General features: G+C 49.4%; 56 protein-coding genes and 1 pseudogene (2 of these 57 running past the window's edge). 37 read left to right on the forward strand and 20 right to left on the reverse strand.

The annotated features are described in order from the left end of the window. On the forward strand, positions 1 to 760 hold the 3' portion of the coding sequence (locus tag EKM87_RS00760; protein WP_125680828.1) for an MFS transporter. It extends 425 nt beyond the left edge of the window; only the last 760 of its 1,185 coding nucleotides appear in the window; the start codon falls outside the window, past its left edge; its stop codon occupies positions 758 to 760. A 145-nt stretch (positions 761 to 905) separates the two neighbouring features. Here EKM87_RS00760 and EKM87_RS00765 read toward each other — a convergent pair whose 3' ends face one another. Next, positions 906 to 1,166: a DUF1097 family protein gene (locus tag EKM87_RS00765; RefSeq protein ID WP_225428363.1), complete on the reverse strand. Its 261-nt coding sequence runs from the start codon at positions 1,164 to 1,166 to the stop codon at positions 906 to 908. A gap of 477 nt (positions 1,167 to 1,643) precedes the next feature. Here EKM87_RS00765 and EKM87_RS12595 point away from each other — a divergent pair, with 477 nt between their 5' ends. Continuing rightward, the gene (locus EKM87_RS12595; RefSeq protein ID WP_125680830.1) at positions 1,644 to 3,068 is read left to right on the forward strand and encodes a tyrosine-protein phosphatase; all 1,425 of its coding nucleotides are present in this window, start codon (positions 1,644 to 1,646) and stop codon (positions 3,066 to 3,068) included. A 77-nt stretch (positions 3,069 to 3,145) separates the two neighbouring features. Here the strand turns inward: EKM87_RS12595 and EKM87_RS12485 are convergent, their stop codons facing one another. Beyond that, positions 3,146 to 3,286, reverse strand: a complete 141-nt coding sequence (locus EKM87_RS12485; protein WP_225428364.1) for a hypothetical protein — start codon at positions 3,284 to 3,286, stop codon at positions 3,146 to 3,148. A gap of 111 nt (positions 3,287 to 3,397) precedes the next feature. Continuing rightward, on the reverse strand, positions 3,398 to 4,408 hold the full coding sequence (locus tag EKM87_RS00775; RefSeq protein WP_125680832.1) for a CAP domain-containing protein: 1,011 nt from the start codon (positions 4,406 to 4,408) through the stop codon (positions 3,398 to 3,400). A 48-nt stretch (positions 4,409 to 4,456) separates the two neighbouring features. Here EKM87_RS00775 and EKM87_RS00780 point away from each other — a divergent pair, with 48 nt between their 5' ends. The 6 genes from EKM87_RS00780 (at position 4,457) to EKM87_RS00805 (ending at position 9,270) form a co-directional block, all read left to right on the forward strand. Next, positions 4,457 to 4,915 (forward strand): zinc ribbon domain-containing protein, encoded by a 459-nt coding sequence (locus EKM87_RS00780; protein WP_225428365.1) that lies wholly within the window; start codon positions 4,457 to 4,459, stop codon positions 4,913 to 4,915. Positions 4,916 to 5,050: 135 nt separating this feature from the next. Then, entirely contained in the window at positions 5,051 to 5,218 is a 168-nt protein-coding gene (locus tag EKM87_RS00785; RefSeq protein WP_225428366.1) for a hypothetical protein, read from the forward strand. 144 nt (positions 5,219 to 5,362) lie between these two features. Beyond that, positions 5,363 to 5,872, forward strand: a complete 510-nt coding sequence (locus tag EKM87_RS00790; protein WP_125680834.1) for a TetR/AcrR family transcriptional regulator — start codon at positions 5,363 to 5,365, stop codon at positions 5,870 to 5,872. A gap of 11 nt (positions 5,873 to 5,883) precedes the next feature. Then, positions 5,884 to 6,945: an ABC transporter permease gene (locus tag EKM87_RS00795; RefSeq protein WP_125680836.1), complete on the forward strand. Its 1,062-nt coding sequence runs from the start codon at positions 5,884 to 5,886 to the stop codon at positions 6,943 to 6,945. A gap of 5 nt (positions 6,946 to 6,950) precedes the next feature. Beyond that, positions 6,951 to 7,622 (forward strand): ABC transporter ATP-binding protein, encoded by a 672-nt coding sequence (locus EKM87_RS00800; RefSeq protein WP_125681004.1) that lies wholly within the window; start codon positions 6,951 to 6,953, stop codon positions 7,620 to 7,622. A 265-nt stretch (positions 7,623 to 7,887) separates the two neighbouring features. Next, complete coding sequence (locus tag EKM87_RS00805; RefSeq protein WP_125680838.1) at positions 7,888 to 9,270, forward strand: sugar porter family MFS transporter; 1,383 nt, start codon at positions 7,888 to 7,890, stop codon at positions 9,268 to 9,270. A gap of 289 nt (positions 9,271 to 9,559) precedes the next feature. On the opposite strand, the gene EKM87_RS00810 is transcribed toward EKM87_RS00805, so the two are convergent. Continuing rightward, entirely contained in the window at positions 9,560 to 10,519 is a 960-nt protein-coding gene (locus EKM87_RS00810) for a helix-turn-helix transcriptional regulator (RefSeq protein ID WP_164506399.1), read from the reverse strand. Positions 10,520 to 10,599: 80 nt separating this feature from the next. Between EKM87_RS00810 and EKM87_RS00815 the strand changes: the two genes are divergently transcribed. Together EKM87_RS00815 and EKM87_RS00820 are read left to right on the forward strand one after the other, a co-directional pair. Next, positions 10,600 to 11,070 carry an effector binding domain-containing protein gene (locus EKM87_RS00815; protein ID WP_125680842.1) on the forward strand — a complete coding sequence of 157 codons (471 nt, stop codon included), beginning with the start codon at positions 10,600 to 10,602 and terminating at the stop codon, positions 11,068 to 11,070. Positions 11,071 to 11,088: 18 nt separating this feature from the next. Then, positions 11,089 to 11,721: a GyrI-like domain-containing protein gene (locus tag EKM87_RS00820; RefSeq protein WP_125680845.1), complete on the forward strand. Its 633-nt coding sequence runs from the start codon at positions 11,089 to 11,091 to the stop codon at positions 11,719 to 11,721. A gap of 128 nt (positions 11,722 to 11,849) precedes the next feature. On the opposite strand, the gene EKM87_RS00825 is transcribed toward EKM87_RS00820, so the two are convergent. Further along, positions 11,850 to 13,022: an iron-containing alcohol dehydrogenase gene (locus EKM87_RS00825; RefSeq protein WP_125680847.1), complete on the reverse strand. Its 1,173-nt coding sequence runs from the start codon at positions 13,020 to 13,022 to the stop codon at positions 11,850 to 11,852. A gap of 408 nt (positions 13,023 to 13,430) precedes the next feature. Here EKM87_RS00825 and EKM87_RS00830 point away from each other — a divergent pair, with 408 nt between their 5' ends. The 6 genes from EKM87_RS00830 to EKM87_RS00855 all read left to right on the forward strand — a co-directional run bounded on the left by EKM87_RS00830 (position 13,431) and on the right by EKM87_RS00855 (position 18,484). Continuing rightward, entirely contained in the window at positions 13,431 to 14,198 is a 768-nt protein-coding gene (locus EKM87_RS00830; protein WP_125680849.1) for a hypothetical protein, read from the forward strand. Between the two features lie 87 nt (positions 14,199 to 14,285). Further along, positions 14,286 to 15,263, forward strand: a complete 978-nt coding sequence (locus EKM87_RS00835) for a serine hydrolase (protein WP_125680851.1) — start codon at positions 14,286 to 14,288, stop codon at positions 15,261 to 15,263. 98 nt (positions 15,264 to 15,361) lie between these two features. Further along, positions 15,362 to 16,339, forward strand: coding sequence for a cation diffusion facilitator family transporter (locus EKM87_RS00840; protein WP_125680853.1), 978 nt, complete (start codon positions 15,362 to 15,364; stop codon positions 16,337 to 16,339). A 213-nt stretch (positions 16,340 to 16,552) separates the two neighbouring features. Continuing rightward, on the forward strand, positions 16,553 to 16,927 hold the full coding sequence (locus EKM87_RS00845; RefSeq protein WP_125680855.1) for a winged helix-turn-helix transcriptional regulator: 375 nt from the start codon (positions 16,553 to 16,555) through the stop codon (positions 16,925 to 16,927). A 74-nt stretch (positions 16,928 to 17,001) separates the two neighbouring features. Next, the gene (locus EKM87_RS00850) at positions 17,002 to 17,307 is read left to right on the forward strand and encodes a hypothetical protein (protein WP_125680857.1); all 306 of its coding nucleotides are present in this window, start codon (positions 17,002 to 17,004) and stop codon (positions 17,305 to 17,307) included. Next, positions 17,297 to 18,484 (forward strand): NADH-dependent flavin oxidoreductase, encoded by a 1,188-nt coding sequence (locus EKM87_RS00855; protein ID WP_125680859.1) that lies wholly within the window; start codon positions 17,297 to 17,299, stop codon positions 18,482 to 18,484. The genes EKM87_RS00850 and EKM87_RS00855 overlap by 11 nt, the downstream gene beginning before the upstream one ends. A gap of 76 nt (positions 18,485 to 18,560) precedes the next feature. Here EKM87_RS00855 and EKM87_RS00860 read toward each other — a convergent pair whose 3' ends face one another. The 4 genes from EKM87_RS00860 to EKM87_RS00875 form a co-directional block, all read right to left on the reverse strand. Beyond that, complete coding sequence (locus EKM87_RS00860) at positions 18,561 to 19,253, reverse strand: DUF4097 family beta strand repeat-containing protein (RefSeq protein ID WP_125680861.1); 693 nt, start codon at positions 19,251 to 19,253, stop codon at positions 18,561 to 18,563. Between the two features lie 76 nt (positions 19,254 to 19,329). After that, complete coding sequence (locus tag EKM87_RS00865) at positions 19,330 to 19,896, reverse strand: TetR/AcrR family transcriptional regulator (RefSeq protein WP_164506400.1); 567 nt, start codon at positions 19,894 to 19,896, stop codon at positions 19,330 to 19,332. A gap of 165 nt (positions 19,897 to 20,061) precedes the next feature. Further along, positions 20,062 to 21,321, reverse strand: coding sequence for an MFS transporter (locus EKM87_RS00870; protein ID WP_125680866.1), 1,260 nt, complete (start codon positions 21,319 to 21,321; stop codon positions 20,062 to 20,064). A 281-nt stretch (positions 21,322 to 21,602) separates the two neighbouring features. Then, positions 21,603 to 22,025, reverse strand: coding sequence for a MerR family transcriptional regulator (locus tag EKM87_RS00875; RefSeq protein WP_125680868.1), 423 nt, complete (start codon positions 22,023 to 22,025; stop codon positions 21,603 to 21,605). A 205-nt stretch (positions 22,026 to 22,230) separates the two neighbouring features. Between EKM87_RS00875 and EKM87_RS00880 the strand changes: the two genes are divergently transcribed. The 7 genes from EKM87_RS00880 (at position 22,231) to EKM87_RS00910 (ending at position 27,046) form a co-directional block, all read left to right on the forward strand. Continuing rightward, positions 22,231 to 22,905, forward strand: coding sequence for a hypothetical protein (locus EKM87_RS00880; protein WP_125680870.1), 675 nt, complete (start codon positions 22,231 to 22,233; stop codon positions 22,903 to 22,905). A gap of 250 nt (positions 22,906 to 23,155) precedes the next feature. Then, the gene (locus tag EKM87_RS00885) at positions 23,156 to 24,232 is read left to right on the forward strand and encodes an NCS2 family permease (protein WP_125680872.1); all 1,077 of its coding nucleotides are present in this window, start codon (positions 23,156 to 23,158) and stop codon (positions 24,230 to 24,232) included. A 6-nt stretch (positions 24,233 to 24,238) separates the two neighbouring features. Further along, the gene (locus EKM87_RS00890; RefSeq protein ID WP_125680874.1) at positions 24,239 to 24,781 is read left to right on the forward strand and encodes a phosphoribosyltransferase family protein; all 543 of its coding nucleotides are present in this window, start codon (positions 24,239 to 24,241) and stop codon (positions 24,779 to 24,781) included. Between the two features lie 221 nt (positions 24,782 to 25,002). After that, entirely contained in the window at positions 25,003 to 25,503 is a 501-nt protein-coding gene (locus EKM87_RS00895; protein ID WP_125680876.1) for a hypothetical protein, read from the forward strand. A 22-nt stretch (positions 25,504 to 25,525) separates the two neighbouring features. Further along, on the forward strand, positions 25,526 to 26,032 hold the full coding sequence (locus EKM87_RS00900) for a hypothetical protein (RefSeq protein ID WP_125680878.1): 507 nt from the start codon (positions 25,526 to 25,528) through the stop codon (positions 26,030 to 26,032). 15 nt (positions 26,033 to 26,047) lie between these two features. Further along, positions 26,048 to 26,545, forward strand: a complete 498-nt coding sequence (locus EKM87_RS00905; protein ID WP_125680880.1) for a hypothetical protein — start codon at positions 26,048 to 26,050, stop codon at positions 26,543 to 26,545. Between the two features lie 12 nt (positions 26,546 to 26,557). Beyond that, positions 26,558 to 27,046, forward strand: a complete 489-nt coding sequence (locus EKM87_RS00910) for a hypothetical protein (RefSeq protein WP_125680882.1) — start codon at positions 26,558 to 26,560, stop codon at positions 27,044 to 27,046. A 769-nt stretch (positions 27,047 to 27,815) separates the two neighbouring features. On the opposite strand, the gene EKM87_RS00915 is transcribed toward EKM87_RS00910, so the two are convergent. Next, entirely contained in the window at positions 27,816 to 29,459 is a 1,644-nt protein-coding gene (locus EKM87_RS00915) for a peptide ABC transporter substrate-binding protein (RefSeq protein ID WP_125680884.1), read from the reverse strand. A gap of 616 nt (positions 29,460 to 30,075) precedes the next feature. Next, positions 30,076 to 30,735 (reverse strand): EAL domain-containing protein, encoded by a 660-nt coding sequence (locus EKM87_RS00920; protein WP_125680886.1) that lies wholly within the window; start codon positions 30,733 to 30,735, stop codon positions 30,076 to 30,078. Positions 30,736 to 31,019: 284 nt separating this feature from the next. Between EKM87_RS00920 and EKM87_RS00925 the strand changes: the two genes are divergently transcribed. From EKM87_RS00925 to EKM87_RS00940, 4 genes are all read left to right on the forward strand, one after another. Then, the gene (locus EKM87_RS00925) at positions 31,020 to 32,093 is read left to right on the forward strand and encodes an AEC family transporter (protein ID WP_125680888.1); all 1,074 of its coding nucleotides are present in this window, start codon (positions 31,020 to 31,022) and stop codon (positions 32,091 to 32,093) included. Positions 32,094 to 32,125: 32 nt separating this feature from the next. Beyond that, positions 32,126 to 33,130, forward strand: coding sequence for a 2-hydroxyacid dehydrogenase (locus EKM87_RS00930; protein WP_125680890.1), 1,005 nt, complete (start codon positions 32,126 to 32,128; stop codon positions 33,128 to 33,130). Between the two features lie 213 nt (positions 33,131 to 33,343). Further along, complete coding sequence (locus EKM87_RS00935; RefSeq protein WP_125680892.1) at positions 33,344 to 34,945, forward strand: ATP-binding protein; 1,602 nt, start codon at positions 33,344 to 33,346, stop codon at positions 34,943 to 34,945. Then, a complete protein-coding gene (locus EKM87_RS00940) occupies positions 34,942 to 35,658 on the forward strand; it encodes a response regulator (protein WP_125680894.1) in 717 nt (238 codons plus the stop codon). Before EKM87_RS00935 ends, EKM87_RS00940 begins: the two co-directional genes overlap by 4 nt. Positions 35,659 to 35,735: 77 nt before the next feature. Here the strand turns inward: EKM87_RS00940 and EKM87_RS00945 are convergent, their stop codons facing one another. The 6 genes from EKM87_RS00945 to EKM87_RS00970 form a co-directional block, all read right to left on the reverse strand. Further along, a complete protein-coding gene (locus EKM87_RS00945) occupies positions 35,736 to 36,254 on the reverse strand; it encodes a GNAT family N-acetyltransferase (RefSeq protein ID WP_125680896.1) in 519 nt (172 codons plus the stop codon). 217 nt (positions 36,255 to 36,471) lie between these two features. Next, entirely contained in the window at positions 36,472 to 37,359 is an 888-nt protein-coding gene (locus EKM87_RS00950; RefSeq protein ID WP_125680898.1) for a zinc ribbon domain-containing protein, read from the reverse strand. Positions 37,360 to 37,374: 15 nt separating this feature from the next. Continuing rightward, the gene (locus EKM87_RS00955; protein ID WP_125680901.1) at positions 37,375 to 38,169 is read right to left on the reverse strand and encodes a zinc-ribbon domain-containing protein; all 795 of its coding nucleotides are present in this window, start codon (positions 38,167 to 38,169) and stop codon (positions 37,375 to 37,377) included. Positions 38,170 to 38,190: 21 nt separating this feature from the next. Further along, positions 38,191 to 39,663 carry a zinc ribbon domain-containing protein gene (locus EKM87_RS00960; protein ID WP_125680903.1) on the reverse strand — a complete coding sequence of 491 codons (1,473 nt, stop codon included), beginning with the start codon at positions 39,661 to 39,663 and terminating at the stop codon, positions 38,191 to 38,193. Positions 39,664 to 39,680: 17 nt separating this feature from the next. Continuing rightward, entirely contained in the window at positions 39,681 to 40,121 is a 441-nt protein-coding gene (locus EKM87_RS00965; protein WP_125680905.1) for a zinc ribbon domain-containing protein, read from the reverse strand. Positions 40,122 to 40,150: 29 nt separating this feature from the next. Continuing rightward, positions 40,151 to 41,308 (reverse strand): TcaA second domain-containing protein, encoded by a 1,158-nt coding sequence (locus EKM87_RS00970; protein WP_125680907.1) that lies wholly within the window; start codon positions 41,306 to 41,308, stop codon positions 40,151 to 40,153. 315 nt (positions 41,309 to 41,623) lie between these two features. Between EKM87_RS00970 and EKM87_RS00975 the strand changes: the two genes are divergently transcribed. The 4 genes and pseudogenes from EKM87_RS00975 to EKM87_RS00990 all read left to right on the forward strand — a co-directional run bounded on the left by EKM87_RS00975 (position 41,624) and on the right by EKM87_RS00990 (position 46,904). Then, positions 41,624 to 42,289: a TetR/AcrR family transcriptional regulator gene (locus EKM87_RS00975; RefSeq protein ID WP_125680909.1), complete on the forward strand. Its 666-nt coding sequence runs from the start codon at positions 41,624 to 41,626 to the stop codon at positions 42,287 to 42,289. Continuing rightward, positions 42,276 to 44,059, forward strand: a pseudogene (lepA, locus tag EKM87_RS00980) (translation elongation factor 4). Before EKM87_RS00975 ends, lepA begins: the two are co-directional and overlap by 14 nt. 289 nt (positions 44,060 to 44,348) lie before the next feature. Continuing rightward, a complete protein-coding gene (locus EKM87_RS00985; RefSeq protein WP_125680911.1) occupies positions 44,349 to 45,563 on the forward strand; it encodes a cupin domain-containing protein in 1,215 nt (404 codons plus the stop codon). Positions 45,564 to 45,575: 12 nt separating this feature from the next. Next, positions 45,576 to 46,904 (forward strand): dihydrolipoyl dehydrogenase family protein, encoded by a 1,329-nt coding sequence (locus tag EKM87_RS00990; protein ID WP_164506401.1) that lies wholly within the window; start codon positions 45,576 to 45,578, stop codon positions 46,902 to 46,904. Positions 46,905 to 47,073: 169 nt separating this feature from the next. Here the strand turns inward: EKM87_RS00990 and EKM87_RS00995 are convergent, their stop codons facing one another. Next, entirely contained in the window at positions 47,074 to 47,529 is a 456-nt protein-coding gene (locus tag EKM87_RS00995; RefSeq protein WP_125680915.1) for an NUDIX hydrolase, read from the reverse strand. 142 nt (positions 47,530 to 47,671) lie between these two features. Further along, positions 47,672 to 48,208, reverse strand: a complete 537-nt coding sequence (locus EKM87_RS01000; protein WP_125680917.1) for a phenolic acid decarboxylase — start codon at positions 48,206 to 48,208, stop codon at positions 47,672 to 47,674. 244 nt (positions 48,209 to 48,452) lie between these two features. Between EKM87_RS01000 and EKM87_RS01005 the strand changes: the two genes are divergently transcribed. The 6 genes from EKM87_RS01005 (at position 48,453) to EKM87_RS01030 (ending at position 56,865) form a co-directional block, all read left to right on the forward strand. Then, complete coding sequence (locus EKM87_RS01005; RefSeq protein ID WP_191988545.1) at positions 48,453 to 48,989, forward strand: PadR family transcriptional regulator; 537 nt, start codon at positions 48,453 to 48,455, stop codon at positions 48,987 to 48,989. Positions 48,990 to 49,365: 376 nt separating this feature from the next. Further along, positions 49,366 to 50,187 (forward strand): hypothetical protein, encoded by an 822-nt coding sequence (locus EKM87_RS01010; protein ID WP_125680919.1) that lies wholly within the window; start codon positions 49,366 to 49,368, stop codon positions 50,185 to 50,187. An 838-nt stretch (positions 50,188 to 51,025) separates the two neighbouring features. Continuing rightward, positions 51,026 to 52,405 (forward strand): MFS transporter, encoded by a 1,380-nt coding sequence (locus tag EKM87_RS01015; RefSeq protein WP_125680921.1) that lies wholly within the window; start codon positions 51,026 to 51,028, stop codon positions 52,403 to 52,405. Next, positions 52,398 to 53,246: an alpha/beta hydrolase gene (locus EKM87_RS01020; RefSeq protein WP_164506402.1), complete on the forward strand. Its 849-nt coding sequence runs from the start codon at positions 52,398 to 52,400 to the stop codon at positions 53,244 to 53,246. Before EKM87_RS01015 ends, EKM87_RS01020 begins: the two co-directional genes overlap by 8 nt. A gap of 314 nt (positions 53,247 to 53,560) precedes the next feature. Then, on the forward strand, positions 53,561 to 54,634 hold the full coding sequence (locus tag EKM87_RS01025; protein WP_225428367.1) for an alpha/beta hydrolase fold domain-containing protein: 1,074 nt from the start codon (positions 53,561 to 53,563) through the stop codon (positions 54,632 to 54,634). A 26-nt stretch (positions 54,635 to 54,660) separates the two neighbouring features. Then, positions 54,661 to 56,865, forward strand: a complete 2,205-nt coding sequence (locus EKM87_RS01030; RefSeq protein WP_125680925.1) for a glycoside hydrolase family 65 protein — start codon at positions 54,661 to 54,663, stop codon at positions 56,863 to 56,865. A 698-nt stretch (positions 56,866 to 57,563) separates the two neighbouring features. Here the strand turns inward: EKM87_RS01030 and EKM87_RS01035 are convergent. Further along, positions 57,564 to 57,671, reverse strand: the 3' portion of a protein-coding gene (locus tag EKM87_RS01035) for a hypothetical protein (protein WP_125680927.1). Its footprint extends 90 nt past the window's final position; the window shows 108 of its 198 coding nt (coding positions 91–198); the start codon falls outside the window, past its right edge; the stop codon is at positions 57,564 to 57,566.

Here is a 57,671-nt window from a genome sequence, read left to right on the forward strand (position 1 = left end):
CTTGACGGGAATCCTATTGTCACGTTCGTTTAGCGGGCTCCTAGGCAGTGTCATGCCTTGGAAAAACATTTACTTAGTGGCGGCGGCAATCGATTTGGTATTTCTGGCCATTATTCACTATCAGCTGCCACACGATGCCCGCGGTCACCAAGATCTGCGGTACTGGCCAGTGATTCGGATGTTGCCTAAGCTATTTGCGACCCAAAAGGCATTACGCGGGGCGGCTATTAATGGTTTCTGTCTCTTTGGCATGTCCAACGTACTCTGGTCAACGTTGGCGTTTTACTTAGCAGCTCAGTATCATTTGGGGAGTAACGTTGCCGGTTTGCTAGGCCTACTCGGGGTCGCGGGAGTGATTGCCGCGCCCATGATTGGAACGTTGGTTGATCAACGTTCACCCCGGTTGACTGTGGGTCTGGGAATGATTTTTTCTGGCGTGGCTTTCGGTATTTTTTGGCTGGTTGGTCACTGGTTACTGGGATTAATCGTTGGCATTGTGTTGCTCGATTTGGGAACGCAGTTTAGCCAGGTTTCTTGCCAGGCAATTGTACAGTCCTTGAATCGTAAAGAGAGTAGTCGGAATAATTCAGTCTTCATGTTCAGTTACTTTTTGGGTGGTTCGATTGGCACGTTGGCAGCAACCTGGGCTTGGAGTCACGCGGGCTGGAATGGTGTCTGTGGTGTTGCCGTAGTCTTCTTGGTGTTAGCGGTACTCAGCCATTTTGCCATTGGCGAGCCTGAGAAATTAGCAACGGATTAAGCAATTTCAACTTGCAAAGGTAAGGCAAATTGCCCGCTGCTTTATTTGAATGACTTTTGGACAGGTAACGGTAATTTTCAAAGTAGATTATAACGTATTTAATTGATTCCTGGCATCTGGCTAGTCGATAATCAGTGGAGAAGGGTCAGTCTTCTTCAGCTGAATCCGTAGGGGTTTCTGCGGACTTATCCTTTGTTGGTAGCAGTCGTTCCATAACCTGATTAAAGTAATCAGATGCATAACCAATCAGGAAAATCCCCAGCAACATGGAACCATAGAGTTGCCCCACGAACAGGGCCCAGTGATGGACGGGAACGTTGGTAATAATCAACATGGTCGTTCCCCAAGCAATCAGCCAAGAGGGAACAATCGTGAACTTCGTAATCGTCCCTTGTAGGAATAACACGATGAACGTCAGGAGGCCATCCAGAGGGAAAAGCTACCCATGACGACGCTATAAACGAGGGTGAACAATCCCACCCCAATTGAATCCAACCAGACTTTTCTACTAATTTTTATACGGAATCCCCTTTGCTAATTAAGCGCTTACACGGCAATTGTAATCAACAGTTTAAAGGATTCAGTTGATGGGCGCAAGGACTTTAGGTAAAACGTTATAGCAAATGATTAAAATGCTCGAAAATTAGTCATTTTTGGAGGATGTACGCTGTTTACCATCAATTTTTTTGCAAGAATTGGGTGATTTGAATGTAGAGCCAAAGCTAGTGACAGCAATTTTTGTCGCCGGTTACATAAAATTTATCGTAATGGTCTTTACCAATTGTGTACAGAACGTTTGCAAATACAACACAATCCCTTGCTAATATCAGTTCTTGTGATAAGCGCTGAACACTAATAATAACTATAAGCAGGGAGAAATATAATGCAAAGCTCAATTGTCAAGACCCTTAGCCTAGCCGGGGTCACACTATCATTAATGGGAGCGGGCGTTCCAAGTGTTGTTGCCGCTGCTGATGCCAATACTGCTGGCCAACCAACGGAACAAACAACCCCTAAGCCAGGAGAAACTGCCAAGCCTGGTGACAAAGACAAGCCAGCTACGGGGACTGATACTGGTAAGCCAGTGACCCCACCGGTTACCACGCCAGCTAAGCCTAAGCCACAACCAATAAACCCCATTCCAACTGAATCATTGGGGAAATACTTGTTATCCGATCAATCTAAGGAAGCTGATCTTAAGCAACATCTGATTACTTTCCATAAAACTAAAAATACGCGTGACATTGGTGGCTATCAAACGGCCGATGGTAAGTGGCAAATTAAGCCAAACAGTTTGTTACGTTCAGATGCATTGAACAACTTGGACGCAGACGATATTAAGTTGTTTACGGACAAGTACCGGGTCAAGCAAGTTGTTGATTTCAGAACACCTGGTCAAGCTTCAGGGAAGGGGACGGATAAGGTTATTCCTGGTGCCCCCAACACCAATTTATCAGTGCTGGGCGCGCACGCCTACGCTGATGGTCAAGGCGACGGTGCCTTCTACGTCCAACGTTTAGAATTTGGCTACCCAGCGGTTATGGGTTACCGTCAATTCTTGAACATGGTATTGAAGAATGAAGGCGGCGCATTCCTATACCACTGTACTTCAGGGAAAGACCGAACTGGGATTGCGACCGTTCTGCTGATGTCGATCTTTGGGATGGACAAGCAAACAATGGTCAACGACTTCATGCTTTCACAGTACACGGGACGGACTGTGAAGATCGAATGGATCTCGGAATACTTCCGTGAAATTGAACAAAACTACGGCTCTCTTCAAAAATACATCAACGACGTTCTGGGCTTCACACCAGCCCAACAGGAACAACTGAAGGCGAAGTATCTGATCTCAACTGATGGCAAGAATACGCCATACGTGGATAAGACAGCGGTTAAGCCAACACCGGCTCCTACTCCAGCACCAACAGCGCCAGTGACGCCAGCTAAGCCAGATAAGAAGCCAGAAACGGCAACGCCAGTTAAGCCAACGCCAGCCAAGCCTATTCATGGTGGCGCAGCTGACAAGCCTGTAAAGGGCAAGAAGGTCAAAATTCTTTCAACCAAGAAGTTGCATACGAAGTTTACGTACAAGTTGAAGGCAAACAAAAAATGGTTTAAGGATGCCCTGTTAGCCAAGGTCTTTGGTAAGGGTCACACCCCTAAGCACTCTGCTAAGAAATGGCAGCTAACTAAGATTGAACATGTAAAAATCTCAGGTAAGAAGTACGCTTACTACCAAGTGAAAGATCACCAAGGTCATACAGCTTGGATTCTGAAGGCGCACGTGGTTAAAGTGCATAAATAGGTTAATAGATAAAGCAAAGGACCGGGCAAGTGCCCGGTCCTTTATGCGTTGAAACACTGAATTCTAACGTTTAAAAATCATTGCGCCGTAACTTTCATTTTCGGTGTAGTTGCCATGTAGATTAAGGAAATGTTTCCACGCTCTTTTAAAGTTAGGTGGTGGCCCTTGGGACGATTCATGGTAAGCTGTTCTTGCATCAAGACGAAGACTTCTTTCATTGTTTGTGTGAGAACTCCAATGATACCTGAGATTTACGTCTTGGTGTATTTATTTTGTCCTAAATTCTAAGTGGCTAACTTGATTATAAAATTCGCCTAAAATTTAATAATCTACTTACTCAGCTTAAACAATTTTGTCTGATATTTAACATCCGCATGATTACTTAACCCACTAACTTTAACCGTATAAGCGTGGTTGACTTTCACCTTGCTCAGTGCTGGCTGGTAGGAAATACTGGTCTTGAACCAGCCATAGCCGGTCGCATCATTGTAGTTGGTCACATGGGTCACCTTAATCTTCTTATGCGTCGTATTATCAGTGACCTTGACGACTGGCTTGCTGGCCTTTTCTCCCGTCCCAATGCTGTATGAAAGCGACCAGACACCGCCCTCAACGGCATTGATTGGGAAAACACCAGCTTTAGGATAAGCAACTTCCTTAGCTAACCCATCTTTAGGATCAAAGGCCCGGCATTTGGCGCCGCCCTCAAATACCTTGAGATCATTGTAAATACCGGCTTGACCGACACCAATTTCAATCGTGTTGCCTAGCAACCATTCGCGGTGACCGGGAACGTAGTCAGACTGTCCTGAATCTACCAGATAATTCAAAACGTTGTCATAGGGCTTAACCACGCCCTCACCAATATTGCTATAACCCGTGGCATCGACGCCCCGATTCCAAGCCGTCTTTGAAACGTATCCGGGCCGCTTGATACCCGTCAATTCATGTGCCAGCCCTTCATCCGCAGCGGCCATCGTGGCAGCACCATACTGCGCATCCTCATTCCACTGGGGATTAGCTTTAATTGTATTCAGGCCATACATTTGCCGGTAAAAGTTAACGGATTTGACCGTAGCGTTGATGTACTTTTGGCTCAGCTTGCCCGGTTTAAATGACTTCTTCAATGATGGTTTTTGCGCGTACATCCCCTTGGTGCTGTTAGAGATGCCTTTCAGCTGTTGCCGATAACCTTTGATGGTTGCCCGTTCCTGGGTGGTAAAGGCCTTCTTTTCGGTCGGTTCTTTAGCCTTGGTTTTCGCCGCAGCCGGTTGGATACCTAATGCGCCACCAAACGTGACGGCCAAGAGGCCAAGCATAAGGGTGGTTGTTTTTTTCATGATGTGACTCCCTTTCTGTATGTATAGCCTTAATCATACACGAGCGGCATGACACAATATGTCATTGAGCAACTTGCGCGTAAGATTTTTCATGTGAATCATTGGTTAGCTAAGACACTCGTTGCGGTATATGGTTCGCATACGCTTGTTGTTTTGGAAGACCTAACCAATGTGACGTTTAACACCGATGACCTGCCTAAGTCCCTACGAAACAGCCATCGCTCCTGGTCCTTTTTCCAGCTAGGATCGTTCTTAACATATAAGGCTCAAGCTATTCAAAGTGCTGTTGTGAAAGTCAATCCGGCCTTCACCTCACAATGCTGTCCCAAGTGCGGACTGGTTGAGAAAACCAATCGGCATCACGATACTCACGAATGTTGGTGTGCCCAATGCCAGTATCGTTGTAACGATGACAGATTGGGAGCAATGAATATTGTGATGCTTGGCCAAGATTGGTTGAGTGGCGTCAAGTATCCTGAGATTAAGAAGTTAACAGCTATTGGGTAGATCCTGATAGTTAAACGGGTAGCCGTCAATTCCCCGATGATGTTGCCACTACGAGTAGGAGTACCTAACGGGTACGTTGGACTACTGTGTCGTCAGACACGTGAGCGACAAGCCTCTGAATTCATTCAGGGGTAATTGACGTTCAGTTACTTTTTGGGTGGTTCGATTGGCACGTTGGCGGCAACCTGGGCTTGGAGTCACGCAGGCTGGAATGGTGTCTGTGGCGTTGCCGTAGTCTTCTTGGTGTTAGCAGTACTCAGTCATTTTGTCATTGGCGAACCCGAGAAATTAGTAACGGAATAAGCTATTTTAACTTGAAGAGGTAGGGAATCGTCTGGTAGTTAATGTCAGACGATTTTTTTGCGTTCCAAGTTGACACGGTGTCACTTCCGTGATATTATCCTTAGCAGTGACACGGTGTCACTTATCCCGAAAGGAGTTTTAACAGTGCCTTCATCGACATTTAAAAATTTAGCATCAGACAAGCAAAAACGCATCATGGCGGCTTTGCTCACGGAATTTTCTAATCATAGCCTAGCAGACGCGCAGGTTGCCAGAATTGTGAAGACTGCGGGGATCGCCCGCGGGGCCTTCTACAAATACTTTGATGATTTGACGGATGCCTATCAAACATTGTATCGACAAGCCATGCAGGAAATTCATCGCGATTTCAGTTCGCAAGGCACAACCCAATTTTCAGAAGAATCGTACTATCAAGCAGTCACGGCGTTTGTGGATCACTTCAGTGGCGGTCAGTACGATCAGCTGATTAAACGGCACTATGGGGAAAACGAAAGTCTCTTGCCGGAGGCGCCGATTCCCGCCGACTTGCCAGTGGTGGATTGGGCGGCAATGACGCTGAGTCACGCGACGATTAAGGAAATCATGCTGGTTCCGGCGAACCGAGATACCGCGTTGGACCGATTTCGACAAGCATTACAACGTTTAGGAGAGTAGGAGGAACGCCCGTGTTTTTAGCCCTAAGAGAAATTCGCCACGAAAAGCTGCGGTATGGCTTAATCGTTGGTATGATCGTTCTGGTCACGTATCTGGTATTTGTGTTGAGTGGTCTGGCTTACGGCCTCGCCCAGCAAAATACGCAAGCGCTAGATACCTGGGATGCGAGCAAGATTGCGCTCAATAGTGATGCCAACGATAGCCTATCGCAGTCATTGATCACGAAGCAGACGACCGATAAGTTAAGCTTGACCAAGCATGAAGCCTACGTCGGTCAAGCGGGGGTGGTGGCCAAGGCCAAGGGGCAGGCCAAATTATCGGCTCAGTTCCTGGGTATTCAGAAAAATCAGTTTATCTACCATAGACTAACGACGATTGCCGGACATAAGCCGACCACTAACCATCAGATTTTAGTGGATGATAGCTTTAAGGATAATGGTTATCGGTTGGGTGACAAGGTGACTTTGAATTCACTTACCGGAAAGTATCAAATTGTCGGCTTTACCCACAATGCTAAGCTCAGTGTGGCCCCCGTCGTATACGGGACGCTGCCGACTTGGCGGTCTTTGAGCCATGTGACGCCCACTTACCAAGCCGGGGGAATCGTTTCTGACCGGTCAACCTTTAAGGGGGCCGAAAGTAGTTTGCGGACACTGAGTCTCAGCCAGTTCATCAATAAGTTACCCGGTTATTCGGCTCAAAATATGACGTTTAGCTTCATGATCGGTTTTCTCATGATCATTGCCATGGTGGTGATTGCCGTCTTCCTCTACATCTTAACTATGCAGAAACTGCCGAACTACGCGGTGTTGCGGGCACAGGGGATTCCAGCGAAGGTGCTGGTCACAACGACGATTACGCAGGCTTTACTGCTAGTCGTGGGTGGCTTGCTGATTGGGGCCGGGTTAACTGCTTTGACCGTATCCGTCTTGCCGTTCGGGGTACCATTAGCCTTTAACGTGCCACTGTTGGTGGGAGTGACGGGTGGTATCCTGTTGACCGGGGTAATTGGCGCGTTGATTCCGGTCCGAATTATTTTGCGCGTTGACCCCGTCAGCGTGATTGGAGGTTAGGAATGATGCCAACTTTAGCTTTGAAAAATGTGAATAAAACCTTTGGTCACGGGACTAACGAGGTTCAAGTCCTGACTGGCGTTAACTTTGAGGCCGTTGCTGGCGAAGTTAGCTTGGTGATTGGGCCGTCGGGTTCCGGTAAGAGTACTTTTTTGACGATTGCTGGTGGGATTCAGACGCCAACGTCGGGGGAGGTATTGGTTGAAGACCGGTCGTTACTGGCCTTGTCGGGGAAGGCACGGGATGCCTTTCGTCTAAATCAGATTGGCTTTATTCTCCAAGCCTACAATTTGGTGCCATACCTGACCGTTGCAGATCAATTTACGCTGGTCGACCGGGTTAAAAAACAGGGTAACCTGTCGACCACGGAACTCGCAACCCTGTTGGAACAGTTGGGGATTGCAGAATTAACCCAACAGTATCCTGGGGAACTCTCTGGTGGTCAAACTCAGCGAGTTGCGATTGCACGGGCACTGTACCAGAATCCGGAGATTATCTTGGCCGACGAACCAACGGCCGCACTAGATAGCGACCGGGTCAAAGTCGTGGGTAGCTTATTACACGACCTGGCCAAGCAACATCATAAGGCCATCGTCGTGGTGACTCACGACTTACGGTTACAGGAGTTTGCGGATAAAACGTATAAGATTATGGATGGTCGTATGACTTTATCCTAAAAAAATAAAAAAATTTTTAATCAATCGTGCTAGTTTTCGTGAAAAACTTGGGATAATTGGTCTAGTTTTCTGAAAAAGGGCTGCCTGTGGGGGCGGCCCTTTTTCATGTTTTCACACTCTTGAATTGGTATAGACTGATTGTTTGGAATAACCGAAATCAGCTGTCAAGAATGCTCAGTACGTCACGAAAGAAAGCGTTTACAAGGAAACGTGTAAGCGCTATAGTGTATTTGCTGATTATTTATGAAGGGTGAGGACGATTAACATGAATCGACATTTAAGTACTTTTTTCATATTCACATTCGGAGCGTTAGGTGGCCTGCTATTCGGGTTTGATACCGGGATTATTTCGGGGGCTTCACCATTAATCGAGCACAACTTTAGTCTAAACATTGCCCAGACGGGATTTATTACCTCGTCCGTCCTGATTGGATCTTCAGTCGGGGCTTTAGGGGTTGGACCATTAGCTGACCGGTATGGTCGGAAGCGTTTGTTGATTCTGGCAGCCATCATGTTCTTGCTGGGGTCATCACTGTCCATGGTCGCCGTTGGATTCTGGTCCATGGTCATTGCCCGGATTATTTTGGGCTTGGCCGTTGGGTCTGCCTCAGCTTTAACACCAGCTTACTTGGCCGAATTGGCTCCTGCAGAACGTCGGGGTTCATTGGGAACGTTATTCCAACTGATGATCACCTTAGGGATTCTGCTGGCGTACGTGTCTAACCTGGGTTTCTTGCACCATAACCTGCTGGGTGTCCGTGACTGGCGGTGGATGTTGGGATCAGCTTTGATTCCAGCCGCACTGCTGTTGATCGGTGGTCTGTTATTACCTGAATCACCACGGTTCTTGGCTGAACAGGGTAAAAATGATGAAGCTTTAAGTGTTTTAAAAATGTTACGTAAAAATAGTAATGACGATCCTAAGAAGGAATTGGCTGATATCCAAGTTGTTGCCAATCAACCTAAGGGTGGCTTGAAGGAACTTTTCACGGTTGCTCGACCGGCCGTTGTTGTTGCCATCGGTATTATGTTGCTCCAACAATTAGTTGGGATTAACTCCGTGATTTACTTCTTACCACAAGTGTTTATCAAGGGGTTCGGCTTTCCTGAAGGCAGTGCCATCTGGATCTCGGTTGGGATTGGGATCGTGAACTTTGTCGTGACCGTCTTAGCAACGTTTATTATGGATAAATTCAATCGGAAGACCTTCCTGATGTTTGGGTCGATCGTCATGGCCGTTTCACTGGGTGTGCTTGCAGTGATGAACTTTACTATGGATGTTCAAACTGCAGCCGTACCAACCATGATTTTGATTGCTGTTTACATCTTCGGGTTCGCCATTTCTTGGGGCCCAATTGCCTGGGTTACCATTGGTGAAATTTTCCCATTGAGTGTACGGGGAATCGGTTCCTCCATTGGGTCCGCTGCCAACTGGATTGGGAACTTCTTAGTTTCGCAATTCTTCCTGGTTATGCTGGCTTACTTCCACAACAATGTTGGGGGCCCATTCGCAGTCTTTGCCGTCTTTGCGGTTCTTTCCATGTTCTTCGTTCACTACTTAGTTCCCGAAACGCGGGGCAAGTCACTGGAAGAAATCGAAATGGAATTACGTCACAACGACAAGCAAGCTGAAATGTCAGATAAATAAATTATTGAAGAGTGAGACAGCAGGCGCTTAGCTAGTGAGCATTAACGTCGACCGTCGAAAAATCCTGGTTTTGGATTATTTGACGGTCGGGGTTAAGCGGAGCTAGCTGCCTGCTGTCTCACGTTTCAGCGAGATAAAATAAGGGTCCAGGACTTTTGTCCTGGACCCTTATTTTTGTCTGTAGGCGACATAAAAATCTGGAATATCAGTATCTAAAATTAGTCGATACTGAGAGTAAACCCAGTACGGCAACAAAATTTTTCACGTATTTTGACTGGATGATTAGCCGCTAAGCCAACTGAGCTAGTTGTGTGGTGAGTTCCTGACGCAGGGCTTGTTTAACGACAGCTGGTGCCAGTGTTAGCTGGGCTTCGTTCCCCAGATAGAGACACCACCGGGCGAAGGCATTCAGCTGCTGTGGCTGGGTAACATCCACGGTACATTCGAGCTTGGCCGTCTGTTGAAAGGGGTCCAAAAACTGGAGTACTGCCGTGGGATGGGGGTGTTGCCGAAACTGTTGAATGGCTGTGGCGCGTAGAAATAATGTGACGTTCGGTTTAGGTCGCGCGGCTTTGATGGCAACTGTAATTACCTGTGGTTCCAGCGCCTGAGCCTGGGTGACCGGTGTAATTTCCCGAATGGCTGTCACGGCGATTTCTCGAAAGTGTTGCGTAGTCAGGTCCCAGGCGTCGACGTACCAGGCATCCTGGCGATTGTAGACGTGTCGGATCCAAACCGTACAAGTGGTATCTACCAGCTGGAACTGCAATTGTCGGTTGGTAAGACACGCGTTAAGCAAGGTCTTGAGCATGGCTGGCGCAAAGTCGGTGAGCTCGGTCAGTTTGGTATTGGCGGGGTTAGTGTGACTGAAGACCAGCAGTTCTTGTAGTGTCAGGAGGTCATCCTGCTGAGTCTGGGAGGCAATTGCCACGAGCTTTTCGGTCAGCGTGTTACGGTTCTGCAGGTAGGGCAACTGGGTGTTCAGGGTCGCCAGAAAGCTCACGAACAGAGCCTTGAGTTCCTCACTGTTAAATTGGACGGCCGGAAGTAGTTGGTTCTGCATGACGGCGTATCCGCCATCGCGGCCGACATTTGCCGTCAGTGGCATGCCAAGTTCCTGGATATTATTTAGGTCGCGGATGACCGTACTGCGTGAGACGTGAAAGTGGGTCATCAGTTCACGAATCGTAAAGAACTGGCGATTATTGATATAACGCATCATTGTATTGACCCGAGCCGTTTTATTCATGAATTTTCTCCTAATAGTGTCAGTTTTTGAAACTATTAATTCGTATACTGAGTCTATCATCTTAAGGAGGCCACGACAATATGGCAAATTACACGATTGAAACGAAACCAGCATTCACTGTTTTAGGGTTAGACAAAGTCTTGACGGGCGGGTTCTCAGAAATGGGTCAACAGAAGCAGGACTTCTGGCAAAAGATCAACGCCGATCACGCGCTGGACCAACTGACGGGGATCAACGACTATCCATTCGCTGTCAATGAAGCCATTAATGGCGAATTTCATTACTACGCCGGTCGGCAGGTTGCTGCTGATACGCAGGCGGCTACTGGCCAACGATTGATTGAATTTCCAGCCGGGAAATACCTGGTGATCACCGGTACGGCTGCGGATCAAATGGGTCTTTACAATTCCCTGGAAGGCCCAGTCTTTGGTGAAATTCTGCCACAGCTGGATGATTACGCCTACGTAGGTGGGCCTAACACGTCTTACGTGACGGGGACGGACGCCAATGGTGTTCACGGTGAAATGCTGGTTCCTTTGGTCGAAAAATAGGTCAGGAGGTCTGAGCCGATGAAACACGAATGGCGAAAGGCTGAAAAAGCCTGGTATCTGCCGAAAGAACCGCAAATATTGACGTTACCCAAGCTGAATTTCATTATGATTACCGGGACGGGAGATCCGAATCAACCAGCCTTCGGTGAGCACGTGGCGGCACTCTATCCCGTTGCGTATGACTTACGGATGGCACTGAAACGCGGCGAGTTGGGCGAGCCTTACGAGTATACCGTCTATCCGTTAGAGGGTGTGTGGTCCACCAATGATGGTTCACGGGGAACCACTCTCAACAAGGCAGCGTTGACGTATAAAATTATGCTGCGCCAACCCGACCGCCTGACTGCGGATGATTTTGCGCAGGCGCTCGCTCGGGTTCAACAGAAGAAAGACAATCCTTGGTTGTCGCAGGTGAAGTGGGAAACGTACGCGGAAGGGTTAGTCCTACAAACCATTCATCACGGGGCGTTTGATGATGAACCCGCAACCTTTGCGAAGTTACAGGCGGTTTTAAAGGAACGAAACTATCGCGTTATTCCTACGATGGGCAACTACTGGCACCGAGAAATCTATCTCACCGATCCACGGCGGACGGCACCGGAAAAAGCGAAAACAGTGTTGCGATATCGAATCGAACAGGTCACGAAGTAGTGCTTAGTTAGGCAACGATGACACAAAAAAGCCACCCAACCGGGTGGCTTTTTCAGTAATACCAATCGTTTCAACTAGGATAGCTGTGCGCAGTGGTTGACTGCTAAAGCTATCTAGGTTATCAAGAATTATTCAGCGTCGTAAGCAGCTTGGAAGATCTTGACAATGTCTTCCTTCGTCCCCTTACGAGGGTTAGAGAAGGCGTTACCGTCTTTCAAAGCGTTTTCGGCCATCAGTTCGAAGTCTTCAGGCTTAGCACCGATTTCCTTGATGGACTTAGGAATACCAACGTCTTGTGACATTTGCTTCATGGCCTTGATAGCCAATTCGGCAGCGTCACGGGTTGATAAACCGTCCGTGTTTTCACCCATGATCTTAGCCAATTCGGCAAAGCGTTCTGGGCAAGCGATGATGTTGTATTCTTCTACGTATGGCAGAAGCAGGGCACAGCAGACACCATGAGGGGCGTCGTATTGGCCACCGAGTTGGTGAGCCATGGCATGAACGTAACCTAAGTTGGCGTTGTTGAAGGCCATCCCGGCTAACATTTCAGCTTCGACCATCTTAGTCCGGGCATCCAGGTTGTGACCGTTAGCAACGGCTTCACGTAAGGAAGTTTCAATTAACTTGATGGCTTCGATACATTGTGAGTCGGTGATTGGGTTGTGGTCCACAGAAACGTATGGTTCGATGGATTGAACAAAGGCGTCCATCCCAGTAGCGGCAGTTAAGCCCTTAGGAACGTCCAACATCAAGGTTGGGTCGTTGAAGGAAACCAATGGAATGTTCCGCCATGAAACAACAACGAACTTCAAGTGGGTTTCTTCGTTCGTGATAACGGCGTGACGGGTCAGTTCTGAACCGGTCCCGGCAGTCGTGTTCACAGCAATCAATGGTGGCAAAGCCTTGTCGAGCGTTTCAATCCCAGCTAACTTGGTGATGTCGTCACCGTTAGTCAAGATGATCCCGGCACCTTTACCAGTATCATGGGCAGAGCCCCCACCAACAGTAATGATGGAGTCCGCACCGGATTTTTCATAAAGTTTTTTAACTTCTTTAATGTTACGGATCTTAGGGTTTGGTTCAACGTTGTTGTAAACAACGTAGTCAACACCGGCAGCCTTCAATGAGGCCAACGTTTGTTGAACGGCACCGCCTTCAAGTCCTTCAAGGAACTTATCAGTAACGATGACGGGCTTCTTCATGCCAAGAGTCTTTGCACGATCACCAATCTTGTTAATAACGCCAGGGCCAAAAAAGTTGACACTGGGCATCAGGAAATCATAACTACGTTCAGCCATAAAGCAAATGCCTTCTTTCAGAAGTTTTGAAAATCATTAATATCAATTTCACAAGGTAATTATAACCGAAATACTTACAGTTGACAACCGGTTTGCCAAAAAGATTGTTAATTTATTTACAAAACATCGGCAGCCTTGCTATTAAAGGCTTTCAGTTAACAGCTAAAATTAAGTCGTTCGATTTCAAGTTAACCACCCTGATTATGAAAATTATGATGGATTTCACGAACAGGCGCAGTTTAGCGATTAAATCCGCACCTTTTGGGCCGGCATTCAATGAAAAGAAAAATATTAATCATATGATTTATATTTTGCGTTAGCCATTGTAGTTATTGACTAGATAGCTTAAAATTAACTTATCGAGACATCATTTATACATAGAAAAGTTTTATGCGGAGGTAAGATAACATGAAAGTGAGAAAACACTGGCTCGTTGCAATTGTGGCACTGTTAGCCATTGGTGGTTTGGCCGGGTGTTCATCCGGTGTGAACGACCAAGCCAAAAATGCTGATCAAGCAAGTTCAAGCAACTCATCCAATGCCAAGACGGCGAAGGACGAGTCCATCTTGAAGGAAGCACAAGAATTAAACGCGGATGGTAAATACAAGAAGTCCAACCAGAAGTTGAGCACCATCGATTTGGCCGACTTGAACAAGAAGGGTTTTGGCACGCTGAAGACGGAATTCTTCAACCTACAAAAGAGTAACGATAAGTTCTTGTTGAAGAAGAGTCAGTCCGGTAGTAAGACCACTACCACGAACGGCGGTGGGTCGACGACGTCCAATACCACGCCAACGACTAACAATAGTTTTGATAGCTACGGGAAGTTCACGGGGGACTACTACTTCTACAACGATGATGATGGCGACCGGCAACAATCTAGTTTGACCATTAATTCTGATGGTACTGTGGTTCAGAACAACAACGATGGTTCCGCCTTCCACGGTTCAGCTACCGTCAAGAGTTCTGGTGAGACTGGCGTATTGTCCTACGATGTCACGTCAGATACGAACGATACCAAGAGTATTAATGCTAACGTTGAAGTTGATGTCGTTTGGAGTAACGGCGAACACGAAACTTACTATGGCTACATGTCATACGACGGCGATTCCGTGCTGACCGATGGCAAGAGCTACGATGGCGACCTGGTCAACGAAGTTTGGGTTCACTATTAAAGATTAATAATTAAACGAGGCACGGGGGATTCTCTGATAACTGGGGACTTGCCCGTGTTTTTTTAATCAAATCGAAGGGAGTCCCTTATGAAAAAATGGGTATTAATGGGTCTGAGCATGTTGGCCGTCGTGGCCCTGGTAAGTGGTTGTCAGAAAAAGACGACCAACAGCGGCAAGGAGTCGGCGGACCGGGCGACCCGACCAAGCACGAAGTCTAAGTCATCCAGTAAACGGGCGGCTAGTTCCGCCAGCAAACATCAGGCGACACCAGTTAAAGCAAAACAGTCATCGCCGTTCAAACCAATCGTGGCGCAGACCATGGGCCACTTAAAGGGGCAGAATGCTGTCTACGTTCAACAGATTGGGCACGATGCCTACCAGTGGCACGTTAAGTCACAGAAGGCAGCGAGCGACATTAAACTGTTTATCTTGGCTACCGTGTATCAACAGGTTCAGGCGGGTAAGTTTAATTTAACTGCCACTTACACGTTAAAGGATAGCGACAAGGTCGGAGGAACTGGGAGCTTACAGGGGATGGCCGCCGGAACCACGTTGACGAACCAAGAGCTCTTGAAGTATATGATGACGGTGAGCGACAATACGGCCACCAACGTGGTGATTCGTGAGGTTGGCGGCTTTGACGCCGTTAATCGCGAGATTAAGCGCCTAGGGGCCACGCAGACAGTCCTCCAACGGAAGATGATGGATCAAAAGTCGTTGGCGGCAGGTAAGGATAACATGACCTCTGCCCTTGACTTGGGTCAATTATTAGTTAAGTTGTGGCAACACCAGTTGATTTCAAAGTCGGCCGATACGGCGATGTTGAAATTGATGGCGGCCAACACCAACCACAACAAACTGCCCAAGTTGATTCCGAGTGATCGACAAGTCTATAACAAGACTGGTGAGTTTGATACTTACGGGGTCGAAAACGATGCCGCAATCTTTGCGAAGGGCAAACAGGCCGTTGTCGTTGTGGCTCTGTCACAGGGTGGCACGTTGGCCGAACAGGTTGCGGCCATGAACCAGTTGGGCAAACAGGTCGATGCGGCTGTCTTTAAGTAAGGGACTTAGGTAATTTGAGGATGGTGGCACGATTAGTTAAAGAACTCGTTATAATAAGAGTTGCGGACTGAATTTTAATGGGGTAAGAAGGGGTACAGATGAAAGACATTGATGCCCACCGTCAGGCTGAACAGGCGGTGTGGGCTGAACGCCAGCAACAAGAATTACAGAAGCTTCATGGGGCCCAACGCCACTTGTATTTAAACGTCGTGGCTTACGTATTGATCTCGGTGATTGAGTTTTACTTGGCCATTGTTGGTCATTCACAGACTTTGCGCGCGGATGCCCTAAATAATTTGTCTGGGCTTATTTCGACCGTCCTCCTGTTGGTCGGTATCTACATTGCCCGGGATATTCACGACGATGATTTGATGGGCCAGCCGCTACCTGAGGAAGATGGTAACGGTAGCCAACGTTTACAACTGACTCGTTTTCACTACGAAACGGTCTTCACGATGATTACTGGAATCGTCATGATTGCGATTGCAGCCAGTGTTATCTATGGTGGGGTTCGGGGGTTGATGATTCCTGCAACTCAGGAAGTACCGAAGGCCATTACACTAGTGGGTGCCGGGATTGCGACCGTAATTATGGTCGGGGTCTGGTGGCTGAACAAGCGGGCTGGTCGGAAATTACAAAACGCTGCATTGACTGCGGCTGCCCAGGATAGTTTAAGTGATGCGGTCACCAGTTTAGGAACGATGTTAGCCATTGGCGGCGCCTTATGGTTTAAGGTTAGCTGGCTTGATGGCGTGGCCAGCATTTTGGTTGGTATCTACATTCTGATGGCTGGCGTACGGATCTTTCGGGAAAGCAGTTTGAATTTAGCAGACTACTTTGATCCAGAAGTGGAAGATAAGTTTCGTCAAGCCGTGAATGAATTTGAAGCGGTTCAGGAGGTTGCGGAACTCAAGGCCCATTACAACGGGAACGTGGTTACGTTGGATTTGGTGATTGTCGTAGACCCTCACATGGAGGTCCGGGACAGTTATCAGTTGGGTGAAGAAATTGAGGCACGGATGCGCCGCCAATTTGGGATTGTCGATACTGATGTGATGGCGATTCCTAGCAATTAAGCAGATATTGAACGAAAAAAGGGAATTCAGATGATTGTCTGGATTTCCTTTTTTAATTATTAATCTATTATTAATAATTTGAACCTGATATCACAACTAGTAACTAAATCCAGTCAGTCAGAAGTCTATCGAATTGATGGTTACTAAAAAGTGCCTACTACCCAAACTGGCGGGTATCGATTAAAATGGATAAAAAGACAAGGAGGTCTTCTCGTGAAGAAGTCGTATAACAATGGGGTTGAAGCAACGTTAGGCGTGATCAGTGGTAAGTGGAAACCCCAATTGCTCTGCCACCTAGGCAATCAGCCCCAACGGACTTGTGATCTTCGCCTGAAGCTACCGGCCATTTCACAGAAGGTCTTGACCCAACAGTTGCGGGAGCTGGAGCAGGATGGTATTATTACTCGTCAGGTTTCTGGTGACCGGGCGCCGTTTAAAGTGACGTATGCCTTGACCGAGCTGGGACATTCACTGGGAGAAATTCTGGTACAGATGTCATTATGGGGCGAGCAGCGGGCAAATCAGGTTCCCGACATGGAAGTCACTCACGACCATGAAGGCTTCACCCAACTTTTACAAAATTCTTGAGGAGGCACTTTTAAGTGCCTTCTTTTTTTTTGGTTGGGTAACGGTTATGCTGAATTCTGTTGAGGAGGTGGCTAATGAAATCGACCATAAAAGGGCTTAACACGATGCAGGCTACGGTGACGCAGGCCACCCAATGGCACCTGTTGCTGGTACTTGCAGCGGGACCGCGGACGTCATTGGCGTTGTGGCAAACAGTTCCGTGGCAACAGAAATGGCAGTGTTTGAGCGCGTTGGGCCGACTTCAACGCCACCAACTCGTGATGTTTCACATGAAACAACGCCGTTGGACGTTGACCGCTGCCGGTGAGACGTTGCGGCCCGTCCTGAGTGCTATTCAAAAATGTTCAGAAGTGAAGGGAGAAAATTCAAATGACGTATAACTTTATGCAACCGTACACGTTCGCCAATGGTTTAACCTTAAAGAACCGCGTGGTCATGTCACCCACGACCACGATGTCTAGTTTTTACAACGGTCGGGTAACTAACGATGAAATTGCTTTTTATGGTGCCCGTTCCGGTGGTCTGGGTCTGATTATCGGTGAAGTGGCCAACGTAATTGCCAGTGGTAAAGGTTTTGAAGGAGAGCTATCAATTGCTGATGATGGTGATATTGCTGGATTGAGCGAGTTAGCCCACGCTATGAAACGTAATGGTACCAAAGCAATCCTTCAGATATTCCATGCTGGTCGGAAGTCAAACGACAGTATTCTACGGGGCGAGCAGCCCGTTAGTGCCAGTGCTATTGCAGCGGCCTACCCTGCCGATTCTCAGGAACCCCGGGCACTGACCGCCGATGAAATTGATGAAATCATTGTTGCTTTTGGCGCGGCAACTCGTCGGGCCATTGCCGCTGGGTTTGATGGTGTGGAGCTTCACGGGGCGAACACTTACTTGCTACAACAGTTCTTTTCTCCCAATTCTAACCAGCGAACGGACAAGTGGGGCGGTGACCGTGAGGCACGAATGGGCTTTGCTAAGGCGGTTATTGCTAGTGCCCATGCTGCCATTACAGAAAATGCTGACCGACCATTTTTGCTGGGGTACCGTTTCTCTCCAGAAGAAATTGAAACACCAGGGATTCGTTTGGCTGACAGCTTGGCCTTTGTAGACATGTTAGCGGAAACGGCTGTCGACTACGTTCACGTGTCGATGGGGTCGGCCCACCGGACGTCCTTGAACGATAAGACGGATCACGACCCAATTCTGACCAAGGTCGTTCAGCAATTGGCTGGTCGTAAACCACTGATTGGTGTGGGTTCGGTTGAAACGCCGGCCGATGCGGATGCCGTTTTAGCTATGGGTACTGATTTAGTTGCCATGGGTCGTGAAATGATTCGTGAACCGGAGTGGGTAGAGAAGGTTGCGGCCGGCGACGAAGCCAGCATTCGTTACCAGTTAGCACCGAGTGAAATGACGGCGCTTAAGATTCCACGTGCCATGCAGGATTACCTAAAGGGCGCCTTTTATTCGGTCATGCACTTTACGGATGATCCCGCTACGGTTGAGGATTACCAGAATCAAGCAGCCCCTATGGAAGGGTTCGAAAAGAAGCTGTAAGTTCCGACAAATTATTGCTAAAAATCAGGTAACATGGGCGTCTAGGATGAGAATTCCTAGACGCTTTTTCTGTTGGTCAGTCCGTTATCCGAACCTGACCAGAGCCACTCGAAATCGTCAGTGGGTGGGCACCGGGCAGACTGGCCTGTTGGTTATTGCCAGCCCGTTTACGTCCGTTTAAGTTAAATTGACCAGTCTTAACACTGACCTTAAGACCGGCCGTCTTGAAATGGGTCAACGTGGTGGTTCCGTTTTGTTTGTGGAGATGACCACCCGCAGTGACGGTGAGGTGGTCAGCGTTGGTCGTACCATTCACGTGGTCGATGGCTAGTCGCTGAGTGGTCAGATTATTGATCTGCAGGGTGCCGTTGAGTTGGTGGATGGTCATGCTGGTAAACACCGCAGGTTCAGCGACGGTGAGGGTGATGACGGCTGTCTTGCCCAATTCAATGTGGTGGTCACTGGCAGATTTTTGAAGCAGTGTCAGGTGGTTATCTTTGGTGGTCACGGCAAATTGTTGTGGCGCAACGTTGGCCAAGGTTAGTCGATTGACCCGTCCATGTTTGATGATGACCCTCGCTGTGCGGACCGCAATATTTATGCTCTGTGGCCGATTTGTTAGTTGGTGTTGTTGGGTCTTGAGTGGTGTGATGGTCAGGGAAGTGACGTCAATTCTTTGGTGATGAGTCGTGGCCCAGATGACGGTGCCAGTTAAGGCAATGACGAGAATGGCGAGCATAACGAAGATTCTGAGGAATCCTTTTTTCATGAACGGTTTCTCCTTTTTTGAATGAATATAAAAGAAATTCATTCATTTTTTGATTTAAAAAAATAACCTTTGGGGGTTATTTTAAAATAACTGAAAGGATACCATCGATTAAATCATTTAGTAGTTGATAGTAGTCATCTGTTTGAATTTCACTCTGATGAAAGTCAACGACGGTCAAAGCGTTAAACAGACTGATGATTCGGTCTTTGGTGAGACCATTCTTAATTAATCCACGTTCTAGCCATCGATCAATCAACCGCATCAAGGTGGCATAAACCAGGCTTTCTTCAACGGCATTCTGATTGGTCTGCGCAATCAGGGCGTTGAGTTTAGCGTTGTTAAACCACTCTTGGAGAATTTGATTGCCATCGGATAATTGGAAAATCTGTTGTACGACGGTGTGGACCAAGTCGGCTGGTTGGGCGTCCAGATCGAGCCGATTCATAATTTCAGCTTTGATTTGTTCATTCTCATGGTTATAAACCTGAACAAAAATATCGGCCTTGGAGTCGTAAAAGTTATAAAAGGTACCAACCGCGACGTTAGCAAGCTGGGCAATATCGGCGATACTGGTATGTTTAAAACCTTGTGAGCTAAACAGGTCATGAGCTGCAGTGAATAAGCGTTGCTGTTTTGGTTCCACCACTAGAGACCTCCTTTTCTTTCCGAATGAATATTATCTCAATCCATTCATTTTGTCAATTCATTCGTTGATTGTTGCGGGTCAGAGTGGCGTGTTTGGCAGACAAAAAGGGCTTGAGACCTCTGTCCCAACCCCTTCTTAAAATCCGAATGAGTTGCCACTTAATTAGCGGGTCGAGTCGGTTAGTTGAGTGGCCTGCAGCTGGGCGTCATAGCGCCGAACCGTTGGCATTAGTAGCATCGTGAGGCCACAGATCAGGGAACCCATACCCCCAATGATGAACAATTTTTCAACACCGATAACGTCGGCCAAGGGCCCCGCAAAGATGAGGCCCAGGGGTCCAGCAATACTGGTGATCGAATTCATCACGCCTAGGACACGGCCCAGATGTTCGGGCAGAAAGCTTTGCTGAATCATGGCCATCATGAGGGTGCTAAAGAACGGTGTGGCCATACCAGCTAGGGCGTTAAGAATCACGAACAAAATAAAACCGCGTTGGGTACCTGGCAGAAACCCACTGGCCCCAAACGTCAGGCCCATGGCCAACATTGACCAGAGAATGGGTTTCATGCGATTGCGCCAATTACCGAATATACCGATGATCGTCCCACCGGCTAACATGCCGACGGAGTAAACGACCTCGATCAAACCAGCTTGGCCCACTGTACCGTGGAAGTAGCCCATGGTCATTAGTGGATACAGACTGGCGGCAGGCATAAACATCAAGGTGAAGGCGGCGCCAATCAGCGTGAACGCCCACAACCCAGGCGTATTTCTGAGCTTATCCAGACCAAATTTTGCGTCGGTCAGGAGGTGAACGGGTTCATCAATTACCGGATGTTCGGGAATGCTGACAAACAGTAACAGGGTAATTCCAATGACCGCACCCACAACGTCGAGCAGAATCAAAAAGTTAATGGGGACGATGGCAAAGAGAAAGGCGCCCAACGCTGGTGCGATAATCATGTTGGCGGATTGAACCATTCCTAGCTGACCGTTGATCTTCGTCAATTCCTCAGGTGGCACCATAGTAGGTAGGATCGACTGAATCGTTGGCATTTGAAAGGTCTGAGCAATGGCCCGCACGAGTAAGGAAATGAAAATTAGCCAGAGCGGGAAGGTATCCTGAAGCGTGCCGACTACTGATAAAATAATGGCAAAGATTGCGGCAATAATATCCGGGACGATCAACAGGCCCTTCTTATTGAGGCGGTCGACGAAGGGGCCGACGAACGGACTGAGTAAGGCCATTGGCAACATACCAAGCAGTGTGGCCAGGCTGAGGACAGTCGCTGAACCTGTTTGCTTGGTGAGATACCAGATAATGGCGTACTGGACGACCATGCTAGTAATACCGGACAAGAACTGACTGGTTAAAAACAAATAAATATTGCGCCGCCAATGCGGCAACAGTGGAGTCTCCAAGGTCAGGCCTCCTTTATAAAAAATATGCTTAATACCCACACAGGCTTATTATATTAACAAATTGGTAAAGGGGGTGCAAGAAGAACGAATCGTGAAAAATTTTCTCATTGTAATGGTTAGTTGCAGGCTGCTGAGGTGGTTGAATAGACCAGTTATAGGTTGGGAGTCGGCGGTATTACTAGCCAGGTGGGCACCAAAAAAGCCACCAGTAACGGCGAGGTTATTGGTGACTTTCGTTGGGGTTGATTCTGGTTGGTTGATGTTAGTGGGAATCGGTGAAACTAGGAAGATTGATTTAATTTTTGATCCCGAATATTAGAGGGGACAAAGAAATCTGATTCATGATTCTTAACGATAGCGGCGTAGTGATCAACTTTGTAGTTGATGGTTTCCAGATGTTTCTTGAGTTCGTCAATTTCAGCTAAGGTGCGTTCTTGCTGGGCCTTGACCATTTCGTAGCGTTCGGCAACGGTGCATTCACCCTCCTGGACAAGGTCCAGGTAATGTTGGATGCGTTCCACCGGCATCCCGGTCTTGCGGAAGCAAACAATGATGTTCAGCCATTCAAGGTCAACGTCATTGAAGACCCGGTTGTTGTTTTCATCACGCTGTACGTAGGGTAACATGCCATGGTCGTGGTAATAACGGATACTATAAGTAGAAATTCCCATCTTTTGGGCAACTTCGTGGATGGTGTAAGACATCGGGTCTCCTCCTAAGTGGTTAGTGTTCGACTAACTCTAAGTAATACCAATTATCTTACGCGTTCATAAATTAAACTGCAACAATTTGTGCTTATATTTGTTGAAACGGCGAGGGTGGTGGCTGTAAACTTTCTTTTTGGATAAATTGGTTGCCTTCTACCGGCTCTAATGCGGTACACTCAATGAAGAAATGGGGGTGAGCGGTGTGAAACAGTATAACGTTCAGGTACATGGCGCAGATTTTGTGCCCGAGTTGCCATGGTCATCGGATTCAACCGATAGTGTGTGCGCCCTAGCGGCAAATGATCAACGGGACTTGTTGGTGTTGGATGACGATGAGGACCTGATGGAGATTGTGCCACAGGCAACTCCGGAAACTGTGATGAAAAGACTGGAACGAACACCGTTTGACCGCCTCCTTTCCCAAATGACCTTGGCAAATGAAGGACCAGGGGATGCCGCGACGCAAGCCAGTTGGTACTTATTACTAGATGTTGCGGCGTTGAGTCACGCGGACCTCCTGAGCACGGCGGCCGCGTTAGTGGGACTGACGGTTGCCCCGGATTCCCCCGCCGCCCTGGCGGCAGCCCAGCAGGCTTTCTGTTGGCTATGGCAAACCAAAGTGACCGCGCATCAGTTGCTTCAACCGCAAGGACTACCAGTTCTCCAGCGTTTGCTGCGACAGCTGCGGAAACCAACGGCTGTGGCTAGATTTCAAGAACCAGAGAGTTGTGGGCAACGGAGCCGTCGTCTGGTTCATGACGTCTTGGCATTGGATCACCAACGGGTAAATGCCCTGCGGCTACCAGCTTCCTGGCAACTTATTCGCTTGGCGATTATTGAACGGCAACGTTTAGTAACCACAACTAATTATGATTGAATTTACGATGTCACTCGACCAATGTTGGGTGACATTTTTTTGCGACTAAATTATATACGAATTTAATTACGGGTTTTATATAAATAGTTCGTGAATATAAATAAAATAGATAGACAATCACCTAAAAGTCACGTATGATTAGCCATAAATACGAATTTAGTGGTTGCTGGCCTCCGAGAATAGTTGGCGGCTGGCTGAGGCTATGGACATAGTAAGTTGTACGGTAGTGGACACATAGGGGGGAACGGATATGCATTGGTTAGCTGATTTGTTAGCGGCCATCGGTGTTGTTTTGAACGGTATTCCACAGGGAATCATGGCCATGTCATTGGGGTTTGCCATTTTTCCGACCATGTTTTCTTTTATTTTTGCTTCCGCGGTCAACGGCGCTTTCGGCGCCGTGGCACCGTTGTCGTTTCAGGCGGAATCGTTAGCACTGACCGGTAAATTGGGCCGGAACCTACGCGAACGAACGTCCATTATTCTGGGTGGCTCAATCATCATGTTGTTGATTGGGGTCACGGGAACGCTGACTAAGATCGTTGCGATTTTGGGAAATAATATTATGGCCGGCATGATGGCCGGTGTAGGCATCATGCTAGCCAAGATTGCGCTGGGAATGGCGAAAGATGAACAATTGACTGGCTGGTTATCCGTCGGTCTGGCTGCCATCACTTATCTGATAACCAAGGATCTGGTGTGGACCATCGTGATTTCTGTTGTGGGGTCCAGCCTGGCCGCGGTATTTATCGAACACTACCGTGCTGAGTTGCCGGAACACGTGACGGCGCGGCGCTTCATCTTCACGAAGCCGACCATTAGTCTGCGGGTAGTTCGTGGCGCGTTGAGTCTGGCTTGTCTGAACATCGGGGCCAACATCTCGTATGGTCTGATTACCGGTCAAATGACGGGGCAGAAACCCAATCCAGTCGACCTGAACCTGTTAACGGGGACCCAGGCGTTGGCGGATATGGGGACCAGTCTATTAGGCGGGGCGCCAGTAGAAGCCATTATTTCAGCGACGGCCAGTGCACCGGAACCGGTCGTTGCCGGCATCATGATGATGTTGATTATGGCGGCCATTTTAGCTATTGGCTGGTTACCGAAGTTGGGTAAATACGTGCCGAGTGCGTCGATTGCGGGCTTCCTGTTTATTTTGGGAACCGTCGTGATTTTTCCAGAGAATGCGACTGCGGCCTTGCATGGTGCAGATGGAACTGTTGCAGCAATTACGCTCGTGGTGACGGCGGTGGCCGATCCGTTTGCCGGGCTGTTATCGGGAGCCGCGTTGAAATTTATTCTGCCACTCATTGGACTGGGGGTCTAGGAACGCATGGAAACGTATGAACTAAAAGTGGGGCCGTTAACGCGGCAGTTACCAATTGTCCCAATCAGTGATGAATTGGCTATCGCTTCGTTTGTGCTGTTGGGTGATGCTGAACTAACGGACTATGCCGCTCGGGCTTTGGCTAAACAGGTGCCAGCTGACTTTGATTATTTGGTTACAATGGAAAGCAAAGGGATTCCGCTGGCCCAGGAACTGAGTCGGGTGACGGCGCACCCGCAGTTCGTTGTTTTACGGAAGTCAGAGAAGGATTATATGCGTGACCCTTTGAAGGTGCCAGTGACGGCCATTACGACCAGCGCACCCCAAGAATTGGTATTAGATGGTGCCGATGCAGACCGCTTGGCCAATAAGCGAGTCGTGATTGTTGACGATGTTATCAGCAGTGGCGGTTCTTTGACCGCCGCTCAGGCCCTGATTGAAAAAGCTGGGGCCACGGTGGTTGGGCAGGTGGCAGTGCTGGCCGAAGGGGATGCGGCCGACCGGACTGATATCCAGTACTTAGCCAAACTACCATTATTTCCTCTATAGAAAACGAGTATGCCAGCGTTGTGGATGACTAATTCACAGCGCTTTTTTTGGTTATTTCGGACAGATTTAAACAGTTGAGAAACACAAAATTAGGGGCTGGATTTGCGTCAAATCAGACTTTTCCCCTGCAAAATAAAAACGTCTTGTCTTATTAACAATGTTGAACTATATTTAATTTAGTTAGTTTAATCAACAATTGTTTCGGAAAGCAGGGGAAGCGGATGAGCATTAAGAGATTGCTGTTTGGTTTGGCAGGCGTCGTTTTAGGCGGTGCATTGCTATCAGTGCCAGCTCAGGCCGATACGCTACCAACTCAGTATCAGGGGACTTGGTACGGCTACATTAGTTCTGAAAAGAGTCACCACGTTCGGCGGTATTACTTCAATCAGGTGACGATTAAGTCCAATCACATTAGTTACGACTATGAGAACACAACTAACCCGCGGTTTAAGAATTTAAAGTGGACCTGGGGAGCTTCGGCGAAGGCATCCTACCGCGGCAAGGTTGATCGAAAAGGTCGCCAGATTTATCGGATCTTCACGGCTCGCACCGATGAGGATGCGCTGGGAAAGATTCGGTTGGGTAACGTTAAGGGTGTTGGTATTGCCCGGACGGCGCTGATTTTGAACGTGGGGTACGAGAACCTCTACCTCTTCCGTCAGCCGACCCGAAGCCATGCCTGGGGTGAAGAGTACGAAGATTCGTTTGATATTTATGAGTGATCCAGAGAGAATGTGAGTGGGGATGAGACAAGTGAAACGACATATTTTAGTAGGCGTGGTCAGTCTGGGACTCACGTTATTGGCCGGTGGGGTCACTGCTCAGGCGAAGATCCAGTTGCCTAAGAGTTATCAGGGAACTTGGTACGGGTACGTGTGCTCAGAAAAGGTGGATCACGTGAGAACGTACAATGTGGTTAAGGTGGGCTTTACCCGTAATCGGTTTGACTACGCGTACTTGAAAACGACTCACAGCGACCTTAGTCAGCTGGACTGGCAGTGGGAAGAACACACGCTGACAAGTTACGGTAAAAAGGTCAATAAGCACCATCAAACGTATTACACCATCTCCACGGCGGGGTTCGCTGACGACATCGATCACATGCAGTTAGTCACGGTTAAGGTTAATGGTCAACGGCTGCAGGCACTGAAGATGACAGCGCAACCGGATACGCTCTATGCCTTTCGGCAACCGTTGCGGACTCACGCTTGGGGTTGGGATTTTGAGGATTTTGCGCCAACAGATGTCTAGAGAGGATAACTAATAATGAAGAAATTAATGTTCTTAGGGTTAGCCGCATTGGGACTAGCCTTGGCTAGCAGTGCACCAGCACAGGCGGCCAGTCAATCGGCTAAGTTGCCAGCAAGTTACCAAGGTGTGTGGTACGGGTACGTGGGTAAGGTGAAACAACATGGTAAATCTTACTATGAAGTTGATAAGATGACGATTACTAATAGTCGGCTCACGGTTGCCGATATGTTTACGGCGAACCAGAATTTAACTCACCAGAAGTGGCAATACAGTCTGGTTTTGCCACTAGTTATCACGAAGAAGGTTAACCAAAAGGGGCATGAACGCTACATTTTACGGGCCAATGCGGTTAAGTTTGATAGTTCAGCTTTACCAACGTTGCGGAAAAAACAGGTCAAAGTCAGTGGTAAAAAGACGACGGCACTCTGGCTTCGGGCAGAGGGGGAAAACACCTATGCCTTTAGACAACCGCTGCGCACCCATTCATGGGGACCAGATAGCTACTTCAGTTAAGGAGCGAATATGATGATCAAAGCAGGACTTAAAGGGGTAATCTTAGGAATTGCCAGCGTTGGCTTATTTCTAGTTGGGACCACGGCCCCAGTTCAGGCGGCCAGCAAAACGGTCAAACTGCCTAGTAGCCTCAAGGGAAGTTGGTACGGCTATTTAGGAAAAGATGAGAATGATTGGCATCGTTATGGCGTGGTCAAATTATCCTTGACCAAGAATTTTACGTTGCGGACTTATACGAGTAAGAAAAAGTCGCTCAAGCCACTTCGGTGGGAAATGACCACCAAGGTACCCGTTACATATACCAAAAAGGCCAAAGGGGTTTACCGGCTCTATTCACGGAATAAAGCGGATCTGGATTCCCCAGTTTTCATTAGCCGTAAGCAGGTTAACGTGAAAGTGTTGGGAAAGAAGAAAATGGCATTGAAACTCCGGATGGATGGCGAAAATGTCTATCTTTTCCGGCAGCCATTGCGGAGTCATATGTGGACGTATAGTATTTAAGCTGTTTAAACTGGTTGTTACTTGCCGTCTCCAGTGGCCCGGACTGACCCACAGTGTGGGGACCACCTGCGGCCTGGGGAGCGGTCCTTCGGCTCGACTTGAAGCCTCGTAAAGTTCGACGAGTCTCCAAGCTCGTCCCACGTCATCGATTGGCCAATTCAGCCAATCAATGACGTTAGCACTGCGTGAATCAGTCCGGACCACCTACGACTACTATTGGTGAGTTAACGTAACTTAGCTTTCGTGATGAACTGGATTGTGCTAGATGGTCATGTTTGGATATGGATAGAGATGAACCCTTATCACTGGTAGTTTGTTGGGGCAGTTATTTAGCTGAGCCATTGTTAAAGTAATCAAGTTTTCGCAGCTGAACTGGGTGAAACCTTTTTAACCTGTTGATCCGTGTAAGATTGTTGATCTAGCGTAGCCGGAGGTTGCCAGGGCGGGGGCCGGCCGTGTCGGTGTTATCTGACCGGGTTTTTGGTCAGATAACACGGGACGAGCTTGGAGACCCGCAGGGGTTTCAGCGGGGCTTCAAGTCGAGCCGGAAGCCCGTACTTTGGCTGCAGGCGGTCCCCACAGCAGGCCTCCGCCCTGGCGGCCGGAGGCGGCCGTTCACCAGATTCCCCAAACCAATACAAACTAAAAAAACAGGTTCCAACTACGCGCACTTCAAACGCTGGTTGGAACCTGTTTCTTCTATATTAATACGTTTATACAAGAGGGGGGTGTTAGGGACTGAATCGAATCGTTTGGTAGCGGTCGTCGATTACTTGGCGATGTAGGTCGTCTTGAAGTCGTAAGGCACACCGGCACCGTTGTACACGATGCTCTTAACGCTGCTGCGTAACAGTTGTGATTTAGCAGCTTGGTACAGTGGAATCGTTCCCTGGTCGTTGATCAGCACTTTTTCAGCCTTGACCAGCTTGTTCCAACGCGTCGTTGGCTTGTTGCCGTCTTGGTTTTCAGCTTCGTCGAGGAGTTTATCAAATTGGGTGTTCTTCCAACCAGTCGTGTTGTAACTGGAGTTGGCTTCGAAGACGTCCAAGAAGTTGATTGGGTCGGCGAAGACAGATTGCCAGCCGGCTAAGGTCAGTTCGTAGTTCCCGTTGTTTTGTTGGGTAATCAATTGCACGTAAGGCACCGTCTTGATGGTGACCTTAACGTTTGGTAACTTTTCGAGGGAACTTTGAACAAATTCAGCGGTTTGCTTGCTGGTGTCGGTGTCGGAAACAGACAGGGTCACGTCGAGCTTCTTGTCACCAGTTTGCTTCAAGCCTTTGGCTAACAGGCTCTTAGCTTGGTTCAAGTTGTAAGAAACGCCGGACTTCACGTAGGCTTCTTTGTTGAAGGCCTCACCAGTCTTAGGGTTGTTGCCCATGCCAGCTGGGACGAAGCCTTTGGAAGCAATTGAACCATCTTGCAGAACGTCGTTGACCAATTGGTTGCGGTCGATGGCTAAGGAGAGGGCTTTACGAACGTTGGTGTTCTTAAAGGCGGCTACTTTCTTTTGGTTCAAATCCAACCGTTGGGAACCAGTAGGGAGGCGTTTAACGAAGTCCTTACTGTTCTTGTTGTTCTTGATTTGTTGGCCACTTAAGAGTGTTTCATCGGTCTTCTTAGCATTGTACAGGTTGTAGCTAGTCGTCGTGGATTCGGTCACTTGTTCGTTGATCTTGTCCAGGTGAACGGCTTGCTTGTCCCAGTAGGTCTTGTTCTTAGCCAATGTCCAGGACTTGCCGGTCCCGTTCCACTTGGTCAAACGGAATGGGCCGTTGTAGACCGTGGTAGCGGAGCTGGTCCCATACTTCTTCCCAAACTTGTTGACGGCACTTTCGTTCAATGGGTAGAAGAGGGGCCAAGCCAGTAATTTCTTGAAGTAGGAAACAGGTTTAGTCAGTTGCACGGTCAGTTTGTATTTGCCATCGGCCTTGATACCTAAAGCACTGAGCGACTTCTTTCCCTTGTTGACGGCTTCGGCGTTCTTGACCTGATAGAGGTAGAAGGCGTCTTGCGAAGCGGTCTTAGGATCCAGCGTCCGTTGCCAGGAATAAACGAAATCCTTGGCGGTCACGGTGTCACCGTTGGACCACTTGGCACCCTTGCGTAAGTTGAAGGTGTAAGTCTTGCCGCCGTTAGTGACCTTGGTGCTCGTGGCCAGGGCGTTGGCGGGAACGCCTTTACTGTTCAAACGGTAAAGACCTTCCTGCGTGTTCTGCAAGACTGTGAAACTCAGGGTATCGGTAGCTTGCGCCAGGTCGGAGGAGGCGAGTTCGGAAGACTCCGTCCAGTTCAACTCCTGCTTGGCGGCATACTTGCCGGTGGAACTACTACTGCTAGACTGGCTCCCACAACCGGCTAACGTTAATCCAATAACTGCTGCAACTGCTAAAACCGTTCCCTTTTTCTTCATCCCAAAACATCTCCTAAAATAAAAATCGTCCTTATGTAATCTCTACATAAGGACGATTTCACTCGCGGTGCCACCTTGTTTTATGGGGGACTCGCGCCCACCATCTCCGTAACTTCTGTTGCCAAAAGTCGGAAGCGGTAACGGGCTTCATGTCGAACAACCGGCTTGCACCAGCTGTTAGCTACCAGGCTCATCTTCGCTGCTCAGTTGTAAGCCACCTTTTCAGCTACCGGTGGTCTCTAGACTTAGCGTGAACAGCTACTCTTCCTGGTGATGCGTTCGTGTATTTCTAATATGCCTCTAATAATAGCGAGGGGGCTGTGCTTTGTCAACCGTTGAATTGAAATTAGTTAAAATCCGGTATTACAGGATTTATAAAGAGTTTATAGAAGGAATCTGGGTGAAGCTGTTTGGAAATTATTTTATGAACTCATTGAATACTCATAATTTATATGGGAAATGACTATCGGGATAATTACTTAATAGACGGTGGTATCTAGCGGTTCAGCAGATAATAGACGAGGGAAATGTCTGAGGATTTTGGTATAAAAAAATAGAGACTCGTCTGTATCCAGATGGATGTCAGAACAAGTCTCTATGATGATTTAAGAGCGGATTACTCAGCGCAGTAAGGTACCGGTTTACTATAAAAATACCCCTGTGTCATCTGAGCATTGTATTGTTGGGCCAGGGCGACGTCGTCCTCATTCTCAACGCCTTCGACGGTCAGGTCCAGTTGGTACATGTCGGCAATTTTACGCCAAGCATTCAGACTGTCCATGAGATCTGCTTGCCGATGTTGGAGCCGGAAGTTTTGCATGGCAAACTTAATGCTATCCATAAACGGTAGGGCTGCCTGAACCGCCGGGCACCATTGATTGTCAGTGCCCACGTCGTCTAGACTCAATTGGATGTGGAAGCTCCGGTACAGTGGTACATAGCGGTGCAGCTCAGCCAGTGATGGCGTTTCCGTCAGTTCAACGGTCAATTGGAGATGCTTGATTGATTTTTTAAGATGGATCATGTGCCCAATAGTCTGGGGATCCATAAATTGTTTGCGATTTAGGTTAAATGAAATTTCAGGATTGTCGGGATGGTCCTTCAGGATATTCGTAATCTCTTGATAGGACAAAGAGACTTGCTGGTCCATCGGTAGGGCCGTGAAATCAGTTGGTGTGACCCAATAGTCGTGGCAGTACGAACGTAATAACAGCTCGTAGCCCGCTAATTTTTGTGTGACCGCGTTAATTTGCGGCTGAACGAAGAATCGATACATTTAGAATAAAACCCTCTTTCCCGTTGCACTCTAGGGCTAAACGGTAGAGTCCAGTATACAGCATCACCAAATTTATTTACAGGCCAAATGGTATAAGTCGTCCCTTATTTTGTCCGTCAATTTCTCCGAACTGTCCCGTGGTTTACCCAAACGTGAGTTTCTTCACTGGTTATTCGGGCACTTACATAAGTTACATTACTTACAAAACTTTCGATATGTATATTAATGAGCAAAAGGAAGATAATATGGAACTATCATATAGATTAATCATGGAGGCGACAAGAATGAGCGTGCTTAAAGCAGTTGAATCTACGTTCACAAACGCAGCAATTATTAGTTCCATTACTTCTACCATTTTCATTATCCTATTAGGGTTCTTCCTCCGTCGGCGGGGAACCTTCGGCGAAAACTTTGGAAAGGTTTTGACCAAAGTTGCCCTGAGTGTGGCTATCCCAGCACTGGCCTTTAATTCATTCATGCAACCCATGGATGGTGATGCCTTCAAGCAAGGTATGGGCGTCTTAGTATGGGGGATTGTGATTTATATTCTTTTGATTTTCGTTACCCCATTTATGTACCAACGTTACGTTAAGGGAGAACGTGAAGTCTTAGCTATCTTAACCACTTTCGGTTCAACCACTTTCTTCGGTATTCCTATCGTTGGGGCCGTTTACGGTGCCAAGGGTGTTATGTACAGTTCCATCTTCAACATCGGTTACCGGATCTTCCTTTACTCTTACGCCTACATTAAGATGTCTGGCTTGAAGATGGAAGGTAAGAACATCAAGAAGATGTTCGCCAACCCAATCGTTATCGCAACTTTCTTAGGTCTGTTCATGTGGCTCGGCCAACACTTGGTTCCTCAAGTAACGGTCCACGCCGCCCTCAACGGGGTTCAACAAACGGGCATGACGACCGTGGCTTTCTACCGAATCGACCAAACGGCCCTTTGGCTCTACAAGCCACTGACTTACTTAGCTAACTTGTCTTCACCATTAGCTTGGTTGGCAATTGGTGTTACCTTAGGATCAATTTCCTTCAAGGACGCTGCCGAGGACAAGACGCCTTGGTACTACGCCTTCAACAAGGTTATCATCGTGCCATTATTGAACTTGATTCTGCTTTGGGTCCTCGACATTACGGGTATCCTGCCACTGAGCTTCACGGCCGTTGCAACGATTGTTGTCATGATGGCAACGCCAACTGCCGCCGTTGCTTCCGCTTACGCTATTAGCTTTGACCGTGAAGCCGTTATGTCTTCCAACGCGTCCTTTATCTCGACCATCTGTGCCGTGGTAATGATGCCAATCTGGATTGCTATCTTGACGGTTATCAACGGTTTGGGTATTTTCCACTAGAAGTTTAATGAAAGAAAAGGAGTGCTTTTAAAATGGTAAAAATTACGTCCTACGGTGTTCGGCCAATTGAACGGCCTTACTTTGATGAATTGAACAAGTATGACTTTGAAATGACCTACGTTGAAGACCTCTTAACTCATGACAACGCCGAAGCATCTAAGGGTGCTGACGCCGTGTTGGTTCGTGGGAACTGTGTTGCCGACCGTCAGAACTTAGAAAAGTTTGCCAGCTGGGGCATCAAGTACGTTTTCACCCGTTCCGTTGGATTTAACCACATGGACCTGCAGGCTGCCGCTGATTTAGGCATCGAAATGGCTCGAGTACCAGCCTACTCCCCATACGCCGTTGCCGAATTAGCCTTTACCTTGGGCATGACCCTTTTCCGTCACGTAAACTTGGGCATTAGTCAAACGCGCCAAGCTGATTTCACCATCTCCCCAGCAATGTTCAGTAAGGAAATCCACACGGCCACCGTTGGTATCGTTGGTATCGGCCGGATCGGTTACACGGAAGCTAAGCTGTACAAGGCTTTAGGTGCCAAGGTTGTGGCTTACGACCCATACCCATCTGACGCTGCCAAGGAATTAGCTGAATTGATGGAATTACCAGATTTGCTTAAGCAAAGTGACATTGTTTCCATTCACGTGCCTTACTTCCCAGGCAAGAACGAAAACTTGGTCGACGACACCTTCGTTTCTCAAATGAAGAAGGGCGCCGTATTGATCAACACCGCGCGTGGTGAATTGTCCAACATTCCAGCCATCTTAAAGGGCTTGAACGACGGTCAAATCGACGGTTACGGTGCCGACGTTGTGCAAGACGAAGTGAACATCTTAGGTAAGAAGTTTGACAGCGTTGACGCTGTGCCTAACCAAGAGGTTCAAGACCTGTTGCGGGCTAACCCTAAGGTCCTGATTACACCACACGTTGGTTCTTACACGGAACCAGCTTTGCAAGACATGATCAGTATCAGTTACGATAATTTCCACGATATTTTGACGACGGGTGCTACTAAGAACGCCATTCACGCTAAATAAGCAATCACCATTAAACGGGTGCGGAGGACTTTCCTCCGCACCTTTTTTGGCGTCATCAGGCGGGGTGTCGCAGGCAGTGATTGCGTAGCTAAACCGGTTGCCCCTAAACGTATCCAATTGAAAGGGGATTAACGGCCACCGTTTCGAGTAGCCTTAACAGTTGCCTAACGCAACCGATTTCAGTATATTAGGAGGAGTGAGGGGACATTGTTGATGAAGTTTTTTAAAAAACACCTGCCATTTTGGGCGATGGTGATTGCTATCATGACGTTAACGATTGGGGTTTCGGTGGCAACCACTGTTTTCCTGATTCACCGGGATACGGTGGCGGAGAACAAGCAGGCTATTCAGAGCCGCATTCTTAAAATTGCCAAATCGACCGCTAAAATGACGGAAGTCAAACGCGTCATTGCCTCATCCAACGCGGGGACATCGGCCAATCTCCAGGCCTACATCAAACCTTTGGTCAAACGGGACGACGTGGATTTTATCGTGGTCATGAACCATGATCTGATTCGGCTGTCTCATCCACACAATCAGGACGTGGGTCACCATTTTAGTTCACTTAAAGACCCCGCCCCGGCCCTGCAAGGGCAGACACGCTATTCTACTGAGCCAGGTGTGCTGGGCCCCGAATACCGCGTTTTTTACCCGGTCAGAGCTCACGGCAAAATTATTGGGGTCGTCTGTGTGGGGGTTACGCAGCAGAACCTGAATCAGCAACTCCAACATAAGACGCGGCCCATCCTCATTGGGGGCCTGCTTGGTTTATTGGTCGGGCTGGTGCTTTCCGTTTTGCTCGGTATGTATTTACGCTACTTGTTGCTCGGAATGGAACCTAGTGAAATCTCCGAGCAAACCGCCCAACAGGCCTTGATCGACAACTCATTGCCCGAAGGCGTCATTGCCATCAACCGCGATGGTGTGGTCATCTCCGCTAATCACACGGCGCAATCCTTGTTCGGCCGAGAGTTGGTCTTGAATCAAGCTTTACCAGTGGATTTGCGGGAGACCCTCTTTACTGGCGCTGCAGTGACCCAGGCCGCCACGGGGGGCATCGAAGCCTCTTTCCGTGATAAGCAGTTGTTGTTATCCACCAATGACCTGCTGGTCCGGGGCAAACAAATCGGTCAGGTTTGTCTGATCCGCGATATGTCCGAAATCTCCGGTTTGATTGATAAGCTCGCCGGAACCGAACATTACGTGTCCTCGTTACGGGGGCAAACGCATGAATTTATGAACCAACTCCAGGTGATCAACGGCTTATTGGAGCTAGAAGAATATCCCCGCGCCCTAGAATTTGTGGGCCAGATTACCGATAATTACCATCACGATATTGGCTACGTCACAGATAAGATCAAGTGGCCGGCTATGATCGGCCTGATCCTGGGGAAGAGCAAGGAAGCTAAGGAGCAGGGAATCACGTTTAAGGTGGCTGAGGACGCTTCTGTGCCCCAAGCAGCCTTTGACGGGAAGGTCGAGGTGTTATTGCTCCGTATCATCTCTAATCTGCTGGATAACGCGATTGGGGCCATTCGTCAACCCGATGACCGGAGCTTGATCAGTTTGAAATTAGTCCTGACCGGGTCCCAACTACAAATCGTGGTGAGTGACACTGGGAGCGGCATCGCGCCCGATGTCCGGCAACAGATGTTTACGCAGGGCTTTTCCACCAAGGGTCCCCATCGTGGGTACGGAATGGGCATTATTCATGCCGCTGTGACAGCGTTGCATGGGCAGTTAGCCATTACTGATAATCAGCCATATGGAACCGTTATGACCGTTTTAGTTGAAACCAAGGAAGCGTTGAAATGAAGATATTAATAATTGAAGATGATCCCATGGTCCGGCTAATCAATCACAAATTTTTGGACCGGATTACCCAGCTAGCCAGTGCCACGGTCACCGAGTGTGAGAGCGCAGTGGTGGCTTTAGACCTGGCCGATTTGGACGAATACGCCCTGATCTTACTGGATATGTATTTACCACAGGTGAGTGGGACCGAGTTCTTAGCGGAACTCTTGAAACGCCAGCTACATCCGCAGGTCATCATGATGACGGCGGCCAACGACCAGCAGACCCTAAAGGAGGCCGTCAACTACGGCGTCCTGGATTTCTTGATCAAGCCGTTTTCGTTTGATCGGTTTGAACAGGCGATTGCTAAGTTCACGCGACTACAGGTGGTCGATGATAAACATACCGTCTCACAGACGGACCTGGATAGCCTGTTTCAGGGGACGACGGCAACGATGCAACCGGAAACGAGCCATGATTTACCCAAAGGGTTGGCTAAACTCTCCCTCCAACGGATCGTCCAGACGCTACGTCAATTTGATTCCGAGTTTTCCAATCAAGACGTTGCGGACCAGACGGGATTGTCCCGGGTGTCGACCAAAAAATACGTGGATTTTCTCACGGAGATTGGCTTTCTGGGCTCCCGCATCGTGTATCAGAACAGCGGTCGCCCCTTAACCAAGTTTCGAGTCGATGGCCAGGGTGAAGCCACTTTAAACGAATATCTATCATAGTTGAGACCGCAAAAGGCCCCGCCACGTCACCAATGGTTGGTGATGTGACGGGGCCTTTCTTATCGCTGGAATATCGGTTAGTTGGCCGTCGTTAAATTCAGTTCATACGCCCGGCGGACACCGTTAGCGTTGACTAAGCCCCGGTACTGGTAACCCAGGCTAGTCGCTAACGCCTGCATTTGTTGATTCATGGCGTGGGTGTCGACGCGAAAGTTACGGACACCAGCCTGGTAAGCCACACTCAGTAGATTGGAGAAGAAGTAGTGGCTGAGATGTTTGCCCGTGAAGCCAGCGCCGAGGGCAATACGGTGAATCGTGGCGTAGGGATCCGTGGTGTTGGCCCAAGCCCCGTCAATTTGGTGATAGTTGGGATCGTCGCCGACAATTAACGCGGCCGTTCCGGCAATTTGCCCGTCGACCAACAGAATCCAACTGTTCTGTTGGTCAATGTCGGTCGCGATGGCTGATTCGTTGGGATAACCGTCTTGCCATTGCGGGCTCCCACTGGCCTTTAGCTGGGATTTGGCGTGCGTAATGATCGGCATGATGGCGGGAATATCGGCCGGTTGTGCTCGGCGAATGTAAATCAAACTCATGAGTAGGTGCCTTCTCTCTAATATGCTTGGTACTAGCGTAGCACGTGACTGACTAATAAAAAAGCCACCACGCGGGGTGACCTTTCGGCTTACACTGTATTTCGTTACTAACTAATGTCCTATCAGTTGGTCATCGTGGATGGCGTACGTAAACCTTTTGCAATGATGATGCTAAAAGGACAACTAAAGCCGGAGTGCGACCAATTTATTATTGAGATTAGTAACCTGAATAGGTATCAATGGCGTCACCGAGACTTCTCAGAGGCGCTTCAGTAAAGAGTGCCACCAGCAGAATAACAATGATAATGATGACGACCAGTACACAGGAGGCTAGGATCCAGGTATAAAGTGGGTCTAGCCGAGGATGCGTCACGTCGCGAATAATTGTGAGGTAGTAGCCGAAAACCAAAACAGCAATGCTGGGCACGAAGATACTTGTTGCCAGAATGGCGTAGTGCGCGGCTAACGACCCCAGGTCAGTAATCGTGGCAGCGTTGATCACCAGGATGGCGGCAACTAGGAAAGCCACTAGGTTAATCGCGAGAATCGAACTCGTCGCACCAAAGAAGTGGTTGGTAAACTCGAAGAAGTTCAAAGGCTGATGGGCGTTGATCAGACGCCGGAAACCATAGGCTGCGCCGACCACCAGCGCATACAGCGCGAAAACACAGATGAAGAAGTCCATCCGCACAGCGGTCATCAGCGAACCACCGTTGATGGCGTTGCCGTCTGAGCCAAGCACCCGCAAGGCGACATTGACAGCGTGTTGCATGAACATGGACAGAATAATCGTGTTTAAGAGCACTTCGAGAAAGACCGTCAGAACACCAAACCAGTGATTGGCATTTTCAACGGGTGAAAGGGGATGCTTAAATGATTCCCACCACCAGGAAAAGTAATTGCGACTGGCTAAAGTGCCTGTGGCTAACGCCTGGCGTTGTGGTGTGGCGCCAGTGTCGGCCGCTTGGGTCGGTTCTGTCGGTGTGGCTGGGGCTGGTTCACTAGCGACTGCCTGGGCCAACTGATACCCACAATTGGGGCAGAAGCTGGAGCCAGCGGGAAGGGCAGTCCCACAATTTGGACAAAAATTAGTTTCGTTGGACATTGGTGGACTCCTTTCCTAGAGCGTGAATGGGAACAGACGCAGCGCGTTTAACAGGGTCACTAGAATCGTGATTCCCAGTCCGACAATAATTTGTCCCAGTAAAGCGGCATAGAGCTTATCGAAGCGGGGCGTCTTGAGGTTGTGGACTAGGCTGTAGATAAAGCTGGCGTTCAGAAGTAGAAAACCAGGGACCAAGAGGGACCGACTTGCGTCAATAAAGGCGCCATAAGCCCCATCTTGAAAGAAGCTGATCACCAGCATCAGAATACTGACGACCACTGCGGGAGTTGCCGTATGGCCAAACTGGTTGACGTATTCGAGAAAGCTATTGGACGTTTGATTACGGTCTAATAAACGACGCGCACCAAAGCCAATCGCTACAACAACTAGGACAATCAGGCCCTCTGAGAGGGCGGTAATCGCCGAGAAGCGAATCGTGAGACCAGGGATTCGTTTGAGGTACGTTGGATTGTCGCTAAACCAGTGAAGGTAGCGATTGTCCATGGAAGCAATCATGGCCGTATTGACGATGATCATCAGGACTAAGTTTAAAATACCAAATAGGTTGGTACTTCCAGCGACTGGTTGTCCCGGTCGCTTCAAAGAAGTCCACCACCAGGACAAAAAGTTCGTTGCGGTGGGCGTCGTTGTGGACGCCATCCGGGTGGCCGTTGGTGTTGGTTCTGACTCTACGGGGATGTCGGGTGTGGGGGTATTGCCGCTTAAGGCATATCCACATTGCGGGCAAAACTGTGTGTCCGCGTGTAGCGCGTGGCCACAGTTGGGACAGAATTTTTGTGGGTCGTTCATGCGTGGCCTCCTGAATGAATGCTAGTCATCGTTGTCGTGGTAGTCGCTGAGCTTGGTTGCGGGTCCGATGGAGGAAATGACGTAGCCCAGATTAGAGCCGTTAGAATCCTTAACAGTCGCGGTGTATTGCAAGACCTGAACGTGGGTGTAGTCGGCGTCCTCTAACCAGAAACCGTACTTCACGTTATATGTGACCAGACTCGTACCATTTGGACCAGGTTTAATGTCTTTAATGGTGGTGGTCATATCGGTAGAATCGACGGCGGCATCGTTGGCATATCCTTTGGCCATGGAGACTAACTCGGAGTAATCAGAGTTGCTACTGCCATTTGTGAAGAAGTCAGCCAAATCATCATCGTTCCCGTCAGTAGCATCGCTGATATCACCTTCGTCGGTAATCCCGTCAACGGCTACGAATAAGTTGCTAAAGAAGTCATCAGCATCACTGTTAGAAATGACATCAGGGTATTTCAAGTCGACACTGCCTTGATCATCGCTATCGCTCAACTTGACCGTGTTAGTCGTTGCCTTACCAGCGGTCGAGGAGTATTGCGCGTAAACGGCCATGTCGGAGGTCCAAGGTTCATCCTTCAGGCTGTAGGAACCGTTATTATCCGCGGTCCCGAGCTTTTTGCCGTTCAAGTAGATGGCAGAGCCGGGAACCGTGTTAAATGACAGGGAGATTGTCTTCAGTTCCAGGTTGTAAGTTTTGCTGGTGGTGATGTGGTAGTCGCTACTGTTGGCCAGTTTGTGCCCCCCCACCGTACCAGAGGCTTCCAGGTGGTATTCACCGGGAACCATAGCGTCTAATTTCTTGGTGTAGCCGTCAACGCTCGCCGTGGCAATTTTCTTGCCATCCAGCTTGATGACGTTGCCGGAGTGGTTGGTTTTAACGGTTGGGTAGACCGGACTCACGTTAATTTTGTAACGAGGGAAGATCAGAAAATGGTGGCCACTCTTTTCAAAGGTCATGGTGCCATCATCGCTGCGACCGTTACTGTTCAAGGCCGACTTCAAGTCGCTCAGTGCCTGGCCGTGGTCGCTGTAATAACGGTTCACGGGCAGTAACGCTTGATTAGACAGCTTCAAATCAGAACTGGCGGTGGTGAAGTAAGGGGTCATGTTCTTACCACTCTTAATGTGACTGATGGTCCGGTCTAACGTGGCCGAGCGGGAGTAGTGGGTGCCGCCCCAGATGAAGAAGCCGGCGACTGCTACGATGGCAACAGCAATGCCACCCCATTTGAGCTTCTTTTTCTTGTCCCAGGGCTTGTGAGGTTTGCGTACTCGGGCAGGCTTAGCTGGTGCGGTAGTCTGCGTTGATTGAACGGGTGTCGTCGGCTGGTCGACCGAAGCCTGACCAGTATTGAGGTTGTACCCACAGTTTTGGCAGAAGGTGTCCGTTGGGGCAACGGGCTGGCCACAGTTGGGACAGAAATGTGATTGGCCGCCGGGTTGATTATCCGCGGGAGCCATGAACGGTGTTAAATGCATGGGTTAAACCTCCAGAATTAGTGTTGGGAATCGTGAACTAAAGCTTCACCGTACAGGCAAAGTTGGCCGGGAGACATGGGTTCGGCCTGAATGGTGATGCGGGCGGCACCAGCGTAGCCCTTGGCTAAGAGCAGAGCGTAGAGGTGCTTCATCATGTCCTCCCAAGCGGCCTTAGCGCCAGCCCGGGGAGCAACGTCACTTTCAGCGAAAATCATGCCAACAGTCCGGTAACCCGTCGGAATTTCGGTGTCCTTGGTAATGATAAATGTTTTGGTCTGTGCAACTTCGTCGGGTGTCAGTTCCAGGTCAAACAGCGGGAACGATTGGTCGGCGGCGTGGGGAATCATGGCGTAGTCGTCAGCCGTGGTCAGCGTCGTCCCACACTTGAGACAGAAGTTGGCGTCGGCACTGTTTTGGTTGCCACAGTTGGAGCAAATACGGTAGTAAGTCTGTTTCATTGGAAGAATCTTCCTTTCGGGAGTGAGTTTTAACGATCAGTAACTTTGTCGAAGAGGCCAGTATCAGAGTTGTAAACGGCCAGGATGTCGTTTGCTTTGTCGTAGCGGAACGTGTCCATGTGGTCACCGTCATCATCGTCGTAAACTTTAACCTGGATGACGTTGTCGTGGGCTTGCGTGGTACTGTAATCGTAGTCATCGATGTCGTCCATGTAGTCGGTAGCTTGGTAAATATTATCAACGGCGTCTTGACCATCGGAGGATAGGTCGTCGTAGTCCGAGTATGTGCGACCATTCCCTTGGTCATCACCATCTGAATCATGGGTGTTGGTACCAGAGGTGTTGTCATCGTTAGCCGTGGTCGTGGCACCAGTTGAGTCGTCGTTGGTATCGTTGGTGGTATCTTTGGCAGTCTTGGCGGCCTTCACACTCAGGTTAACGTCCCTGGTCGTATCGCTGCTGGAAATCAGGTTGATCTTGACGCTCTTGTTGGATTGGCTACCAGAAAGCTTAAACGTATAGTGACCAGGGAACAGTGGACCGGCCTTGTAGCTGTAGTGGTCATTTTTGGACGTGGCCAGGGCATCGCCGTTCGCCGTAATCGTGGCGTTGTCGACGTTGGTAGAAATGGTAGGATGCATGGTGGTGACTTTCAACTTGTAAACGGGGAAGAAGAGCATGGTGTGGCCCGACTTGATCAGGGTAAACGTGTGATCAGCGGATTGGCCGTTTTTTTGCAGGTCCGTCCGCATGTTGGTAACGTAATCCTGATGGGTGCGCGCGTAGGTCAACAGCGGTTGAACGGTGTCGCCCGTGATTTTCAGGTTAGGATTATCACTAACCAATAGTTTGGCGAGGTCGTTGCTTTGATTATCACTGATCATATCGGTGATATTGGCAATCTGCTTGTCTTTACCGGCCTGTTTATTGTAGAACGAGGCCCCCAGGACAATCACAATGATGACCGCAATTCCAATGACGGCCCAGACGCTACGCTTGAACCACTTGGACTTCGGTTGCTTACCGGGTTTTGCAGCAGAATTCTTCCGCCGACGTCCCAACCGCTTAGCCTTGGTCTTTGGTTGTGCAGCGGCTTCGGTGGTTGTCTGACGCAAGTCGTAGCCGCAGTGCTCACAGAAAATGCTATCGGCTGCGACCTCTTGATGACAATTAGGACATTTTTTCATAATTTCTCTCCTTAGAAGTGGGTAGGTACGAAAAAAGGCTTTAGCTCCGCGTTTATGACAACCCTTCGCGTTAGCTGAAGCCGGTTCGAATAAATGACGTGATAATTATGTATGGTATTAAATGCACGAAAACAGAAAAAGTTGCGCATCGCACACGACCTAAATATTAAGTTTTTACCATATTGTTATTATACGCTAATGGAAGGTAAGTGGAATAACTATTTTCACAAATTAATTGACAAGTTGTGGACGAGAGGTTTACTATGGCAAGATTGAAAAATGACTGATGGTCAATTTAGAAAGGGGGAATTCCCTATGGTCAACGTGTTAAGTCGGGACCAAAAGTCCGCTAAGGCGCAACGGATTGCGACCGCTGCCTGGCAACTATTTTCTCAGTATAGCTTCAGCGATATCTCGATGACCAAACTGGCTGAGGCGGCTGGGGTCGCCAAGGGGACACTCTTTAACTACTATCAGACTAAGGAAAGTATCTTTATGACGGGACTACTGACGGGGTATCGAACGTATCTGGCGGACCTGACGCAAAGGCTGGTCGCGCATCCCGTACACACGCCAGCGGAGCTTAAAGCACGGCTACTAACTGAGACTCGGACGCTGATTACCGACCACAGTACGCTGGTTCGGCTGAACGCTTTGCGGGGGCCAGTATTAGAGGCTCACGCCGACCGTCAACGCACGGCGCAAGACCGCCAAGCGCTCTATACCGTGAATACCCGGCTGGGGGCCGTATTGGCACAACAGATTCCTGGTTTGTCGGTAGAAACGGCCACCCATCTTTTTGTGATTCAGAGTGCCATTATCAGTGGTCTGATGAATCTGGCCGGACTCGACCAATTTAATCACACGACGCTGACGGCGGATTTTCCGGCATTTCAAATCAATCTCGAAGCCGAGGCTTGCCGCACCTTTGGCTATTACCTTGACGGCATCTTTCAGGAGGAAATTCATGCAACAATCTAACGTTCGTAATTTTGCTATCATTGCCCACATCGACCACGGGAAATCGACCCTGGCCGACCGCATCATGGAACAGACTCAGACCGTCAGCGACCGCGAAAGCAAGGCCCAGTTACTGGATGACCTGCAGGTTGAACAGGCCCACGGGGTGACTGTGAAATCACGGACCGTGCGGAACTACTATCAGGCTGATGATGGTCAGGAGTACACGTACAATTTTATCGATACCCCGGGGCACGTTGATTTTACCTACGAAGTCTCCAAAAGCCTAGCTGCCAGTGACGGTGCGCTATTGCTGGTTGACGCCACTCAGGGCGTGCAGGCCCAAACGGTGGCTAACCTGCGTCTAGCTGAGGAAAACCACCTAACTGTAATTCCGGTGATCAACAAGATCGATGCAGCCGCGGCCGACGTTGACCGGACTACCGAGCAGATTCGGGCGCTGTCACCGGATTTTGCGGACGGAGAGATGCTAAAAATATCCGCTAAGACCGGACTCAACGTGCACGATGTCATGGAGGCCATTCATACGCGAATCCCAGCACCAGTGGGGGATGCACAGCAGCCATTAAAGGCGCTGGTCTTTGACTCCCAGTATGACGCTTTCAAAGGGATTATCGCCTACGTCCGTCTGGTCGATGGTGCTTTGAACGCCAATGATAAGCTGACATTGATGGCAAATGGGCAGGCAGTCACCGCTAATGAAATTGGCATCTTTGCGCCGCAACGGGTGGCTACCAAAAAGCTGCAATCCGGCGATGTTGGTTACGTGGTGACCGGACTAAAGGATCCCCAGGCGCTGCGCGTGGGGGATACGTTGACAACGATTGCCAATCCCACGGCGACTGCTTTACCGGGTTATGAACCGTCGCAATCCATGGTCTTTGCGGGATTCTATCCGCAAGGGGACCACTACCACGACCTACAGCTGGCCGTGGAAAAGTTGGCCTTGAACGATACGTCCTTTCATTACCGGCCAGAAAGTTCGGACGCTTTGGGAGCGGGTTTCCGCTGCGGGTTCTTAGGCATTTTTCACTTACAGATCATCCGCGAACGCCTGCACGATGAGTACGGGTTGGACGTCCTGACGACGGCACCTAACGTGACGTACCGGGTGCATTTGAAGAATACGGCGGACCCCGTGGTGGTGAATAACCCCATCAAGTTCCCGGACTATTCGCAGATTGATTTCGTGGAGGAACCTTTAGCCACCGCGACCATTACGACCACTAGTGACAGCTTGAGCGACGTCATGAAGTTGGCGACCCAGCATCGGGGCGAGCTACAGGATATGCGCAACCAGGGTGACCTGGTGGTTCTGGTCTACCAACTGCCGTTCGCTGAAATTGCTTATGATTTCTTCAACGCGCTGAAGTCCGTGTCCCACGGCTACGCCACGTTGACGACGGCACTGGCAGGCTATGACATTGCTGACGTGGTCAAGATTGAAGTTCACGTCAACTACGCCAAGGTCGACGCCTTATCCTTTGTGGTTCACCGTGAGGATGCACCCAAGGTGACCCAGGAACTGGTCCAAAAATTAAAGTTCGTGATTCCACGTAAACTCTACCCTATGCCCGTTCAGGGAGTGGTGGAAGGTAAGGCACTGTCCCGGGTGGATGTGCCACCGCTGCGGCTAACGGGGAAAAGCGTAGCACGGCTAAGAAGCAAGCCCTGTTACGACGTCAAAGTGTGAACAAACGGCAGGCAGCCCACAGCGATATTGATTTGCCGCAGGAAGTGTTTAATGCGGTTTTGGATTTAGAGAAGTAGACGTTAACCCAGTTGACCACTGGTGAAAAGTTCAAGTTGTTTTGGCAAATAATTAGTTCTTGTTCCGGACGTGAAAAGTCACTGACCTGTTCTGGTCAGTGACTTTTTTTGCGTTGAGGCTTAACCCACATTGTTTACAATTTGGGAGATGATTCGATTACTAATGCTGGTACAACGCTATAAGCAAATAAAAAATATAAAATTCATTATATAAGGTTTCTACTTTAATTGATTAACGGCAACAAATAAGCTATACTCGAAGCATCTTATAGGTAAAGGGGATTTTCAGATGACTGAAAAGAAAGAACCAATTCGGAATGCAGACCACACAGGTTGGATTGATGATGGCCCCCGGAACTATCAACGGGATCAGCAAAACCCCGACTTGTTAGTTCCACCCGCAACAGATCACGGTACCGTGGCGAACTTACGGTTTAGCTTTTCTGACGTGCACATGCGGTTAGAAGAGGGCGGTTGGACCCGCGAAGTTACGAATCGTGAGCTGCCCGCCTCCCACGACTTGGCAGGGGTGGATATGTGTTTGAAGCCCGGTGCTTACCGAGAAATGCATTGGCATCAACAGGCTGAATGGGCCATGATGCTGAAAGGAAATGCCCGCGTGACCGCCCTTAATGAAAAGGGCGAAAGCTTCATTGACGATATTGAAGCCGGTGACCTCTGGGATTTTGAGGCAGGGATTCCGCACTCAATTCAAGCGTTAGATCAGGGGTGTGAATTTTTACTCGTCTTTAGTGAACCGGATTTTTCCGAAAACAACACCTTCTTACTGACTGACTGGCTAGCGCACACGCCCAAAGACATTATTGCGGCTAACTTTAAGGTTGATGAAGCGACGCTAAAGCCGTTACCAAATCATGAAAAATACATTTTTAATGGTAGCGTCCCTGGACCTATCGATAGTGTGAAGAAGCCAGGAACCCCTATGCATACGCCGTTGACACTGCATATGAAAGATGTGCCAGCGAAGAAGTTTGAGGCTGGCAAGGTGTGGATCATTGATGAAGCCGTCTTCCCAGCTGCCAAGACGATTTCTGCAGCGATTGTGGAGGTTGAACCGGGTGGCATGCGCGAATTACACTGGCATCCGAAGTCAGAGGAATGGGATTACTACATTCAGGGTCAAGCCAAGGTTGGCGTCTTTAATTCTAATACGTTAGCCCGTACGTTTAACTTTACGGCTGGGGATGTTGGCGTTATTCCAAAAGAAGCGGGCCATTACATTCAAAATATTGGCGATGAACCGCTGATTTTCATTGAATTGTTCAAGAACCCCGTTTACTCAGACGTTTCGCTTAACAAGTGGTTGGCCATTTCACCAACTCAAATGGTTGCCGACCACTTGAATTTGCCCGTTTCAACGGTTGAAAACTTCCCAGCGGAAGAAGCGGCAGTCGTCTGGTATCGTGACGCTGCAACGCCGACACGACCGGTGGCACCAAGCTCACCAGAGAAGAGTAGTGCCAGCGACGTTTTTAGTGAATAGAAGTGAATGCGAATGAACCAGTTTGATGTAATCGTGATTGGCGGTGGCGTTGGTGGCGCCGGCGTCGCAGTAAAGGCAGCCTCGCACGGACAATCCGTGGCCATCGTTGAGCAACGTGATTGGGGTGGCGCGACCGTGACGCGCGGAAGTACGCCTAAAAAGGTCCTGTTAGCTGGAACTGAAGCTCATCAGCAATTTCGTCAGCAAAATGGGGAAGCGGTCCCGTCGGTTAATTGGCAGCGGTTGGCGGCCCACCGGGATGCGGTGGTGAGTCAAACGCAGGAACGTTTCAAAACACGCTTTCAGACGGCGGGTATCCGGACGTTTGAAGGCCACGCGCAGTTCGTAAATGACCGCCAAATTCAGGTCAACGGTCAGTTGCTGACGGGGACGCGCATTGTCCTGGCGACAGGCGCACGACCACGGGAGCTCACCATTCCTGGCAGCCAATGGATTCAACACTCGGGTAGTTTCTTTCGCTGTCACCAGTTGCCACAGCGACTCACCATTCTAGGGGCTGGCGTGATTGCCTTTGCGATTGCTGGTATCGCTAGCGAGGCCGGGGCTCAGGTCACACTGATTCAACGAAACCACGTGGCCTTACGTGGATATGATTCGGATTTTGTTGCCGAACTGCTGGCTAACTTAGCCCGACAGAACGTCCGAGTGGTTTTTGATGATGGTTTGGCGGAGTTGACTCGTGAGTCGACAGGTATTCAAGTCTTGACGAAACAAGGCCGGCGTTGGCAAACGGATGCCGTTTACAGCGCACTGGGCCGCGTTCCTAACGTTGAAGATTTAAACCTGCCGGCCGCTAACGTGATTACCACCACGCATGGTATTCAGGTGAATACGTATTTGCAAACGAGCAATCCTCGCGTCTATGCTGTCGGGGATTGTGCGGCGACGGCGACGCCTAATTTGGCCAATTATGCCATTTATCAAGGGAAATACTTGGGTGACTTATTCACGGCTGCACAGGCGTTTCCGATTACCTATCCGGTGATGGCGAGTGCGGTTTTCAGTGCTCCCAGGTTAGCCCAGGTGGGTTGCTCAACAACCGTCGCCCAGCAATCGCCCGCAACCTATGCGGTGGTTCGTAAGGATCTGAGCCAATGGCTAACTTACCAGCGTGATTACGATGATTTGGCCCAGCTAAAGTTAGTGGTGCACCGACAAAGCGGGCAAGTCGTTGGCGCTGAGGTAATTAGCCAGCAGGCGGATGTGTTGATCAACTATTTAGCCTTACTGATTCAACAAAAAATCACCCCCGAGCAACTGCACGACACATTCTTTGCGTATCCATCGGCTGCGGTTGATTTATACGGTATTTGGACGTAGACGTCGGTGCTGTCCGGCTCGACCGGGCTTCCCCCAAGCGCTGATGATACGGTTGATGCAATTAATTATAAGTGACAACTGAATAAGGTCAGAGATAGGAAGAGCGCCTGGGATTTATTATCCACAGGCGCTCTTTTTGATTTAGAATTGTCGTTTGACCTTAGAGTGGCTAATCTCCAAAGTAAGCTTGAACCGCTGCCAACATGTCAGTGGTCTGTTGATTCAACAGAGGTGGCAGGTCGTCGAGCGGGAAGTATTTCAGGTCGAGAGTCTCATCAGTGGCTGATTCCAGCGTGTGGCCACCAATGGGTTTGACCAGATACAGTTGAGAAATGACTTGGGTGACGTCACCGTTGGGGTATTTGGTAAACCCCTGATCGAAAATCCCCAGCGATTTGACGAGCTCGACGTCGAGACCGGCGTCTTCCTTGTACTCTCGGACCATAGCTTGGTCGAACGTCTCACCGTATTCGAGGTAGCCGCCTGGGAGACTCCAGTTGTGCGTGTCGGTCCGTAGGTTGAGCAGAACCTCATGCTGGTCGTTAGTAGCGACCCCGGCCGCAGCGTTGAGAATCAACGGCTTATGGCCGACTAATTCGCGAATTTCTTTAATGTAATTTGCCAATCGTATCAAACCTACTTTCTACGTGAAGGTAGCTTTAGTATACCGCTAAATGCTAAGCTAAATTGGCCCTAAATGATAGTTACAATTCAAAAAAAGACGATCCACGCAACGCTACTTAGCGCACGTGGATCGTCCTTTGTCATTACTTGTTTAAGCGGTGGTAGTTCTCATCAAAATATTTCCCGGCACGAATGTCGTCTGGGAGACTTGGATAAGGGGCTTCACTGATGACATCTTCGTTGTTTTGCCCAGCATCACCCATGTAAGTGATCTTAGCAAATTCAGGAACGACCAGCTTAGGGTAAGTATCGTACTTTTCCCGAGCGGCTTCCATCACGTCGATGTGTTCGTTTTGGTAGGTAACCGTGATTTCAGGATGGTCTTGAACCCACTTAGGGAAGAAGATGGTCCCGTTTAACTTGCCTTCGTTGGGCACGAAGTCCAAAGCGACGTCCGTCCCGGTTGGTTCGGTCCAGGCAATCTTGTAGATGCCAGGAACCAGCATCACAATGTTGGCTTCTTGGTCGGTGACCCAGCGGCCAGCGACCATGCCACCGTGAATCCGGTAGTCAACGGTGTGGTCGTTCTTCGCGTACCATTCGTATTCCCAGCCATTATCGTAGGTGTAAATGAAGTGTGTTCCTAAAAAGTCATCGAGTGTTTTAAATTCTTTTGCCATAAGTCGGGTGCTCCTTTTAATTTCAGATTGGATTAGGCTCTATTCTGCCGAATTAAACCATGTAATTAATTACATGGTTTAATTTACTTGATTACTATAAATCGTTTGGCTAGCAGTGTCAACAATTTTGTCAGTCAAGGGGAGCGGGCAATGACAGTTTGAGCGATTGGCGCTTGATGTTTACGCCGGGAACTGGTTCAATGAAGACACAAGTAATTATACGAAAACAAGGGGGATGGCAGCCATCGGCCAGCGTAATCGACTACAATACATTATTTTAGGTCTATTGAACCAACGCCCCCAGACGGGCTATGACCTGACCAAAGCGTTTGAAAATGAAATTGGGGAGTTTTGGCAGGCCAAGCATAGCCAAATCTATCCGATGTTAAAACGACTCGAGGCGGCGGGGGAGATTACTCACGAGGATACGGTGACTGGCGAAAAGCTGGCGAAAAAACAGTATTCATTGACGCCAGCGGGCCACGAAAAGTTGGTCGCTTGGGTGACGGAACCGTCGCCCGAGTTGACGGCCATCAAGGATGAATTTATATTAAAATTGTACTTTATCAAGTCGATTGCTGATCCGCGGTTACAACCAATGCTACAGGAACAGGCAGGATTGCATCGTGCCCAGCTAGCCCACCTGCGTCAGCGACAGACGACGGTGTTTCCTAATCAAGCGGCAATTGACCAGGCGTACGGGCACTATCTGATTTTGGACCACGCCATCGAACGGGAGGAACACTACGTTGACTGGTTGGAGAAATACTTAGCCCATTAGGTTGATTGTCCGCTACGGCGGCCAGGATGGCGCCGGCTGTGGGGACGCTTCAGCCAAACGGCGGGCTTCTCGCTCGCTTTGAAGCCACGAAGACCACGTGTCTTCAAAGACGCCCATGGCCTAGGTCGGCCTAAAACGCCAACCAAGGCCATTTTCACTGCCGACGCCATCCTGACCACCTGCGCTTAGATAGTCTGTAGATTGTCGATGGCTTTTAATCATTAATAAATGGTTTTAATAATAGCTAATTTTGAGGGTCTGGAGTAACAATTCCAGGCCCCTTTCTATAGCTAATCCCCCCCACTGAAACGTGGAGCCAAAGATAGGTGAATTTAAGATTGATACTGTATACTAGCTATGAACAGGAGGAGATTACATGCAAAAATGGGGAAAATGGTGGCTCGCCGCTTTGCTGGGGTTAGCCGCAATCGGCGCTAGCGGGGTCACGGCTCACGCGGCGACCAGCCAATACTTAACCGGGAATACGGGTTACGTGCGGACTAAAAAGGCCATGTACGTGGGTATTTATCAGAAGAAAAATGGCAAGTATCACCAGGTCAAGGTGAAGAAAAATACGCTGCTGAACGCTGAGGGTACCATGTCAACGGGGGCGGCCAGCGGTGGCGTGAAGACGACGGCCCTGTTCACCTATGGCGTTGTGAACTATGCGCGGGCTAATCAGCTGAAGTATAAAGAACGGGCCACGATTCCGTTTACCAAGGCAAATTTCAAACGGGTCAGTTTGAAGGCACCTATTCGCACGCAAATTTTCAAGGTGGGAAAGGGGTACACTGCCAATAGTGACAACTCCAATGCTGCACCCACGCCCGGCTTTTTCCTGACGCTGGATAACTACTTGCAGTACTATAGTAAGGCGCAGATGGCTAAGGATTCCGAACTCATGAGCCAACGGTGGGCGGGCACGAGTCGAAACTACAAGCCAACGCGTTCGGTGAAAGCGACGAAGGTCACCGTGAAGGGCAACACGACAACGGTTGACTACGCTAAGGCATTGAAGGGACTGCCCAACAAAAAAGTCGGCAAGCACCATTACCGCCTGACGATTACGAATAAGAAGACGAAGGGTAGCTTGGGGATGCTGCCAATGGACGATGTTTTTGATCTGTACGGTACTTGGACCAACTACACCGTCAATGGTAAGCCCTACTTCTTTGGCGAGTTAGAATCCGGGGACTAGCGGATTTTACTCGCAAGTGCTGGCAGACATTATTTGTTGCCAGTAATCAGAAAATAAATGGGTTTAAGACGCTAACAGTTGAGAATTATCAAAATGCTATCTTAGTTGCCATCAGGGCTGGTAAGGTAGCATTTTTTAGTCCGCGTAAATGGATAAGTCAAATTTGGCAGGATTCTCAGTGAATTTTGAACTTTCATCGGTATTAGGGTGACAAATTCCTATCGAATTTCGTTAGTAAAAGTATCAGTATTTTTAACTGACCGACTGGTGAGAAATGACAGTTACTTTTAATGCTCAAGTAATGATTAATAGTAAACGGTTGAGAGTCACCAACATTGATAATTAAAAATAACTGACGCTGAAATAGTCGACTAATGTAGCCGGAGGTTGCCAGGGAGGGTGCCGGCTGTGTCGACGGTGTTGACGGGCGTTCTGTGGCCGTCTACAGCGTGGGGCGGGCTTGGAGATTCGGTGGGCTGCCGAAGCTTCAAGCCGAGCTGGAGGACCGGTTCTCAGGCCGGAAGCGTCCCCCACAGCGGGTGCCCGCCCTGGCGGCCGCAGGCGGCCATTTACTATATCTCAATAAAAAGTTAGGTTGGGTAACTAATGAAGGGCCTAAACACTGGTCTGGCAGATAAAATCGATTATGATAGAGTCGACGGCAAAGGTTAACTTGACGGTTGTTAAGCAATAATCTTGTCAGTTGTTGGTAGGTTAGAAAAGGTAAGTGGGTAGTTAGATATGTGGATTATCAAGTTACCCAGTTTTAGGTATGCTGTACCTGTAAGCGGTTACAAGAATGTGTGCAATTATTTAAACTTTGGGGGAGGTTTTTATCATGAGTAAGCTTCAGTTGTGGAAACAGCGTTTCTTCTACGGATCAACCGACTTGGCCGGAAACTTGATTTGGCAAATTGTTGGCCTGTACCTGTTGTTCTACTACACGACGGTCATGGGAATTTCACCAGCTTTCGTGGGAACGTTGTTCTTAGTCGTTCGATTCATTGATGCCTTTGATGGTGTGGTCTATGGATTTTTAATCGACCACACGCATTCCAAGTATGGAAAATCGCGGCCGTACTTCCTATGGTTCGGGATTCCCCTAGGGATCTTGACCATGGCGCTGTTCTTTAACCCATCATTTGGTGGTAACAAGACGTTCCAATTAGTTTGGATCTCCGTTGTTTACACGCTGTTCAGCCTGGTCTACTCCGGTGCTAACACGCCAATCACTGCCATTCTGCCTAGCCTGACGAAGGACCCTGACGAACGGACGAACTTAGCAAGCGCACGGATGGTAATGACCAACATTGGGACTGCGGTTATCGGCGCAATTTCACTGCCAATGGTTGCTTTCCTGGGTGGAAAGAACGCTGAACGCGGTTGGTCGATCTGGGGTGTCATCATTGGGGCATTGATTATCGTGCTCTTCTTAGGTGCCTTCGCTAACCTGCGTGAACAGGAAACGGAAGAAACACCAGATGGTCCAGAAATTAAGAGTCACCTGTCGGTTAAGGAATCGTTGAAGGGGGCCGCAAAGAACAAGCCGTGGGTCATCTTAAGTCTTAGTTTCATCCTGCTACAAACGTTCTGGGTAATGCGGTTACAGGTAGCCGTTTACTACTTGACCTACGTTTACAAGCGGACAGACTTAGTCGGCCTGTTCAACGGATTGGTTATCTGCGCGGTCATCGGGAACATTTCCATTCCATTCCTCAGCAAGTTTATGAAGCATAAGAGTGTAATGGTGCTGGCGATGCTGACGTTCGCTGTCGGTGAAGCTATGATGGCTTTCAACAGTGTACCGCTGTTATTCGCAGGTAACGTTATTTCCTTGATTGCCATGGGTGCAGCGTTCTCGATTGCCTTCGTTATGATCGCCGACACGGTTGAATATTCACGGTCGGAACTGCACATCGATGAACCCGGTATCTTGTCCTCCGTGCCAATGGTTGGGGCAAAGCTAGGCATGGGCTTCGGTGGCGCGTTAGCTGGTTGGATTCTGGCCTGGGGTGGCTTTGACGCCGCTGCGAAGGTCCAGAGCGCGCATGCTCAGACGGCCATTGGGACTGCCTTTATCTGGTTACCAGTCATCTTCGCCGTTCTGATTGCGGTGATTCTCAGAGCCTACAAGCTGGATGAAGACGAAGTTGCCTCTGCTAAGGCTGCCAAGGATTCCGCCGATAAGGCTGCCCAAACGAAACTACAGAATGATTAATCATAAATTTGTTTGCGGCGAGCCGGATTTTCCGGTCACCGTGACGTTCACACAACCGGCCGCCATTGCTGACTTCCATGTTCAGCCGCGGCGGCCGTTGGTGATTCTATTGCCGGGTGGTGGCTACCGGTTTTACTCGGATAGAGAAAATGAAATTGTGGCGTTGCAATACTTGGCGCAAGGGTTCGCCGTAGCAGTTGTCCAATATCAGTTGGTGACTGACCCACCGGTGTTACCGACCGCGTTGATTCAGTTGGGAATGGTCGTCGCTGAATTTCACCGTCACGCGGCCGCTTACGGTATCAGTTCTGATCACATCCTGGTGGCTGGTTTTTCGGCTGGTGGCCACTTAGCGGCTCTGTACGCAGACCTCTGGCCGTTACTCGGCTGGGATTGCCACGTGGCAACGTCAGAATTAAAAATAGCAGCGTTGGCCTTGGCGTACCCGGTCATTGGGTTGCGGTTAGGCTGGCCGACTGATGAGGCGACCAGAGCGGCCATTACGGCAAAGTGGCCCGCTCATGAGGCGGACCAACTGGTGACGTCACAGAATCCACCGACGTTCATCTGGACAACGGCGGACGACGAAACGGTGCCAGCAAACAACACGGCGTGCTATACGGCAGCACTCCAGCGGCATGGCGTCCCAGTAACCACGAAAATATACCCGCACGGTCCCCACGGACTGAGTCTAGCTCGGGCGGTCACGGCGTTTCCCCGAAAAGCCGGTTCGACAGGGGAGCAATTCATTCGGCCGGACGTAGCGGAATGGTTTACTAAGGAAATGACCTGGTTAGAGAGCCTCTGGCACCTGGATGAGTTTTGGTTGAATCAGGGCTGATGAATGATTTACTCGGGAATCTGGGGTAGGAAAGTTATCTCTGGTTGAATTCGAGATAGCTGTTCAGGACAGTTAACACTTTAACAGTGAAAGAGGATTAGCCTGGTCATGGCTGATAACGGTGCTGAACGTTAGCCGTGAGGTCGGTAAATATGGGCTCAGCCGTGGAACTGCCTTAGCGCGGTGGGTTTCCGTGGTTAGGCAGAGCCGATCTTCAAGACCGCACTTTGGCTTGAAGTCGCGCTCACAGCGTTCCAGCCCATATTTACCGGCCGGTAAGGCGCCAATTTAAACAATCATAAAAAGCGAGTGCAATGAAGAGAGGGGTAATCAAGATGTTGAATGATACGACAACCAAGCAGTCATTGGGGTACAGCGAAGAGTTGAAACGACTGCGAAGCATCAAGCCGACTGGCAAAGTGGATGGTGTCACCAGCTGGATCAAGGAGCGCGACCCCATCCACACCTTTGAACCGCTGGTCTGGGAGACCGTGGCGGGTATCGATGAAAATCCACAATTGCCGACCGATTTATTCAGTCTGCGGCAGGGGACCGAGACGAGCGGGCAACGTGATCTGACCAGCGTGGAAATGAAGGTCGAGATGCAACAAATCGTGGCCATGAACCGGCGGGTCCGCGTCGTGCGGATTGCCCGGATGGACCATTTGACCGCGGATAAGGCCTTGATTTACTTCCACGGTGGCGCCTACTACGGTGGGACACCTGAAGACGTTCTGTTGGCGTTGAAGTTTGTGGCGGAGCAGGCTAACTGTGTGGTATATAACGTAGACTACGCATTGGCCCCCGAACAACCCTATCCGGCTGGCATTCTGGACGGTTTGGCGGTGGTAGCGGCTATGGTCAAATCCTACCGGCACATCTGTGTGGGGGGCGACTCCGCCGGGGGCTCGATTGCCTTAGCGGTCAGCCAGCTGTGTAAATCAATGGGCATCTGCACGATTGAAAGTCACCTATTGTTCTACCCGACCGTCATTCAGGGCTCCGACTTGAACGGCTCCCTGTGGGATGACCACAGTATTGACGTAGTTCCCGAACAGCGAGACGCGCTGCACCGCAGCTATCAGTTATTTGAACAGCTCGACACCATCATGAGTGGCTACTACGTGGCGGATCAGCCAGTTGATTTGACGGCACCGCTACTCTCACCACTCCTGGCTGACCCGGCAATCTTTAAGAACGTTACGTTGCTGGTCGGCGAGTACGATCCGTTCCGACTACAAGATGAGGTCTTCGTCCAGCAGGCCGGTCAGGCCAACGGGGATGCCCACTACTTCAGATACGGAGGTATCAGCCACGCTTTCCTAAACTTTACCGGAAATGTGCCGGCGGTGGAGGACGCACTGGCTATGGGGGCCAAATTGATTTAAAATAGCAGCGAAACGGGGGGATTATTGTGACTTTACGCGATTATCATTTGACGTTACACGACGTGGCCGACCATCAACCGGAGTACTTGGAAACGATCTTTTCACTGGCCAATGGCCACTTCGGGGTCCGTGCCAATGACCCAATCAGCGGCAATCCCATCACCGGGACGCTGATCAACGGTTTCTACGAGACGTCGCCAATTACCTACGGAGAAGCGGGAATTGGCTACGCTCAACAACATCAAACCATTCTAAATCTGTCGGACCTGCGGCACATTCACGTGACGACCGACAGCGGCCACCGCTTCACCAGTAGTGAGCGGACGGTGGTCGACCTGGACTTAACGACCGGGGAATTAACCGAACAATTTGTCTTACAAACGCAACAGGGCGAGACCATTACCATGGGCATGAAGTCCGTAATTGGGCAGCGCCAGACTAACTTTTGGGCGGCCAGCTACAGCTTTACCGCTGGTAACTATACGGGTGGGCTGCTGGTCAGCAAGTCGATTGCTGTGCCCGCTGAGGCGGAATCGATTCCGTCGGCTGACCCCCGGAAAACCCGGATGGCGGGCCTGCCCATCTGTGAAACGCAGTTTGTTTCGCGGGGACTTCAACGCTATCACGTGAAGACTCGGCGGACGAAACAAGCCGTGACCATTTACTTGGGGATGCTTGATAAAACGGCCAGCCTCTTACAGCAACCGGTCGACCTGAGCGATGGCGCGGCGCATAAGCTGGAGTACGAGGTTTACGTTGGTGAAATTGGTGAGCAGAACACGATTGATCCCGCCGCACCATTTCTGGCAAACACGGTTTCAGCTTTGCAGGACGATAGCCGCCAATTTTGGCAGGACGTCTGGCACCGCAGTGAGGTTACTGTTGGTGGCAATGAGGAGTTGAACCTCGCCATCCACTACAACATTTTCCAGCTGAATCAAGCTGCTGGTCGGGATGGGCGGACGAACATTGCTGCGAAGGGCCTCAGTGGGTCTGGTTATGAGGGCCACTACTTCTGGGATACGGAAATGTACATGTTGCCGTACTTCATTTACACCAATCAACAGATGGCGCGGCAACTCTTGCTGTACCGTTACCAAACGTTACCAAAGGCGCGGCAACGGGCGCGGGCGTTGGGTGTTGGCCAGGGGGCACTGTTTGCCTGGCGGACCATCAACGGTGAGGAGGCCTCGGCCTACTTCCCAGCGGGGACCGCGCAGTATCACATTGACGCTGACGTGGCTTACGCTGTGGGGAAGTACTATGAAATCACCCGCGACATCGACTTCATTGAACAGTGTGGGTTTGAAATGGTTCTGGAAACGGCTAACTTCTGGGAGGCCTTTGGCGGCTGGCATCAGGTGGGCACGGAGAACCGATTTGAATTTCACACGGTCACGGGACCCGACGAGTATACGGCGCTGGTCAACAATAATTACTACACGAATCGATTGGCTAAGCACAATTTTGAATTAGTGATCTACTTAGCCAAGGAGATATTAAAGCAAGATCCACACGGGTTAGAGAAATACGGCATTGGCCAGGGGGACTTGGATGTCTTTGAAAACCTGGCGGAACACGTTTACCTGCCGTATAGCGCGGACCTACAGATCAATGAACAGGATGATAGCTTCCTGAGCAAGCCGCGCTGGCCGGTCGACCGGTCGACGCCGGAGAACTTCCCGTTATTGCTGCACTACCACCCGTTGACGATTTATCGCTACCAGATTGCGAAGCAGGCCGATACGTTACTGGCGGACTACCTCTTCCCAGAGGACTTGTCGCCGGAACAGTTGAAGCGCGAATACCGGTATTATGAGGGGGTCACGACCCACGACTCGTCACTGTCCCGGTCGATCTTTAGCATCTTAGCAGCCCGGATGGGTGATCCAGAAAAGGCCTACGGATACTTCATGGATACGGCACAAATGGACCTGGTCAACCTGCAAAAGAATACGGCGGATGGCCTCCATTTGGCCAATCTAGGTGGCAGCTGGTTAGCACTGGTGGCGGGTTTCTCTGGCTTCTACGTGCAAGACGAGGTCGTGCATTTCAACAATCACCTACCTAAGGAAATCACCAAACTGACGTACCGGATGAAGATTGCGGCCAGTGTCTTAGAGATTGAACTCACGGCTAACGATACCAACGTCACGGTCATCAGCGGGCCAATTCCGACCTACGGCGTGAGCGTGGATGGTGAATTGATTTCGTTGGTAAAGGTGGGCTAAGTTAAATCGGGTTGGCTGGCAGTACTAGCAGGTAGCTACAGAGATGGTTGCCGTGGCGGCTGGTCAATCGAATGTATAAAAGTGGCCCCTAACCGTGGTAAAAACCTCGGTTAGGGGCCACTTTAGTGACTGAAGTTAAAAGTTGAAAGGCCCACCATGCCTGATACAGCAAGGATTGGGTATTGGAGGTTAGTCAGACATAGTGGGAAAGTTCCGCCTTACCGTTCGCCAAATTTGGACTGGAACGCGGTGGGAAGGACGGGACAAGCCAAAGGGCGGTCTTGCCCCTCGCTTGAAGCCGCAAAGCACGTTTTCAAGTCGCCATTTTCAAGAAAATCACTTGAAAATCCCACGGCTGAGTCCAAAGTTGACTCACTCTCGGCTACTTAGTGTCGCGCCAGTAATATTGCATAAGCGCTGTTATCCAGGTAGTTAAACTAGCTTAGTTTCCAAGCACCCATTTAACCGGAGGTGGTCAGAGGTGGAGCCAGCTGTGTCGACGGTGTTAGCCGATTTTCGGCTTACAGCGTGGGACGTGTTTGAAGACTGGTGGTTTTCCAGGCTTCAAACCGAGCCGGAGGACCGCTTCTCAGGCCGGAGGCGTTCCCCACAGCAGGCGGAATCTCTGACCTCCGCAGGTGGAAGTCAATAACGTCTTGCTATTCTTGGTTTGATAACGGTTTTCGGCCTTTCAACCTTTAGACAAACAGTTTAGTAAGCAGTGTGATCGTTAGTAAAATCATGGTCGCCACCTGAATGACCTGGGTGGACAAGTAGTTGGCAACGTGTTGCCGCCAAAGCTTGCG

Origin of the sequence: Levilactobacillus yonginensis (assembly GCF_003946265.1) — a bacterium.
In the GTDB taxonomy this organism is placed as follows: Bacteria; Bacillota; Bacilli; order Lactobacillales; family Lactobacillaceae; genus Levilactobacillus; species Levilactobacillus yonginensis.

Coding starts and splice junctions, on each gene's coding strand:
- EKM87_RS01000 (WP_125680917.1), bottom strand. CDS start 48,208: ATGGCAAAAGAATTTAAAACACTCGATGACTTTTTAGGAACACACTTC.
- EKM87_RS00885 (WP_125680872.1), top strand. CDS start 23,156: ATGCATTGGTTAGCTGATTTGTTAGCGGCCATCGGTGTTGTTTTGAAC.
- EKM87_RS00800 (WP_125681004.1), top strand. CDS start 6,951: ATGCCAACTTTAGCTTTGAAAAATGTGAATAAAACCTTTGGTCACGGG.
- EKM87_RS00920 (WP_125680886.1), bottom strand. CDS start 30,735: ATGTATCGATTCTTCGTTCAGCCGCAAATTAACGCGGTCACACAAAAA.
- EKM87_RS00930 (WP_125680890.1), top strand. CDS start 32,126: ATGGTAAAAATTACGTCCTACGGTGTTCGGCCAATTGAACGGCCTTAC.
- EKM87_RS00780 (WP_225428365.1), top strand. CDS start 4,457: ATGACACAATATGTCATTGAGCAACTTGCGCGTAAGATTTTTCATGTG.
- EKM87_RS00945 (WP_125680896.1), bottom strand. CDS start 36,254: ATGAGTTTGATTTACATTCGCCGAGCACAACCGGCCGATATTCCCGCC.
- EKM87_RS00825 (WP_125680847.1), bottom strand. CDS start 13,022: ATGGCTGAACGTAGTTATGATTTCCTGATGCCCAGTGTCAACTTTTTT.
- EKM87_RS01010 (WP_125680919.1), top strand. CDS start 49,366: ATGCAAAAATGGGGAAAATGGTGGCTCGCCGCTTTGCTGGGGTTAGCC.
- EKM87_RS00960 (WP_125680903.1), bottom strand. CDS start 39,663: ATGCATTTAACACCGTTCATGGCTCCCGCGGATAATCAACCCGGCGGC.
- EKM87_RS00965 (WP_125680905.1), bottom strand. CDS start 40,121: ATGAAACAGACTTACTACCGTATTTGCTCCAACTGTGGCAACCAAAAC.
- EKM87_RS00940 (WP_125680894.1), top strand. CDS start 34,942: ATGAAGATATTAATAATTGAAGATGATCCCATGGTCCGGCTAATCAAT.
- EKM87_RS00985 (WP_125680911.1), top strand. CDS start 44,349: ATGACTGAAAAGAAAGAACCAATTCGGAATGCAGACCACACAGGTTGG.
- EKM87_RS12595 (WP_125680830.1), top strand. CDS start 1,644: ATGCAAAGCTCAATTGTCAAGACCCTTAGCCTAGCCGGGGTCACACTA.
- EKM87_RS00860 (WP_125680861.1), bottom strand. CDS start 19,253: ATGAAAAAAGGATTCCTCAGAATCTTCGTTATGCTCGCCATTCTCGTC.
- EKM87_RS00775 (WP_125680832.1), bottom strand. CDS start 4,408: ATGAAAAAAACAACCACCCTTATGCTTGGCCTCTTGGCCGTCACGTTT.
- EKM87_RS00840 (WP_125680853.1), top strand. CDS start 15,362: ATGAAAGACATTGATGCCCACCGTCAGGCTGAACAGGCGGTGTGGGCT.
- EKM87_RS01020 (WP_164506402.1), top strand. CDS start 52,398: ATGATTAATCATAAATTTGTTTGCGGCGAGCCGGATTTTCCGGTCACC.
- EKM87_RS00970 (WP_125680907.1), bottom strand. CDS start 41,308: ATGAAAAAATGTCCTAATTGTCATCAAGAGGTCGCAGCCGATAGCATT.
- EKM87_RS00900 (WP_125680878.1), top strand. CDS start 25,526: ATGAGACAAGTGAAACGACATATTTTAGTAGGCGTGGTCAGTCTGGGA.
- EKM87_RS01015 (WP_125680921.1), top strand. CDS start 51,026: ATGAGTAAGCTTCAGTTGTGGAAACAGCGTTTCTTCTACGGATCAACC.
- EKM87_RS00835 (WP_125680851.1), top strand. CDS start 14,286: ATGAAAAAATGGGTATTAATGGGTCTGAGCATGTTGGCCGTCGTGGCC.
- EKM87_RS00815 (WP_125680842.1), top strand. CDS start 10,600: ATGGCAAATTACACGATTGAAACGAAACCAGCATTCACTGTTTTAGGG.
- EKM87_RS00975 (WP_125680909.1), top strand. CDS start 41,624: ATGGTCAACGTGTTAAGTCGGGACCAAAAGTCCGCTAAGGCGCAACGG.
- EKM87_RS00925 (WP_125680888.1), top strand. CDS start 31,020: ATGAGCGTGCTTAAAGCAGTTGAATCTACGTTCACAAACGCAGCAATT.
- EKM87_RS00810 (WP_164506399.1), bottom strand. CDS start 10,519: ATGAATAAAACGGCTCGGGTCAATACAATGATGCGTTATATCAATAAT.
- EKM87_RS00990 (WP_164506401.1), top strand. CDS start 45,576: ATGAACCAGTTTGATGTAATCGTGATTGGCGGTGGCGTTGGTGGCGCC.
- EKM87_RS01025 (WP_225428367.1), top strand. CDS start 53,561: ATGAAGAGAGGGGTAATCAAGATGTTGAATGATACGACAACCAAGCAG.
- EKM87_RS00820 (WP_125680845.1), top strand. CDS start 11,089: ATGAAACACGAATGGCGAAAGGCTGAAAAAGCCTGGTATCTGCCGAAA.
- EKM87_RS00935 (WP_125680892.1), top strand. CDS start 33,344: ATGAAGTTTTTTAAAAAACACCTGCCATTTTGGGCGATGGTGATTGCT.
- EKM87_RS00915 (WP_125680884.1), bottom strand. CDS start 29,459: ATGAAGAAAAAGGGAACGGTTTTAGCAGTTGCAGCAGTTATTGGATTA.
- EKM87_RS00830 (WP_125680849.1), top strand. CDS start 13,431: ATGAAAGTGAGAAAACACTGGCTCGTTGCAATTGTGGCACTGTTAGCC.
- EKM87_RS00910 (WP_125680882.1), top strand. CDS start 26,558: ATGATCAAAGCAGGACTTAAAGGGGTAATCTTAGGAATTGCCAGCGTT.
- EKM87_RS00805 (WP_125680838.1), top strand. CDS start 7,888: ATGAATCGACATTTAAGTACTTTTTTCATATTCACATTCGGAGCGTTA.
- EKM87_RS00890 (WP_125680874.1), top strand. CDS start 24,239: ATGGAAACGTATGAACTAAAAGTGGGGCCGTTAACGCGGCAGTTACCA.
- EKM87_RS00895 (WP_125680876.1), top strand. CDS start 25,003: ATGAGCATTAAGAGATTGCTGTTTGGTTTGGCAGGCGTCGTTTTAGGC.
- EKM87_RS12485 (WP_225428364.1), bottom strand. CDS start 3,286: ATGAAAGAAGTCTTCGTCTTGATGCAAGAACAGCTTACCATGAATCGT.
- EKM87_RS00855 (WP_125680859.1), top strand. CDS start 17,297: ATGACGTATAACTTTATGCAACCGTACACGTTCGCCAATGGTTTAACC.
- EKM87_RS00955 (WP_125680901.1), bottom strand. CDS start 38,169: ATGAACGACCCACAAAAATTCTGTCCCAACTGTGGCCACGCGCTACAC.
- EKM87_RS00950 (WP_125680898.1), bottom strand. CDS start 37,359: ATGTCCAACGAAACTAATTTTTGTCCAAATTGTGGGACTGCCCTTCCC.
- EKM87_RS00905 (WP_125680880.1), top strand. CDS start 26,048: ATGAAGAAATTAATGTTCTTAGGGTTAGCCGCATTGGGACTAGCCTTG.
- EKM87_RS00850 (WP_125680857.1), top strand. CDS start 17,002: ATGAAATCGACCATAAAAGGGCTTAACACGATGCAGGCTACGGTGACG.
- EKM87_RS00875 (WP_125680868.1), bottom strand. CDS start 22,025: ATGTCTTACACCATCCACGAAGTTGCCCAAAAGATGGGAATTTCTACT.